The following is a 55573-nucleotide window of genomic DNA, read 5'->3' on the forward strand; positions in this document are numbered from 1 at the left end:
CGATTGAGGTCGAGGCCGGAGGTGACGGTGAGCATGGCCTCGACCAAGCCGTCCATGCGGTCACGGGCATCGATGATCTGCTCGATGCGATCCTTTACCTCGCCGAGCAGTTCGCGCAGCCGCAGTTGGGAAAGCGTGTCCCGCACGGAGTAGGGGTCGGCCGACGCGTAATCAGTCGTATGCGTCCCTGAAACGCCGTCAGCGCGGCTTCTCGCCATGGCTCAAGAATATTTCACCCGGTTCCGGAAATGAACGCCACCGCCGAGTGGATATGGACACGCCACCGGTCAGGAGTCGATGGTGGAGCCGGACGGCCGGGACCGGAGTTTGGAGGCGTAGACCGCGGCCTGGGTGCGCCGTTCCAGGCCGAGTTTGGCGAGCAGGCGGGATACGTAGTTCTTCACCGTCTTCTCGGCGAGGAACATGCGCTGAGCGATCTGGCGGTTGGTCAGTCCTTCACCGAGGAGGTCGAGCAGTTTGCGTTCCTGATCGGTGAGTCCGGCCAGGGGGCCGTCGTGGTGGGTGTTCGCGCGTAGTCGTTGCATCAAGGCGGCGGCGGCGCGATTGTCGAGCAGGGAGCGCCCCGCGCCGACTTCCTTGATGGCTTTGGCCAGCTCCATGCCCTTGATGTCCTTGACGACGTAGCCGCTGGCCCCGGCCAGGATCGCGTCCAGCATCGCCTGTTCGTCGGTGAACGAGGTCAGGATCAAGCAGCGCAGATCGTCGAGCTTGGACAGCAGGTCACGGCAGAGCTCGATCCCGTTGCCATCGGGCAGGCGCACGTCGAGAACGGCGACGTCCGGCCGGAGTGCGGGAATGCGGGCTAGGGCCTGGGCGACGTCGCCTGCTTCGCCGATCACGGTGAGTTCCGGGTCGTCGGAAAGCAGGTCGGCGAGGCCGCGGCGGACGATCTCATGGTCGTCGACCAGAAACACCGTGATCATCGAGTGTCCAATCCGGGAGCGGGGGTGGGGTCGACACTACGCATCGGGCAGGCCGCTCGGTACGGGCCAAAGTCCCTTCCTGCGTGGCGACGGGACTCCCGCGGTGCGACGCACCCCGCTGGGAAGTATTCGGTAGGGCCGGTCGCGGAGCTGCCCGGCAGCGATCAGGTCGGCGCCTCCGAGCGGGTGAGGCCTTCGGCGATCAGGATCCGGTGGGCTTGCTGCGCGGCGGAGACCTGCGCGCTGTCGGGCGGTTCGCCGCCGGAAAGACTTTCCAGGCTGCGGGCGAGCACCGCCACCGCGTCGGTGAGTGCGCGTAGCCGGCCGTCCAACTCGTCGAGACGAGACGATTCCGGTCGCGTGACCGGAGTGGCGTCCTGCTGCAAGGTGCCCGCGAGGTCGGCTCCGCGCAGGACGGCCCGCAGATCTTCGGGCAACAGCGCGAACACGTGATCGAGCTGGCCGGGCGAGAACAGATCGGCCAGCGCGTCGGTCACCGCACCCGCGAGAGCGTAGGCCTCGTCTCGGGAGACGCCTGCTTCCAATGCGAACTGATCGAGGAAGGAGGGCACGTCGTGCGGGAAAGGAACGTGTGCGGGCACCCAGCCCTCGTAGAAGATCCCGCGCAGCAGTTCGGGCAGCTGGGCGCTCAGGTGCGCGGCCGCGTTGACACCGATGCGGTCACGCACCGTGTGCAGCCAGGCGCGCAGTGCGCGGTGCGCGAATGCCCGGTCTTCGGTGGCGAGTTCGTCGGTCAGAGTGCGCAGCCACTCGTGCGCGGTGTGCACCGCGGGTGCGAGGGGGTCGCGGTGGTAGCTCATGACGTGTGCCTTTCACGGATGAAATCGTGGTCGTCGAGGTGCGATATCCACGAGACTGCTCGTCCGAGCCGGGACCGGTGAGAGGACTCCTACCCGCACTGACGGGACCATGGTCACCCCGGATGCCGGATCGCCGTGGACGCGACGTGATCACGTCCGCGCGGGCGACGAATCGCGGAGGATCGCCAATGCGGCGGCGAGCCGCCGCCGCAGCTCGCCCGCGACGGACCGCAGCCCCGGCTGCGCGGTGACGCAGACCAGCAGTTCCGGATCGGCGACCTCGACCTGTGTGCCGGTGTCGGTCGAGCGCACCACGAGACCGCACGAGAACATCGCCCCGGCGTGGCGGTCGGCCGACAGCGCCCGGTAGGTCAGCTGGGGGTCGCAGACGCCCAGCAGCAGATAGTTCTCGATCTGTTCGCCGATCGTCTCGCGCAGCGTGGCCTGTAGGTCGACTTCGGCGATCACCGCCAGTTCCGCACCGCGCAAGGCATCCCTGGTTCTGCGCACCGCCTCCTCGAAGGGGGCGTCGAGGTGCACCGCCACGGTGGCGGCGGGAGCAACCGGCAACCGGATCTCGGTGAGCAGACGCCGGGCGTCGGTGACCTCGTCCGGGCCGATGAGGTAGGCCTCGGTGGGGGGACCGATCGGCCGGTAGCCGCTGTCGCGCAGCCATTCCTGGAGCGCCTGATACGCGGCGGCGAGGTCGCGGTAGCTGCCGCGGTGGCAGGTGCGAGCGACGAGAGTTCCCGGCAGGACGACCACTTGCGCGCCGGAGCTGGGCCCGAGGTTGGGTGCGGGCTCCACCGCGACGCCGAATTCCACCGCGGCCGCTTCGCCTTCGAGTGTGCCGTCGCGGAAGGTGATCGTCGGCGCGCCGCTGGCGACCAAACCGGCCTGCTGCACGACGCGGGTCACTTCCCGCATTCCCTCCGCGATGTCCTCGCCGAGCAAACCTGGGTCGGGACGAAGCCTGCGTGCCATCCGCAGCACCGTTTCCGGTGCGGACTCGACCAGGGCGATCCGGTATTCCACCGCGTCCTCCTCGATTCGTCGTGCTGTGGGCGCGGGCCGCCCTTCGGGTGTCGGTGGGCTCAGCGGGAGCCGGTGACGGTGAAGACGTCGGTGACCGGGCGCCGGGGAGTCTGCGGGACCATGTCGGCGTCGTCGGGCGCGGTGCCGACACGGAGCAGCACCTGAGGCGTCGCCGGACGGGGAACCAGGCCGGCGAGCAGTCCCCGGGTCGTCGGCAGTTCGGTGACATGGGTGAGCGCGCAGGTCGCCAGACCCGCGGCGGTGCATTCCAGCAGCACGGCCGACAGCGCCTCGCCGGTGCGCAACCAGCGTGTCACCGAATCCCCGTCGGTGCCGAGCAGAACCAGCCGCGCGCGATCGTCGAGCCGGGCCCGTCGCATCGAACGCGGCGCCGGGGGGAACGCGCGCCCGACACCGACCCGGGCGAATTCCGCGTCGGACACCAGCGCGGAGGCCGGCACGCCTTCGAGCGTCTCCGAATGCCCGGCCCACCATTCCAATTCGGTCTGATACAGCAAGTCCTGGCGGCGCAGCGCACCGATCTGTTCCGAAGCGGCGGCGAGCCGAGGCCGGGCGCTGTCGTCCAAGACGTCGAGTTCCACCTCGTGCGGGGAGGTGAGCATCCGCAGCCGGGGCAGCAGGCCTGCGAAGCGCTGCGGTTCGAGCATCGGCAGCCGGTCGGTGCGGCGCCGGTCGATGACGCGTGCTCGGGTGTGGATCCCCTCGGGCGGGTCGGTCCACGGCCGGAATTCGATCACGGCGAGATGGTCGGGTCGCTGCCGATCCGGCACGCGCACCGTGTCGGTGTGCCAGCCTTGGTCGGCGAAGGCGGTTCGCGCGTGATGCAGGACGGCTCCGCAGCTGATCACCAGCTGGCGGCCGTGCGGGTCGGTCGAGGGCAGCAGCCGGTCGGCGTCGGTGTAGAGGTGCAGGCGGGTTCCGTCGAACACCCACCGCCACGGCTGGGTGTTGTGCACCGACGGCGCCCGGGTGGCCAGCCGCAACGCAGCCAGCATCACCCGATGCTCGGGTACCGATATGGCGGGTGCTTCGTCGTTCGCGGTCATGGTTCGAGTCTTCGCGGGATCGTCCGGGGCGGATACGGGCGTTCCGCCCGCGACGCAGGGTCCTTGGTCACCGTCGCCCGCCGATCCGGCGCGAGGCCGCCGTGACCTTCCGCGCGGCGTTCTACTCCTCGGTGTCCGCCACCCCGGCACGCAGGATCGTCACGCCCCACCACAACAGCCGCAGCGCGAGACCGGCATAGATCAGCACCGCCAGATACACCAGGTCCGCGCCGTAGTCGCGCGCCCAATCGGGCAGCAACAGGACGAGCGCAACGAGCATCCCGATCAGCATGATCGAAGCGAGCACCACCGCGGGAACCGCCAGCGGCACCGAGTCCGGGTCCGGAGTTCCGTCGGATGGACGTGGAGATATACGACGGAGTGACATAGCACACAGCCTGCTCGGGGGGCGGGTGCGAGGGGAGGGTACTGCTGCCCGTAGAGCGGGGGCGAAGGTCCCGATATCGATGTGGCCTCAGTCCACCTCGCCCTGTGGACCGGACATCTCGAGGATCTCCGAGAGTGGACGGCGCGGCGTCAGTGGAGCGTCCTGCGCGGATTCGGGTGCCGAGCCGACCCGGACCAGCACCTGCGGCAAGCCGAAACCACCGGTCAGCGTGCGGACCAGCGCGCGGCTCTGCGGGACTTCGGTCAGGTGGGTCAGCGGACAGGTCGCGTACCCCGCGAGGGTGCACTCCAGCAGCACCGTGGACAGCACCTCACCGCAGTGCACCACGTCGTCGGGGGTGTCGCTGTCGGTGGAGAGGACCAGGATCACCGAATGGTCGTCGGCGACCTCACCGCGCCGGTCACCGGAGACGGTGGGGAACTTGCGGCCCACGCTCACCCGCTGCCGTTCCTGCTCGGAGATCAGTGACTCCTTGGGGACACCGGCGTCGGCGACGACGTGCCCCGTCCACCATTGCAATTCGGCGTGGTAATCCGGGTCGTAGCGGCGCAGCGACGCGGTCATCTCCGAGGCGCGGGCCAACGTGGGGCGGCTGTCGTCGTGCAGGACGTTCAGCGTGGCGTCGGCGGGATCGAACGTGCTGCGCAGCACGGTTTCGAAATCGGGCCATCCGGGCGGTGCCGCGAACGGCAGCCGGTCGGTGTGCCTGCGCAGGATGGCGTCGGCGCGGGCGCGGTCGGCGTCGGTCACGAAATGCGCCCGGTGGAACGTCATGGTGGCGAGATGATTGCGACGATTCGGGTTGGGGAAATGGGCGACGAGGGTGCGCCAACCGGCAGCGGACATGGCCGCGCGGAGATGGCCCAGCGCGACACCGCAGCTGATCAGCATCTGACGACCGGTGGTGTCGGTCGCCGGGAGGCGGCGTTCGGGTACCGCGAACAGCCGCAGCGCTTGGCCGTCGAACGTCCAGTGCCAGGGCTGGCTGTTGTGCAGCGACGGCGCCCGGCCGGCGAGGAGGACGGCCTTCTCGATGGTTTCTCCGGTGGGTAGCTCGTTCATATGGCCGACGGTAGGTCCCCCATGCCGATGGGAAAACAGTCGTTGGTCCCGGATCTCGTCGCTGGTGGCCCCCACGTCAGTCCGTTGTTGCGGACTTTCGTCCCTGGACGGGACACCGGCGGCTCGGTCAGGCTTGAAGTCGTGGGCAACGGTGTGCGGGCGACGCCGCGGATCGATTCGCGCCGCCACGACGCGGTGATCTTCGACATGGACGGGGTGGTGACCGACAGCGCGTCGATGCACGCCGCGGCGTGGACGGAATTGTTCGACGACTTCCTCACCCGGCGTCCCGCCGGTGCCGGACAGGACCGGTCGCCGTTCACCGAAACCGACTACCTCCGCTTCGTCGACGGCAAGCCACGCTATCGCGGCGTGGCGGACTTCCTCGCGGCGCGAGGTATCGCGTTGCCCTGGGGTACCGCCGCCGATCCGGAGACGGCCGAAACCGTATGTGGGCTCGGAAACCGCAAGGATCGCCTGTTCCGCGAGCGCGTCGCACGTGACGGTGTCCGGGTGTTCCCGTCGACCGTCGACCTCGTTCGTCGTCTGACGGCCGCGGGCATCGGCACGGGCATCTTCTCCGCCAGCCGGCATTGCGCGCAGGTGCTCACGGCCGCCGGTGTCGCGGACCTGTTCACGGTGCGGGTGGACGGGAACGATGCCGAGGAATTGGGCCTGGCGGGGAAGCCCGATCCGGCGATGTTGCTCGAGGCCGCGCGCCGACTCGGGGCCGGACCGGACCGGACGGTTGTGGTCGAGGATGCCGAGGCGGGCGTCGCCGCCGGTCGCAGTGGGGGCTTCGCGCTGGTCATCGGTGTCGATCGGCGGGCGAACGCGGATGGGCTGCTGGCGCGGGGAGCCGACGTCGTCGTCGATGACCTCGCTCGGGTGCGGTTGCGTGGGGGCTTCCGGCGGATGTCGGAGCTGCCGGACGTCGAGGAGGGCTGGCCTCGGATAGCCGACCGTCTGAGCACCGAGAAAGTCGCGGTGCTGCTCGACTTCGACGGCACCGTCGCGGATATCGTCGCCGATCCGAATGCCGCCGAACCGGTCGCGGGCGTGGCGGCCGCATTGCGGAAGCTGGCAGCGGAATGCCCCGTCGCGGTCGTCAGCGGACGCGATCTCGCCGATTTACGTGCCCGCGTCGGCGTCGGCGGAATCTGGTACGCGGGCAGTCACGGCTTCGATCTGGTGGCCCCGGACGGCACCGGGCACGTGCACGACGCCGCACCCGGCGCCGAGGAGGCGCTCGCCGCGGCGGCCGGTGAACTTCGGCGTCGCCTGCGGGATGTCCCCGGAATCCTGGTGGAGCACAAGCGGTTCGCGGTCGCCGTTCACTACCGCAACGTCACGGCGGAACACGTCGGGGGAGTGGTCGCCGCGGTGCACGAGGCAGGGCACACGGCGGGTTTGCGCGTCACCCACGGCAGGCGTGTCGCCGAGCTGCGTCCGGATGTGGACTGGGACAAGGGCGCCGCGGTGCGGTGGATTCTCGACCATCTCACCGTCCCGGTGCTGCCGGTCTATCTCGGCGACGATCTGACCGACGAGGACGCGTTCGATGCCGTCGAAGCGGATGGGCTCGCCATCGTGGTGCGCCACGGGGAGACCGGCGACAGGCACACCGCCGCCAGGTACGCGATCGACGGGCCGCATCGGGTCCGCGACTTCCTCGATCGGCTGGCCCGCAGCCTGCGACCCGATACCGTCGCGGCCGCGCCGGAGTCGTGGACACTCGACTTCGATGGATACGACCCGGCCCGAGAGAAGCTTCGGGAGTCACTGTGCACGGTCGGCAACGGTTATTTCGCCACCCGCGGTGCGGCGCCGGAATGCGGGGCGGGAGCGGTCCACTACCCGGGTACTTATGTGGGCGGGGTGTACAACCGGCTCTCCGACACGATCACCGGCCACGTGGTCGACAACGAAAGTCTGGTCAATCTGCCGAATTGGCTCCCGCTGACCTTCCGGATCGAACGCGGCCCCTGGTTCGACATCGATACCGCGGATTTGCTGGATTACCGGCAGCAGCTGGATCTGCGCCGCGCCGAACTCGTGCGGCGGTTCCGTTTTCGCGATCCGTCGGGTCGGATCACCGCGGTGACGCAACGCCGGTTCGCCGCCATGCATCGTCCGCACTCGGGCGCGATGACGACGACGATCACCGCCGAGAACTGGTCGGGCGAACTGACCATCCGCTCGGCGATCGATGGATCCGTGCGCAATCAGTTGGTGCAGCGGTATTGGGACCTGTCCGACACCCACCTGGTGACCGAACACGCCGTCCACCTGTCCGCGAGATCGGTGCTGCTCTCCGCGCGGACCTGCGCCTCGAGAACGCCGGTGGCCGTCGCGACGCGCAGCGGTCTGCGACGCGGCGGGGAGCCCATCGACCCGGCATGCGAAGCGATCCACGAGGACGGCCTGATCGGGCACGATTTCTCGGTTCCGGTCACCAGCGGGGACGCGGTGACCGTGGAGAAGATCGTCGCCGTGTTCACCGGACGTGACCCGGCCACGGCGGGACCCGACGAGGAAGCCGCGCGCTGGATCGACGCGGTCGACAGCTACGCGGATCTGTTCGAGGGACACGCGGTGGCGTGGGAGCATCTGTGGGCGCGGCTGCGGATCGACCTGGACGGTGCCCAGGACGCGACGCGCATCGTGCGCCTGCACCTGTTGCACCTGATGCAGACCTTGTCACCGAACACCACGAACATGGATGTGGGCGTGCCCGCGCGCGGCCTGCACGGTGAGGCCTATCGCGGTCATGTGTTCTGGGACGAGCTGTTCGTCTTTCCCGTGCTGAATCCGCGGTTTCCCGAGCTGACCCGTTCTCTGCTGCGGTACCGCTATCGCCGGCTGCCCGAGGCCAGGCGAGCGGCCGCGGAAGCGGGACTCGCCGGGGCGATGTTCCCGTGGCAGTCCGGCAGTGACGGCCGTGAAGAAAGCCAGCGGATGCACCTGAATCCGCTGTCGAGACGCTGGAATCCGGATCCCAGCCGCCGTGCGCACCACATCGGGATCGCGATCGCCTACAACGTCTGGCAGTACTACCAGGCCACCGGCGACCTGGAGTTCCTCGTCGGATGCGGCGCGGAATTGCTGGTGGAGATCGCTCGTTTCTGGTCGAGCCTGGCGCGCTACGACGCCGAGCGCGACCGCTACACCATCCGTGGCGTGATCGGCCCGGACGAGTTCCATTCCGGCTATCCGGACGCGCCGGAGGCCGGTATCGACAACAACGCCTACACCAATGTGATGGCGGCCTGGGTGATCCTGCGGGCGATCGACGCGCTCGCTCTGCTGGCACCGCGCGAACGATCGGAGCTGCTGGAGAAGCTGTCGGTGCGACCGTCGGAATCGGAGCACTGGTCCGTTGTCGCTCGGCGAATGTACGTCCCGTTCCACGACGGAGTCATCAGCCAGTTCGAGGGATACGAGCGACTGGCCGAACTCGATTGGGATCACTACCGTCGTCGATACGGCAACATCCAGCGGCTGGACCGGCTACTCGAGGCCGAGGGCGACGACGTCAACCGCTATCGGGCCGCCAAACAAGCCGATGTCCTGATGCTGTTCTATCTACTGTCGGCCGACGAACTCCGGGAACTGCTGGGACATCTCGGATACGAACTGCCCGGCGAGATGATTCCGCGGACCATCGACTACTACCTGTCGCGCACGTCGCACGGCTCGACGCTCAGCGCGCTGGTGCATTCGTGGGTGCTGGCGCGGGCCAACCGGGAGCGCGTCGTGGAGTTCTTCGATCTGGTGCTCGGCTCCGACGTCGCCGATATCCAGGGCGGAACCACCGCGGAGGGGATTCACCTCGCCGCGATGGCGGGCAGCGTCGATCTGCTGCAACGGTGTTTCACCGGTATGGAACTGCGCCGCGACCGCCTGGTGTTCTGCCCGTATTGGCCGGAGTCCTTGGGCGCCTTGTCGTTTCCGATGATCTATCGCGGCCATCGGCTGACCGTGCGCGTCAGCGGCGATGGCGTCGAGATCGGCTCGGATCCCGGCGCGTCACCGCCGATCGAGGTCACCTGCCGGGACCAGACCGCGCGGCTCGAGGCGGGAGCGACGGTCCGGCTGCCGATGAACTCGGTGAGCGAGTGATGATCACCGGCTCTTCCGCCGGTGCGGCGGCACCGCTCGCCCGCGGTCGTCAGCCGGAGCTGCCCATTGGTCGAGTCGTTGATCTCGTGCGTCGTTCCGGTGCCGGCAATCCGGGTGCGAGATCCGGTCCAGTTCGGTATGGGCGATGCGCGCGGCCCAGGCACGGGCGCGTTCCAGCTCTCCTGGCCCGAGCGGGCCGGTCGAGTCTTCGAGGAGGAAATCCATCGGGTCGTCGGCGAGGGAATAGCCCAAACGTCGTAGTCGTTTTCCGATGCCGCGTGCGGTCGATCCGGACAGCCACGACTGACCGGCCGGTTTGGTGGCGAACGCGATGGCAGTGTGACCCCGCGGAACGGGCAGTGCCGCTTCGAGCCACTCCCGGACACCGATGTCGGCGATCGGCGCATCAATTCGCTTGGCGGCGTCGCGGCGGGTACGCCGACGGCTGAGCCGGAAGGTGCGGGTCGGTCCGCCGACCACGAGCAGATGCACCTTCGGAGCGGGCACTTCGGCGGCCGCGGCCACCGGCACGACTTCGACGTCGGCGTGCTCGCGCAGCCCTTCCGCGATGGCTTCCGCGACCGCCGCGGTGTTGCCGAACATCGATTCGTAGACGACTCGTGCGCGCATGGCTGGCTCCTCCGCACCGCGCCTCGCCGAACGCGGGTACCACGGACGCTATGCGGCGTGAAAGACCGCGCACAGAGTCGAACCGACACTTGCCGAGGGACCTTGGCCCCGTCCTCGGCGTGTGATCGGGCGGGTTCGGAGACCGCGGATCAGAAACCGACGTGAGCTGGCTGCTCGATTGGGCGAAGGAATACTGGTGGAGTTTCCTGGTCCGGGCTATGAGCCTCGATCATGGCTCGCTGCCGACCGCCTCGAAGCTGCCCGCCCTCGTCGATCGCGTCAGGAGATGAGCGAGGTACACCGCCTGGTGACCGGCGCGGCGCCGATCGAGCCCGCCGGGGCGGCGGACGGCCGCGCGGTTATCGATGCGCCCATCTTTTCGCCGCGGTGTGGTCGTGGGTGGGAACGACCTCGACGTCCGCGGGCAGGCGGTGCAGGCGGTGGATCGCCGCGAACGCGGCGGATCGGTCGTGGTCGACGAGAAGCCCTGGCAGCGGGGGTTTCTCGCGCAGGAGCCGGATCTGCTCCCGCCGCCAGACGGCGTCGCCCGCCAACAGGACGGTGCCCCCGTCCGCTACCGCGAGAACGAGCCCGATGCTGCCGGGGGTGTGCCCGGAGAGGTCCACCGCCAGCACCGAGCCGTCGCCGAAGAGGTCGTGGCTGCGGGAAAAGGTGAGTACGGGGGGCCCGTCGAGGTCGAAGGACGGCGTCGGTCGTGAGCCGAGCGACTCCGCGACGCCCATGGGGGCCGTCTCGGGGTTCGTCGCCCATCCCAATTCGGCCGTGGTCACCCGCAACGCGAGGGATGCCGGCAGGTCGAGCAGTCCGGCCACGTGGTCCCAGTGGATGTGCGTCGCGATAGCGAAGTCGACTGCGTCCACGGGGACAGCTGACATCGCGAGCGAATCAGCTAGGCCGACAAGCGATTTACGTGGAGCGACGAGATCGCGATACGGGCGGCGCAGCTGCGGCAGGACTCGGGCGTGTACGTCGGCGCACATCGCCGGATCGACCACGAAACGAGCCTGTGGGTGTTCGACCAGAAAACTGGTCATAGCGATCGCTACCGAGGGCGGCCGCAACGCTCCTTCGATCACCCCGTAGGCCGGAGCGGGCCGCACACCATGGATGAGCGCGGTCAGCCGGACCCTGGCTCGCGCCCGGGGCAATCCCGCGTCGGTGAGCGTGTCGAGCAACTCCGTGTCGCGACGTCGCGGCTGTAGCGTGCGCCACGGCATCGACATCCCGGCGGCGCAACACGACCACCACGTCGCGGCGGTACCGGTCCGCGCCGTCAACGGCCCCGCTGATGGCAGATCCACACCGGCCCCTTCCAGCCCGACCGGCAAGGGCGCGGCCGACGAACAGGTTTCTCAGGCAAACCACGATGTTAACTCAGGTTCCGGCAGTCGACCGGTGCGCGATCGCGGACCCGCAGCGCGCCGGCGGGATGCGCGCGATGATGGAGGGGTGCGCACCCGCTTCCACGATCACCTCGAGCAGCTCGCCGACCACTTGCGAGCGATGTGCGTGCGCAATCGGGAGGCCATCGCGATGGCCACCGACGCCCTTCTCGGCGCGGATCTGGAGCTGGCCGAACGCACCATCGACTACTGCGCCGAAACCGCCGCGATGCGCGAGGACGCCGAGCACGCCGCGGTCACCCTTCTCGCCCTCGAAGCTCCCGTCGCGGGAGAACTGCGGCAGGTGGTGACGGCGCTGCAATTGGTCGATGACCTCACCCGGATGAGCGCGCTGACCGAGCACATCGCCGACGCCGCCAGACGCAGGCATCCCGCCGACGTGGTCCCCGAACCGGTGCGAGATCTGATGACCCACATGGGTGCGGCGGCCGTCGACCTCGCCGACGCCGCGGTCGGTGTGCTGACCACCGCCGACCCCGGCGACGCCGCGGACCTCGACGCTCGCGACGACACCATGGACGATCTACACCGCGCGCTGCTGGCGGCGATCCTGGCCGAAGGATGGGACAACGGCACCGCGGCCGCGGTCGACGTCACTCTGCTCGGCCGCTATTACGAACGCTTCGGCGACCACGCCGTCGAGGTGGGCCGCCGCACCCTGTACATGACCACCGGGCGCCGCCCGGACGACGAGGTCGCACAATCGCTATAGGACCGCGAATCATGGGTGCGCGGAACGGAATTCGTTGCGCTCGACGGTCCATCGGACGGCGGGTGACGAGACGATCCAGGCCGGCCACGAAGGACCGGCCTGAATCGTCGAATATCGATCAGGCGAGATCGAACCGGTCGTTTTCGACCACCTTGACCCACGCCGCGACGAAGTCGTCGACGAACTTCGCCTTCGCGTCGTCCTGCGCGTACACCTCGGCCACCGCCCGCAGCACGGAGTGCGATCCGAAGATGAGGTCGTTGGCCGTCGCCGTCCACTTCGCCGCACCGGAGGCGCGGTCGAAGCCTTCGTAGACGTTCTCCGCCGACTCCGACGCCTTCCACTCGGTGTTCTGGTCGAGCAGGTTGACGAAGAAGTCGTTCGTCAGCACGCCCGGCCGGTCGGTGAACACACCGTGGTCGGTGCCGCCGTAGTTGGCGCCCAGAGCGCGCAGACCACCGATGAGCACCGTCAGCTCCGGAGCCGTCACGTCCAGCATGTACGCCCGGTCGAGCAGCAGGCGCTCCAGCGGAGCCTTCTCGCCGGTCCGCGTGTAGTTGCGGAACCCGTCGGCCCGCGGTTCGAGCACCGCGAACGACTCGACGTCGGTGTTCTCCTGGGTGGCGTCCGTGCGTCCGGGTGCGAACGGCACCGTGACATCGTGGCCCGCGTCCTTGGCGGCCTTCTCGATCGCCGCGGACCCGGCCAGGATGATCAGGTCGGCGAGCGAGACCTTCTTGCCGCCGGAGGCCGAACCGTTGAAGTTCTGCTGGATCTGCTCCAGCACCGGCAGCACCTTCGCCAGCTCGTCCGGCTCGTTGACTTCCCAGTTCTTCTGCGGCTCGAGCCGGATCCGGGCACCGTTGGCGCCACCGCGCTTGTCGGTGCTGCGGTAGCTGGCTGCCGAGGCCCAGGCGGTCTTGACCAGCTGCGCGACCGACAGGCCGGACTCGAGCACCTTGCTCTTCAGCTCCGCGATGTCCTGCTCATCGATCAACTCGTGATCGACGGCGGGAACGGGATCCTGCCACAGCTGCGGCTCGGGAACCCAGGGGCCGAGGTAGCGGCTGATCGGGCCCATGTCGCGGTGCAGGAGCTTGTACCACGCCTTGGCGAACGCCTCGGCCAGCTCCTCGGGGTGATCGAGCCAGCGCCGGGTGATCTCCCGGTAGATCGGGTCTTCGCGCAGCGACAGGTCCGTGGTCAGCATGGTCGGCGTACGCGCGGGTCCGTCGAACGGATCCGGGATCGCGCCCTCGCCCGCACCGTCCTTCGGCTTCCACTGCCAGGCCCCGGCGGGGCTCTTGGTCAGCTCCCATTCGTAGCCGTACAGGTTCTGCAGGAAGCCGTTGCCCCACTTGGTCGGGGTGGCGGTCCAGACGACCTCCAGGCCGCTGGTGATGGCGTCCTTGCCCTTGCCGGTGCCGTAGGCGCTCTTCCAGCCCAGGCCCTGCTGTTCGATGGGAGCGCCTTCCGGTTCGGCGCCGACCAGGCTTGCATCGCCCGCACCGTGGGTCTTGCCGAAGCTGTGGCCGCCGACGATCAGCGCGGCGGTCTCCTCGTCGTTCATCGCCATGCGGCCGAACGTCTCGCGGATGTCGCGCGCGGCGGCCACGGGATCCGGCTGACCGTTGGGCCCTTCGGGATTCACATAGATCAGGCCCATCTGGACGGCGCCGAGCGGGTTGGCCAGCTCGCGGTCACCGCTGTAGCGCTCGTCGCCGAGCCAGGTGTCCTCCGGACCCCAGAAGACCTCCTCCGCCTCCCAGATGTCCGGACGGCCGAAGCCGAAGCCGAAGGTCTTGAACCCCATCGACTCGAGGGCCACGTTGCCCGCGAACACCAGCAGGTCGGCCCACGAGATCTTGCTGCCGTACTTCTGCTTGACCGGCCACAGCAGCCGGCGCGCCTTGTCCAGGTTGGCGTTGTCCGGCCAGCTGTTCAGCGGCGCGAAACGCTGCGCGCCCTGACCGCCGCCGCCGCGGCCGTCGGAGATGCGGTAGGTGCCCGCGGCGTGCCAGCTCATCCGGATGAACAGGCCGCCGTAGTGGCCGTAGTCGGCGGGCCACCAGTCCTGCGAATTGGTCAGGACCGCCGCGACGTCGGCCTTGAGGGCGTCGACGTCGAGCTTCTTGAATTCTTCTGGGTAGTTGAAGTCCTCTCCGAGCGGGTTGGACTTGGACGTATGGGCGTGCAGCACCGAGACATCGATCTGCTCCGGCCACCAGTCCTTGTTGCTGCGGGGGCGGTGGTCCGTCTTCGCGGTGGGCGACGGGATCGCCGGGTTCTCGCTCTCGCTCGCGCTCTGCGTCTTGGTGTCAGGATTGGGCGGGCGGCTATCGGATGACACAGCATTCCTTCCTGAATGAGTGATGTGGGCTGCGATCACGAATGTGATCGGGAAGCCTGTGATTCCACACAATCGGGGCACAGGCCCCAGTAGATGACCTCGGCTTCATCGATCGAGAAGCCGCTGTCATCGGACGCGGTCAGACACGGGGCCTCGCCGATGGCGCAGTCGACATCGGCGATCACCCCGCATCCTCGGCATACGACGTGATGGTGGTTGTCGCCGACCCGCGATTCGTAGCGGGCGACGGACCCGGACGGCTGGATACGCCGGACCAGGCCGGTGGCGGTGAGTGCGTTCAAGGAGTCGTAGACCGTTTGGTGGGACACCTCGGGCAGCGCGGATCGAACAGCGCGGATGATCGACTCCGTGTCGGCGTGCGGGTGGTCGTGGACCGCGCTGAGCACCGCGACCCGCGGGCGGGTCACACGGAGCGAAACTCCTCGCAGCATCTGCTGGAACTCCGAGGCCGTTGGCATGCTCGGAAGTCTCGTCCGTTTTCTGGAACGAGTCAAGAGTTTGTTCGGAAGTTGCGCGGTACGGGTCGCGCGGAGGCCGCCCCGGAGGGGTCATCGGGCAGCGTACCCACTGCCGCGCAGAGCACGTGGGCGTTTGCGGCGATTCGATCGAGCCGACGAGGCGCGGATGATCCGGCTACCGGATCGGATGAGCAACCAGTGAGCTATCTCGGCGCTGCGGCCCCATGGGCCCGCTCAGGGCCGGAAAACGGAGCGGATGCAGCCTTCCTTTTTGTGCTTGAAGATGTCGTAGCCGTATACCGCGTCATCGAGCGGCATGTCGTGGGTGATCAGGTAGGAGGGGTCGAGATCGCCCTGTTGGATGTAATCGAACATGCGGGGTACGAACCGCTGTCCGTATTGCTGTGCCGTGCGGATGGTGAGGCCCTTATTCGTCACGACGCCCATGGGGAATTTGTCGGTGAGACCGTATACGCCGAGCACCGAGACGATGCCGCCTTTCCGGCACGCGAGAATCGCTTCGCGCAGCGGTGTCGCGCGATCCGATTCCAGCCGGAGCAACTGTTTGGCCCGATCGTAGAGTTGCTGGAGTCCGGTGCCGTGTCCTTCCATCCCGACGGCCTCGATGCAGGCGTCGGGCCCGCGGCCACCGGTACTTTCGCGCAGGATCTCGTGGACGCTGTCGACGGCGGTGTAGTCGATGGTTTCCGCGCCGAACTGCTCTTCCGCCACGCGCAACCGCTCGGGAAGGCGGTCGATGACAAAGATCCGCTCGGCGTCGAGCAGGCGTGCCGTGTGCCCGGCCATCAACCCGACGCCGCCGCTGCCCCACACCGCGACGGTGTCGCCGGGGTGGATGTCGCAGAATTCGGCGCCCATCAGTCCCGTCGGCACGGCATCGGACAGGAACAATGCTTGTTCGTCGGTGATGCCGTCCGGTATCCGGAAACAGTTGGTGTCGCCGAAGGGAACACGGACATATTGCGCATGGGAACCCTGATAACCCCCGAAGGGATGGGTGTAACCGTAGATTCCGCCGGTCGGGTAGCCGAAAAGCGGTTGTTGCAGAGCGCTGTTCGGATTGGTGGTATCGCAAAGGGAATACAGTTCGTGGTCGCAATACCAGCACGATGCGCATCCGATGAAGGACGGGACCACGACACGGTCACCCACGGCGATCGAGGTGACTTCGGCTCCGGTTTCTACGACCTCGCCCATGAATTCGTGTCCGAAGACGTCGCCTTCCCGCATTCCCGGCAGATATCCGTCGATGAAGTGCAGATCGGACCCGCAGGTGGTGGTCAGGCGGACCTGGACGATGACATCGTGCGGATTGACCAGAACCGGATCGGGGACGGTTTCCACGGCGAGTTCGTTGACGCCGTTCCAGCAGAGCGCGTGCATGTCTCCTCCTGTTCACCGAGCGGAAGAGCGGGCGCTCGGATTGTGGGCCAGGGTGGGCATTTCGCCGGTCTGCAGCCGGGCTCGGGCTCGGTAGAGCGCGGTGAACATGCCCGCGCCGGTCAGCAGGTCGGGCAGCGGGGTCCGGGCTCGCATCGTCACTTCGGTCCCGAGATTCCGCGGTGCTTCCCGGAAGGTGAGTTCGATTTCGAGACCCTGGCCTGCGTCCTGGTCGGCGGAGCCGACGAACCGGAAGTGTCCGTCCTCCTCGCGCAGTGTGGTCTTCCAGGTCGTGTGTCCGTCGGCGCCCGCGTACAGCCTCCACTCGTAGGTCGACGGAGCCGGAGATCCGACCTCGGCGACGTCGCCCAGTACCTCGGACAGGCTCGTCGGGTCGCGCCAGAACTGCTCGACCTCGGCTCGTGGCCGGGCGATGGTCACGGTCTGGCTGCCCGAGTAGCTGGTCGCCGACTCGATCACCCGCCCCACGAGATCGCTGAGCAGGTGTTTGGTGTCATCGATGTAGTGCATAGGGCCCTCCTCTCGCTCTCCGTGGTCGCAGGGCACCCGGCACACACGAAGGGCCCCTGCGATCCGGATACGAACCATCGGCCGCAGAGTCGTGCGCTTCCTATGCGGTCTCGGAGCGGCTACCCGCCGCCGGAAACGCCAAACCGTTTCCGTCCCGCTTCGACGACCTCCGCCCACACCGCGCCGCCGCCGTTCATCTCGATCGGCCGATCTCGGCCTGCTTCGCCGCCAGGCGCGCGGCGAATTCCGGGGAGTCGAGGGAGGCGACCTGCGGCACGATCTCGGCGTCGACGGCATCGGCGTGGGCGTCGAGATTCGCGGTGTGGCGCATGGTGCGCTTGGTGGTGATGAGCAGATCGCGCGGCGCTTCGGCCGCGCCGGCGGCGAAGTCGATCGCTCCGGCGAGCAGCGCGTCGTGATCGCCGTCGATCACCCGGTGCGCCAATCCTGCGCTCAGCGCCGCCTGGGCGTCGAGGATCTCCCCGAACAGCGTCATCGCGGCGGCCCGTTGCGGTCCGACGGCGCGTTGCAGCATCCAGGTCATCCCGCCGCCGGGATGAAGGCCCAGCCGCAGGAATCGCGCGTCGAACCGCGCGCGGGGACCGGCGATCCTGACATCCGCGGCCAGCGCCAGATTGAGTCCCGCGCCGACGGCGGCGCCGCCGACCACCGCGATGGTGGGCAGTGCGCAGCGCGCGACCGCGAGGAATCCGTCGTAGATCACCCGCAGCCCCTCCTCGCGTGCCGCACCGAGCGCGCTCAGATCGGCCCCGGCGCAGAATGCGGGCGGGGTTCCGGTGACGAGCACCGCGTGCACGCCGGTATCGCGCTCGGCCTCGGCCACCGCGGCGGCCAGTTGTTCGGACAGCGCCGGTGTCAACGCGTTCCGCCGATCCGGGTCGTGCACGGTGATGACCGCGACCTTGTCCCGCCGCTCACTCCTGATCTCCGCCATGACCGGATCGTAGGCGCCGGGGACGGTCAGAAGACGCTCGGGACCGCGCACCGACTCGTGGAGCGCTCTGACCGCCGAACGGAGATCCATCGCCGAGCTCACCGGGTCCGCGGATGCGTGGCGAACAATTCGGGTTCATTCCGCGTCGAGTACCTTGCGGGCACGGTCGTAGTTCTCCTTGCGCTCCGAAGCGCCGTTGGAACCTCCGTTGATCGATCTGGTGATCGCGCCGACATCCGATTCGTCGGCCCGGTCGTTCAAATTCTTGGCGTCCCAGAACCACCCGGCGGTTGCGAAGGCGTACTTCGGATCGGCGGCCAGCTTGTGATCGCCGACGAGATCGACACCGAGGGCCTCGCCCGCCTCCCGGTAGTTGTTGCGACCGGTCAACTGCAACGCGCCACGGCCGTGGAAGCGGGCGCCGTCGCCGGGCTTGTTGTTGCCCAAGCTTCGGCCGACGCCGGAGCCGGGCCCGTAGAGGCGGTTGAAGTATTCGTCGTCACCGTATTCCTCGAGCGTTTTCAGGTCGTCGGTTTCCACCCCTCGGGGTGTCCGTTGCCGAGTTGGTCGACCATGAGATCCAAGGCGTTTCGAGTGAACTCGATGACTTCCCGCAGCGTGGCGGAGGCTTGTGGTGGGGCGATCAGACTCTCGATCTGTTTCCGGGTATCGGCGACCGCCGAAGACGCCTGCGGGGTCGGATCCGACCCGAGTACCTTGGCCGGTAGTGCGAGCAGACCGTATCGTGCCCGCCCCCAGGGATCCGCCTGCAACGGGTCGTAGGGGGAGCCCATGTCCACGATTCTCGCATGACCAGCGCAAACGTCCGCCATTCTCTCCCCAGCTGTGACAAGGCGGGTCTCACCCAGCGGGAAATATCCAGCGGGCGCTTCGAGTGTCTGTCGACTCCGGCGGTGACGACTCCGCGCAAGCGGCGTGCAAGCCGGTGCAAGTGCCGGGCAATGCTTGCGCCGCACCGTGTTTCGTATGAACGAGACACGTGAAGTGGTGGTGGTCGGCGCCGGGCCCGTCGGGCTCATGCTGGCTTGTGAGCTGCGGCTCGCGGGGGTGGATGTGCTCGTGGTGGAGCGTCTCGCCGAGCCGGACCGCACGATCAAAGCGGGGGCGATCAATGTGCCCACCGCTCAGGCCATGTACCGGCGCGGGCTGCTGCCGCAGCTGCGCGCCGAGCAGGACGCCGCATTCGACCGGTTCGCGCAGTTCCGTCGCGATGGCGGCATGCCGCCGATCGACCGGGGGCGGCGGCCGGCGGTGGGTCACTTCGCGGGCATCATGCTGAATTCGGACGCCGTCGACTTCGACGATCCGGAATTCGCCGAGGTCGGTCCGGCCGCCGAGGTCTTCCTGGTGGCCCAGCAGTCCGTCGAGGCGATACTGGGTGGCCGCGCTGCCGAACTCGGCGTGGAGGTCCGGCGCGGGGTGGAGGTCATCGGGCTGTCCGACGACGGCGCGGGTGTCACCGTCGATTGCGGTGACCGCAGGGTGCGCGCCGGCTGGCTGGTCGGCTGTGACGGCGGGCGCAGCACGGTCCGCAAGCTCGCCGGGTTCGAGTTCCCCGGCCTCGACCCGGAGATCACCGGCCATCAGGCGATCGTGGACATGACCGGAGCCGAGAACCTTCGAATGAGCTGGAATGCCACCGAAACCGGTATCTACGCCTATGGACCGATGCCCGGCCGCGTGCTCACCGTCGAACTGGACGGCCCGCCCGCCGACCGGGAGACCCCGGTGACGGCGGCCGAATTGCAGCAGAGCATCCGTGCCGTGAGCGGAGTCCCTGTGGTCGTCACCGCCGTGCATTCGGCCACCCGTTTCACCGACAACACCCGCCAGGTCCCCGATTACCGCAAGGGTCGGGTGCTGCTCGCCGGTGACGCCGCGCATGTGCACTCACCTTTCGGAGGTCAGGGCCTGAACCTCGGTATCGGCGACGCGGTGAATCTCGGCTGGAAGCTGGCCGCCGAAGTGCGCGGCTGGGCGCCCGGCGGTCTGCTCGACACCTACACCGCCGAACGTCATCCCATCGGCGCGTGGGTGCTGGATTGGACGCGCGCGCAGGTCGCTTTGATGCGCACCGATATCCGCAGCCGTGCCCTGCGCGCCGTCGCCGCCGAACTGCTCGCCTCGCGCGACGGCGCGACCGGCGTGTTCAAGAACATCTCCGGTGTTCGGCAGCGCTACGACATCGGCGGGGGGCACTCGCTCGTCGGATCGGTCGCTCCCGACATCGAATTGGCCGACGGCACCCGCCTCGGTGAGCATTTCACCGGCGCGGAGGGCATCCTACTCGACCTCGTCGATTCCGGCGACTTGCGATCCCGCGCCGCGGCATGGTCCGGGCGGGTGCGAGTCGTCACCGCGAAAGCCGCTCAGCCGCGCGAGCTTTCGGCGATTCTGGTTCGTCCCGACGGCTGTGTGGCGTGGGCTGCCGACGGTGGCGACCTGGACGGCCTCGAGGAATCGCTGGCCCGTTGGTTCGGTGCTCGCGCGCACACCTGAGTTCGCGCGGACCGCGCCGCACCCGGTGACGGTGACATCGCCGGGTCGGGTTCGGCGGGCGCTGCGGTCAGCTCAGCAGTCGCTGTTCCAGTTGCGCGAGGACGGCTCGGTTGCGTTGCGCGTCCAGGGCAAGGGCTGCCGCCCAGACGTGCGCCGAGATGACTCCGGTCTGGACTCGGTCGATCCAGTCGTGAATGGTGCTGCGCCGATCGAGGGTGTCGCTGTCGAAGGTGATCGGTTCGAGCTCCGGCAGATGCACGTAGCGCAGCTGGGTGATCTCCCTTCCGCGGGCGTCGAAGATGCTGGCGGCCCACACTTCCTCGGTGGTGGAGGATTCTTCCGGCCCGTCCGGCGATGAGGTGATCGGGTCGGGCTGGTTGTCGATCCCGTGCACGACGGCGTCCGCGGCGGCCTGGTGGGCCAGCCCGAATCCCCACAGGCGGCCGTTCATACCCGCCATCATCCGCCCGGCGATGTCCAGGATGGGAGAGCCCGCAACGGTGGGGGTGTCGTTGGGCGAGAATTCCGCGAAGCCCGCCGCGCTCGCGCTGTCGTCCTCGCCGGTGCCGGTGAAACCCCAGATGTGGACGAGGCCGATGTCGGTGGTCGGCGCACCGCTGCGGCGCGTGATCATGGCGGGCAGCAGGATGTCGATGACGGATCGAGCCGGATACCGAATCGCCGGTACGGTGTCCGGACGACGTGAGTTGTTGTTGCGCTTGGGGTTCCGGCGGCCGCACATAGAACTTCTCCGTCGAAGTGTGGTTTCGGACAAGGCGTCGATCCGGTGGTGCTCAGCGTTGTCAGTGTAGATAGATCGACCGGTGACGTTGTCGACAACAGCGCATACTCGTCCGCGTCGCATGTTCGAACCCACGGCCTCTGCTACCGCGCTCGGTTCACCGTCTCGCCGACTGCCGCGGGTTGTTCGTCCAGGTCGGCGCTGCGGCGGGCCGGCTCCCCGCCGTGTGTGCTCGGACCCGCGCGGGCGGCGTCGGCATCAGGACGTGTTGACAAGCGTGAACCCAGCGGCGGCAGCCTTTCCCGGGCGGCGTCAGCCGCAAAGCCGTTCGTCGGGCCTCGAGCGGGTGATCGAGAGGTCCCGTCGGGCTATCCCAGGGGCGTGGTCGTGGATCGGGCGAATCGCGTCGACTTCGAGGAACCGCACTTCTCGTACTTCGTCGAGCAATCCGGCCAGCCGCCGCAGCACCTGTTCCACCAACAGCCCGGGATGCGGTCCGGTGCCGAACCGCAAGGCCGCCAGCACGTTCCGCAGCTGCGGGCCGAAGGCATCGCCGGTGACCTTCATGTCGGCGACCGGTTGTCCGGCAGCGCCGGCGGGGTCGCGCTGCCGGATCGGCGGTCAGGCGGTGCGATCCAGCCGCGGCGCGGAATGCCCTATCGTGGCGCTGGTTTCGCCGATGAGGCGCCGCAGGAAGGCTTCCTGCTGCTCGCGTCCGTGGATGGCGGCGCGGTCGAGGCCGCCGGGAGTCAGGTGGGTGTAGGCGGTGCGCACGAGGTTGACGGGGATGCGCAGCGCGGGGTACCAGGGCGGGACATAGGCGGGCAAGCCGAGGATACGCATCGCCTTGGGTCCGAGGAAGGCGCTGCTGACGGACAGGTGCTGGGCGCGGGCGAGCCGGCCGCGCAGCGTGGGCAGGTTGGGATAGGACCAGTTCAGTGGATCATCGGCCATAGGTAGGGCGAGCTGGCGGCTGGTCTCGTCGGGATTGGTGATGGCGGTCAGGCAGTGGTCGAGGATGGCGATGCCGTCGCGGAAGCTGGTGGGCAGCCATTGCTCTTCGACGCCGATCAGCCAGCCGACGTAGCGGGTGAGGTGGGCGGCGGCGGCCAGCTCACGGGGGGAGAGGATGACGCCGAGCGCCATGCCGCCGACGACGGGTGCGAGCAGGGCGCCGACCAGGGTGGCGGCCATGTCGGTCTGGTTGATCGGCAGGCCCCATTCCTCGGTGCGCCAGTCGGGCATGGCGGCGACGTGCCTGCGGACCAGCGAGTGGATGAGGCGCACGTGCAGGGTGGAGCGGTAGCCGACACCGTAACGGTCCATGCCGTTCTCGATGGACACGTCCATCGCCCATTGCAGGGTCTCGGCGAACCGGCGGGCGGGGCCTTTCTCCAGGGCGCCGGTGCGCAGCAGGGTCTTGTTGAAGCCGGAGGCCAGATAGCCGCCGATGAAGGAGACGTCACGGGCGAAATACAGCCCGTCGTTGCCGCCGGAACGGAACACACGCTCGCCGTCGCGCAACAACTTCGGGTCGACCCAGGCGGGGGTGTCCTCGACGGCGGTGAAGAACTCGCGCAGCGGCGCGGGCGCGCCGGGGATGCTGTCGATGCCCGACCGGAGTGCCTGCTCGAACAACGGCCGCGTGACGGCCATGCCTTCGGTGTACATCCACTCGACGAGGCTGTCCATCGGCTCGTCGCCGACGAGCAACGAGGCGCCGAGCAGCTGCCAGCGCTGTGGGGAGGGTTTCCCGATGCGCAGCAGCGCGGCGAACGGGCCCAGGCCGGGCGCCTTACGAGGCCGATCGGGATGCCGGGCCGGGATTGTCGCGGACGTCGTCATGGGTGGGCTCCTCGTCAGGGCGGGTGATGCCGTGTTTCATCAAAGGCACGATGGTGGTGCGGACAAAGGCGCGGGCGCGGTCGTCGTCGGTGAAGTCGACGCTGCCGCCGCCGGGGGTGAGCATCAGCGAGTGGGCCAGGCGGGCGACGAGTTCGGCCACCGGGCGCGGGTCGTACTCGTCGACGAGGCCCGCGGACTGGGCATGAGTGAGCATGCCGACGATGTACTCGATGCCGATGGACACCAGGCGTTCGCCCTGCACGGTGGAGAAGCGCAACGCTTCGTCCGGGGCGACCCGCAGCAGCTGGGTGACCAGGCGGTGGATGCGGGTCTGCAAGAGGACGTACAGCATGGTGTCCTCGATCTGGGCGTCCACGCCGGTGGCGGTGGCGGCGATCGCGGTCACCTCCGCGAGCATGCGCCGGGTCTCGCGGGCCAGTACCGCTTGGATCAGGTTGTCCTTGCCCGCGAACCGGCGGTGGATGGTGATCCGGCTGAGCTCGGCCATGCGGGCGATGTCCTCCAGGCTGGCCCGGCGGATCCCGACCTGCAGGATGCGTTCGAGCGCGGCGTCCATGATCCGTTCGTCGACGCCGTCGGAACCCTCGCTCATGATACAAACATACAAAGACTGTGTCATTGAGTCAATGATTCGAAGAATGCGGCCGCGACACCGGTCGCGTTCGTCGCCGCGCCATGTTTGTCGCTCCCGTATCACCCGCCACGAATAGAATTGCGCGGGAGGCGGACTCGCGATCCGTGCGGCCGCGGGAAGCGTGGGAGACGATGACCGGACCGCGATGGCCGACCGTAGCGCTGCGCTGGTCCGCCGTGCTCGCGGTCGCGGCTTGGACGGGCGGATGCGCGACCTTGCTCGGTGAGCCCGCCCCGCCGCCTTCGGCCGAGGAGATTGCCGCCGCGGCAGCGGAATTGGCCGGACTGCCGGCTTCGGAGGTGGCCGAGCAGCGGATGGCGTCGGTCGTCGAGGAGATCGCGAACGCCGCCTCGGCGATCGAACCGGCGCTGCGGTGGATCCGAAGCGAGGACCGCGCCGTGGGACCTTGCTATGGGCCCTATGCGCACACCGGCGGCAGGCGTGTCGTCTTGCCGCGCTATCGCGCCGACGGTTCCCTGCCCGCAGGAGCCTGGCCCGGGTTCCAGGAAACGGCCCGAGCGCTGGCCGCGTCCGTGGGTGCGACGGACATGCTGCCGAGCGCGGCATCGTCGCCGGACCGGTACGTCACGTTCGAAGGCCCGGATGGGGCCGAGTGGGACAGCAACACCGAGCTGTCGGTGTTCGCCGATGCCCGGTCGATGACGATCACCGCGACCGTGGGTTGCCGACTACCCGCGGATGAGCGGTCGCCTCGGTGACCTTCCCTGTCACATCCGTATTCCCGAGCCACGGAACGCTCGCCGGTAGGCGCCCGGTGTCGTGCCCACCTGGGCGCGGAAGCGGCGGCGCAGGTTGACCGCGGAGGTCAGGCCGACCCGTGCCGCGATCGCCTCCACCGGCAGGTTCGTCTCCTCCAGGAGGGTGCGCGCCTCGGCCACCCGGCGCGACAGCAGCCATGCCCCCGGGCTCGTGCCGAGCTGATCGGCGAAACGCCGGGCCAGCGTGCGCGGCGAGACGCTGAGGTGTGCGGCCAGATCGCCTACCGACAGCGCTGTCCCGAGCCGCGCGCCTGCCCACTCGAGCAGGCCGTCCAGCGCGTCCGTGGGTGGTGCGGGCGGGGCGTACTGTGCTTGGCCGCCCTCGCGGTGCGGCGGCATCACCATGTGCCGCGCGACGAGGGTGGCATGCGCGGCCCCGTGGTCCTTCCGGACGAGGTGCAGGCACAGGTCGATGCCCGCGCCCGCTCCGGCGCTCGTGGCGACATCGCCGTGGTCCACATAGAGCACGTCCGGTTCCACCCGAACCTCCGGGAATTCCCGCGCCAGCTGTGCGGCGCGCGCCCAGTGCGTCGTCGCCGAGCGTCCGTCCAGCAAGCCCGTGCGGGCCAGCGCGAACACTCCGGAGCAGATCGTCACGAGCCGCGCCCCACGGGCGTGCGCCCGCAGCAGCGCGCGACGCACGGGGGCCGAGAGCGGCGCCTCCACCGGCGCCCAGCCCGGGATGAGCACGGTGTCCGCCGAAGCGAGCGCCGAAAGGCCCTGCGACACTTCGAGCGTGTACCCGGCCGATGTCGGCACCGGCCCTGGCGTCTCCGTGCACACCTCGAACTCGTAGTAGTGCGGCACCCCGGCCCGCTGTGTGCCGAATACCTCCGCGGCGCAGCCCAGCTCGAATGTCGACTGCACCGGCCGCACCAGGGCCACCACGCGATGCATGGCAAGAATGTACCCGGTGGTGTCCGACTGGACACTTTCTCGGCCTGCTTCCACGCGGCACCGTGAAAGCCGTGCATTCCGAAATCCTCGCCCAGGAGGGCTACACCTCTGTGTCCGTCGCGGAATCCCCGATCCGGGAGCTGTTTCCCGGAATCCGGGTACGGCACCTGTGGACCGGGCCGGCCGGTGCGAGCGCCAACGTGCTGGAGATGGACCCGGGTACGTCGTGGCCGCGCCGCGACGTCCACGAGCCCGGCCCCGAGGAGGTCTACGTGGTCGCGGGCACCTTCAACGACGGCGCGCGCGACTACCCGGCCGGGACGTTCCTGCACGCCCCGGCCGGATCGTGGCACGTGCCAGGGACTGCGACCGGCTGCACGCTGTTCGTCTTCTACCCGGAAGGCTGATCGCGCCGACGGTCTCCGGCGCTGACGGGCGTCGAGGTTTCGGCGAGACCGGTCAGCGCCTGCGGCAGTGGCCCCTGGTGCAGCACGCCGAGACGTTGGGTGGCGCGAGTGAGGGCGACGTAGAGTTCGGCCGCGCCGCGCGGGCCGTCGGCCAGAATTCGTTCCGGCTCCACGACCAGGACGGCGTCGTATTCCAAACCCTTGGTCTCCGCCGCCGCCACCGCGCCCGGCACGTCCGGTGGCCCGATCACGACGCTGGTGCCTTCGCGTGAGGCTTCGTCGCGGACGAATTCGTCTATGGCGGAACCCATTTCGTCGGCGGCGACCTGCCTGGACCACGGCCGCACGCCGCATGCGCGAACCGACTCCGGTGGCTGGACGCCGGGTGCGAACGTGGCGAGCAACTCGGCGGCGACGGTCATGATCTCCGCCGGGGTGCGGTAGTTCACCGTCAGCGATCGGTAGACCCACCGGCCCGGTACGTACCGATCCAGCATCGCGCCCCACGAGGTCGCTCCGGCGGCCGACCGGCGTTGGGCGAGATCGCCGACGATCGTGAAAGACCGTCCGGGGCAGCGCCGCATCAGCACCCGCCAATCCATTTCGGACAGTTCCTGGGCTTCGTCCACCACGACGTGCCGGTAGGTCCAGTCCCGGTCCGCCGCCGCGCGTTCGGCGAGTTCCCGGCTGTCGCGCTCGAGGAAGCGATCCGCCAAATCCTCCGCGTAGAGCAGGTCCTGGGCGAACAAGTGGTCCTCGTCGTCCATCATGTCCTCGCGGCCGACCAGAATGTCCAGTACACCCGCCGCGTACTCGGCCTGGGCCTGCTGTTCCCGCTCGGCGTCGTCGTCCCGCTTCACACGGCCGAGCAGATCGACCAATTCATCGAGCAGCGGCACGTCCGACACCGTCCAGGCATCGCCTCTGCGGCGCAAGAGGGCCGGGTCGGCGCCCGCCGCTGCCAGCCGTTCCGGGGATTCGTACAGCTCCGCCAACAGCGTCTCCGGTGTCAGGATCGGCCAGAGTTCGTCGAGCGCGGCGGTGAACCGGTCGTTGTCCGCGAGTTCCGCGCGCAGGTCCGACCGCAGGTTCTCCCATGCTTCGCGGTCGTCGCGGGTCAGCCAGCCCCGGCCGATGCGGGCGATCGCCCGCTCGGTGAGCACCCAGGTGACGATCTCGGTGAACACGGCGCGAGCTTCGTTGTGCGGTAGCCCGCTCGCCCGCGCCTCCTCCCGGCCCCACTCCGCGGTTTCGGCGTCGATTCGCACGGTGACGTCGGACAACTCGATCGACAGCGGATGCTCCGGCACCCGCTGCCGATCGGCTACGGCCGCCGCGAGCACGTCCAGGATCCGCAGCGACCCTTTGTGCCGGGCGGCGTCCGGGTCGTCCTCCGCGGTGACGTGCAGGCCGGGCACCAGGTCGCCGGTGGTCGTGAACACGACGTTCGTCTCGCCCAGCGACGGCAGAACGCGGCCGATGTGGTTCAGGAACGCCGGATTGGGGCCGACCACGAGCACGCCGTGGCGTTCCATCCGCTCCCGCTGGGTGTAGAGCAGATACGCGACGCGGTGCAACGCCACTACGGTCTTGCCGGTGCCGGGGCCACCCTCGATCACCAGCACGCCCGGGTGGTCGAGCCGGATGATCTCGTCCTGTTCGGCCTGGATCGTCGCCACGATGTCGCGCATCCCCTCGCCGCGCGGCGCGTCGACCGCCGCGAGCAGCGCCGCGTCGCCGCGCTCGGCGCCGCCGGGGCGGCCGAGGACCTCGTCGGTGAAATCGACCACTCGGCGCCCGCGGGTGTGGAACTGCCTGCGCCTGCGCATGTTCTCCGGGCTGGCGGCGGTGGCGACGTAGAACGCGCGCGCCGCGGGCGCCCGCCAGTCGAGCAACAGCGGTTCGTACTCGTTCTGCGCGTCGAACAGGCCGATCCGGCCGATGTAGGAACGTTCGCCCGACAAGGCGTCCAATCGCCCGAAACACAGCCCGTTGTCCGCTACGTCCAGCCGCTTCACCTCCCTGGCCAGCGTGCGCACCTCGACATCCCGTTCCATCGGCGTTCCGCCGTTTCCGCGCAGAGCCGCGGTGTATCCGCTTCTCGCTCGCGCGCGCTCGGCGTCGAGCCGCGCGTAGAGCCCGGCCACGTAGCTCCGCTCGGACCGCAATTCGTCCTCGTACCCCTGAGTTGACACAGGCCCCTCCGATTCGTGGCTCGACGATCCCGCGCGGACGCCGCTGCTCGCCTGAGCACATCGAGCAGTAACGCCGCAGCCAGCGATTCTGCGGCACGACCCGGGTCTTGCCGCAAGCCCCCGGGTGCGCTATAGGTTGTAGGTGGAGGGGGTCAGACGCGGGTGAGTTCGAACAACGGAATGACGCGTTCGGTCTTCGCCTGGTAGTCCGCGAGAACGGGCGCCAGCTCGACGACTCGCTCGAAATACCGGTCGCGTTCGTCGCGCGGCAACTCACGAGCGATCACGGCATAGACATCGGTGCCGACCTCGACCCGGGCACGCGCGTCGGCACGCAGGTTGTGCACCCACGCCGGATCCTTGGGCGAGCCGAGGTAGGAGCCGACGACCAGCATCCGCCCGTCGACGGTCACATACGCCAGCGGTGACAGCCGTGCCGCGCCCGACTTCGCGCCTGTCGTGTGGAGCAGCAGTAGCCTGCCGCCCGGAAAGCCGCCGACCTCGCCGCCGTTGGCGCGGAACTCTTCCACGATGCCGCGGTTGAAGCCGTCCAGCGCGTCGGTGTCGGAAGCCAGTCTGTCCTTGTCGAACTCGGTCATGTGCATGGCAACTGTCCGAAGGGCGAGGTCCATTCCGGGCATGTCGCGGCGGCCGAAATCGTCCCGGCCCTACTCGACCAGCCTCGCGCTCTCGAGCCAGTCGTAGGCGACGTCGGCGGGGTCTTCGCCGTCGATGTCGACCCGGCCGTTGAGGTCCTGCATCAGCTCGTCGGTGAGGTGCTCGGAGATGGTTGCGAGCAGCGCGCGCAATTGCGGGTACCGATCGATGATCGCGCCGCGCACGACGGCGGTGCCGCTGTAGGGCAGGAAGAACTTCCGGTCGTCATCGAGGACCACCAGGTTCAGGTTCTTGACCCGGCCGTCGGTGGTGTAGATCATGCCGAAATTGCACGGGGCGCTCTTGGCCGTGGCCGTGTAGACGACACCGGCGTCCATCCGCGTGACGTTGCCGGAGGGGACACCGTTCGGATCGTTGTAGGGGATGCCGTATTTCTGCAGCATCGGAATGAAACCGTCGGAGCGGCTGAAGAATTCGTCGTCGACGCAGAAGGTACGGTCGGGCACGGGGAGCGCGGCCACGTCGGACAGCGACTTCACGCGCAGGCGTTCGGCGGTCGGGGTCGACGCGCCGAAGGCGTACGTGTCGTTGAAGTTCGCCGGCGGCAGCCACTCCAGATCGTGGTCGCGCTTCTCGATGTCGTGCACGCGCTGCCAGAGTTCGGTCGGGTCGGAGATCGTCTCGGTCTGGTTGTGGTAGTTGACCCAGCCGGTGCCGGTGTACTCCCAGAGCACATCGGCGTCGCCGCCCAGCTGAGCCTGCCGGGACGAGGCCGAGCCCGGCGCCCCGGTCAGGTCGGTGACCTTCGCGCCCGCCGCCGCCAGGTAGGTCGCGGTGATCTTGCCCAGCAGCACGCCCTCGGTGAAGCTCTTGGAGGTGACGACCAGCTCGGCGCCGTCCAGCGGCCGGTCACCGCCGGGCAGGCGCGCGTCGTGGAAGGTTCCCGAGGAGCTCACCAGACCGCACCCGGCGAGCGCCGCCGCCGATACGACGAGTGCGCAGAGCAGGGCGACCAGCCGGGCTCGTGGCGACCTCATGAGATACCTCGTGGGGTCGCGGCCAGTTCCACCAGTCGGCCGAGCCAGTCGATGATCAACGCCAGGAGTCCGACCAGAATCGCGCCGGAGACCAGCAGTTTGGGCAGGAAGAGGGTGACGCCGGTGGTGATCAGCGTGCCGAGGCTGGTCGCGCCGATGAACGTGCTCAACGTCGCGGTGCCCACGAGGATCACCAACGCCGTGCGCACCCCGTTCAGAATCACCGGGACCGCGAGCGGCAGTTCGACCTGCAACAGCGTGCGCGCGGCGGAATAGCCGATGCCGCGGGACGCCTCGATGGTGCGCTGATCGACTTGCCGGAGCCCGACGATCGTGTTCTGCAGGATGGGCAGCACCGCGTACACGACGAGACCGACGATCGCCGTGCGGAATCCCGTGCCCAGCCAGAAGGTGAACAGCACGAGCAGCCCGACCGCGGGCGCGGCCTGACCGATATTGGCGATATTGACCGCGATGGGCTCGAGCCGCCGCAACGCCGGGCGGGTCAGCGCGATGCCGAGCGGAATCGCGACGACCACCACGATCACCGTGGCCACCACGGTCAGCTCGATGTGCTGGACGATCGTGGTCTGCAGGTTGTCCCAGCCGAGGGACGCCTGCTCGGTCGCGGTGAATGTCGTCGACCGGTACCAGAGGACATATCCGACAGCGATGACGAGGATGACGATCGGTTCGAACCACACGTCGATCGGCAGGCGGCGCAGGCGGCTCATGACGGCTCGTCCGATCCGGGTTCCTCGTCGGCGGCGACCACCGGCGTGGGCGCCGGATCGGTTCCGTCGACGTAGGTGACGTAGGAGAGGTCCTCCGCGTCGGCGCGGCCTTCGGCGAGTTTGGTCCGGATCACGTCGGTGACCGTGTCGATGCTGAGCGAGCCGAGGACCGCGCCGCGGCCGTCGGTGACCAGGGCGGCGCCTTGGCTGGTGGCGAGCATGGCGTCGAGCGCGTCGTTGAGCGTCGAGGAGCGTGCGACCACGGGCAACCGCCGATCCAGGTAGTCGGAGACCTCCGGTTTGGTCGCCAGCTCCGTGAGCGAAGGCCACGACCGGGGCCGCCCGGCCTCGTCGACGACGACGACCCAGGTCTGTCCGGCGGCCTCGGCGCGGTCGATCACGCCCTGCGCCGACTCGCCGATCCGCGCGGTGATCACGTCGTCGTACGCGACGTCGCGCACCCGCGACACGGTCAGATAGGCCAGCTTCGCGCCGGACCCGACGAACTCCTCCACGAACGGTGTGGCCGGATCGGTGAGGATCTCCTCCGGGCTCGCGTACTGCTCGACCTGACCGCCTTCGGACAGGATGAGCACCTTGTCGCCGAGCTTGGTGGCCTCTTCGAAGTCGTGGGTGACGATCACGATGGTCTTGCCGAGTTCCTGCTGGATCGCGATCAAGCTGTCCTGCAGGCGAACCCGGGTGATCGGGTCGACCGCGCCGAACGGCTCGTCCATGAGCAGCACCGGCGGGTCGGCGGCGAGCGCACGCGCTACGCCGACCCGCTGCTGCTGTCCGCCGGACATGTCCTTCGGCAGCCGGTCGGCGAAGGTGGCGGGATCCAGACCGACCAGATCCAGCAGGTACTCGGTGCGTTCGGCGATCCGCTTCCTGTCCCACCCGAGCACCCGGGGGATGGCGCCGACGTTCCTGGCGACGCTCCAGTGCGGGAACAGGCCGCCGGACTGGATGACGTATCCGATCGATTGCCGGAGCTTGTCGGGGTCCTCCCTGGTGACATCGCGGCCGCCGATGAAGATGCGGCCCTCGGTCGGCTCGATCAAGCGGTTGATCATCTTCAAAGTGGTCGTCTTGCCGCACCCGGACGGGCCGACGAACGCGACGATGTCTCCCGCCTCGATCTCGAGGTCGAGGCGCCGCACCGCAGGCTTGTCCTGGCCTTTGTAGCGCTTGACGACCGAGTCCAGTGTGATGGACGCGCCGGTCACCGAGCGTTGCGTCGGCGCGGGAGCGGGCCCGGTGGTCACATCGTCGGTCATGACAGTCCCTTTGCGATCGTGAGGCGTCCGAGCAGGACGAGGAGTGCGTCGAACACCAGCGCGATGATGACGATGAGGATGGTTCCGGTGAGCGCCATCTCCAGGGAGTTCGCGCCGCCGAGGCGGGAGAGTCCGTTGAAGATCAGCGATCCGAGGCCCGGCCCGAGGACGTAGGCCACGATGGCGGCGACCCCGACGATCATCTGGGTGGACACCCTGATACCGGTGAGAATCACCGGCCAGGCGATCGGCAATTCGACGGTCAGCAGAATGCGCCGGCGCGAGAAGCCGATCCCACGGGCGGATTCGACGACCGAGGCCGGCACCGACCGCAACCCCACGATCGCGTTGCCGACCACCGGCAACGCCGCGAAGAACGCCAGCATCACGAACGACGGGACCACCCCCAGCCCGAACGGGACCAGCAGGATCGCCAGCAGTGCCAGCGAAGGAATTGTCAGCGCGACCCGGCTGGTGGTCAGCGAGAGCGCGGACAGCAGCGGCAGCCGATAGACCGCCACCGCGATGAGGACGGCGACCACGGTTCCGACCAGCACGGTTTGGAATGCCAGGGAGGCGTGTTGATAGGTCAGGAACGCCAGGACTTCGCCCCGCCCCTGGATATAGCTCCATAAATTCACGGGATTCCCATCGTCAGCGGAAGACCGGTCGGTACCTGTCCGTGTACAGCCGCGCGAGCCGGCGAAAAGTCGTGGACGATGCGGGTTCGATTTCCGGCGGCGCGCGGAAAGCGAATCGCCGCACGGCCGAATTCGCGCTCCTTTTCGACCGTAACCGATTCTTTGCCAGACAGGAGTTCTGTGGGCACGAGTCCTCTGGTCACGAGAACGGGTTATGCCGCCTGTGTGACGGGGTCGACCGTCGAGTAGAGCCCGGCATTGCCCGCCATCACGGTGCTCGGCGCGCCGACGTGACCGCCTGACCCGACCACCTGCGGAGCGGATGCGATGCCGGCTGTGTGATCGGCGGACATACCAGGGCCTTTCGCTCGAACCGGATGATCGGGTCAGAGGAAACCACGCCCACCCCGGTGCGGCCAGCATTACAGTCAGCCGGATCGAAATGGGCGACGCGATCGTTCCCGTCGGGAGTGATCGGGCGTCGAATGCGCGGAATCGGCCCTCCGCCTGCCCCAATAGGTCTGTCGGCACCCGCCGGCGCGAAGGGCCCGCTCGGATCGAATCGCGCCCGGCCGCATCGGCGAGGGCTCGGCGAGCGCCCGGACATGGGACGGGTTGGCGGCCAGATGATGTCGACGACGCGCGGCGGAGTCGGGCCCACCGGCTCGTTCAGCGGAAATCCACACCGAGCACGCGGTGCAGCGCTCGCGGCCACCGTGACCACGCCGCGCGGGGTGCGATTTTCGGCGCTGCCGCCGGTGCACCGGATTCCGGGCATTTCGCCGACCGGATCCGCCCGCTCGCGGTCGTCGCCGCGGTGCTGTGGGTCGGCGCGTTGATCGTGACGCTCACCAGTATCGAGAGCTCGTTGCCGCTGGCGCGGCCGTCGCGATGCTCGGCGAGACGGTGCTGAGGTACCGCACACACCGTCGCGGCCCGGGATCTGCGCACGGTGCGAGGTCGGTGAAATGCCGGGAACTCAAGTGCTGGAACGTAATCCGTCGACGAACAGGTCGAGCAGCCGCCCGGCCTGTTCCCGGCGTTCCGGGCTCTCGGTGGCGAGCGATATGCCGCTGAGGCCGACGAGTATGTCTTCGGGTTCGACGTCCGCCCGGAGCGTTCCGGCCGACGCTCCGGCTCGCAGCAGGGTGGCGACTGCGGCGGTCAGACGGTCGCGGCTTTCGGAGAACGGATTGCCGCCGGAGGCGATGACGGCGCGCAGGGCGTCGCCCATCCCACGCTTGGTGGTCGTGTAGTCGACGAAGCGGTCCATCCAGGTGCGCAACGCCCGGTCCGGTGGAAGTGCGGCCGACAGGTCGTCGGCCGAGTCGCACAGCCGGGCGAGTTCGCTGCGGTAGGCGGCGTCGACGAGGGCCTCGCGGGTGGGGAAGTGACGGTAGAGCGTGCCGATGCCGACGCCCGCTTCCTTGGCGATGGCTTCGAGCGTGACGTCCGGTCCGTCGTGGGAGAACGCGCGCGTGGCGACCTCGAGCAGCCGGTCTCGGTTGCGTTGCGCGTCGGCGCGCAGCGGGCGTGCGTTCGTCATCAATCCTCCCAGGAACAAAGTGGAGGGTCCTCCGGTTATTGTGAGTACCGGAGCCTCCTCCGGTTCGAGTCTACCGAGATGGGACACGTCATGACCGATCGCATCACCACCCCGTTCACCGCCGAATCGACCGCGGCGGAGGTGCTAGCAGGCATCGACCTCGCCGGGCGGCGCGCCATCGTCACCGGCGGCGCCTCCGGGATCGGTGTCGAGACCGCACGGGCACTGGCCGGCGCCGGGGCCGAGGTGACCCTCGCCGTCCGCGATCTCGCGGCCGGCGAGCGCACGGCGGCCGACATCCTCGGCACCACCGGTAACGACCGGGTGCGCGTCGCCGCGCTCGATCTCGCCGATCAAGCGTCCGTCGCGGCGTTCGTGGCCGGTTGGGAAGGGCCGCTGCACATGCTGATCAACAACGCGGGCGTGATGGCCTCGCCGCTGACGCGCACGCCGCAGGGCTGGGAAATGCAGTTCGCGACCAACCACCTCGGTCACTTCGCGCTGGCCACCGGCCTGCGTCCAGCGCTGGCCGCGGCGGGCGCCGCGCGCGTCGTTTCGGTGAGTTCGAGCGCGCATCACCGTTCACCGGTCGTGTTCGACGACATCCACTTCGAACGCAGGCCCTACGATCCGTGGTCGGCCTACGGCCAGTCCAAGACGGCCAACGTGCTGTTCGCCGTGGAAGCGACCCGGCAGTGGGCCGCGGACGGCATCACGGTCAACGCGCTGATGCCCGGCGGGATCCGCACCAACCTGCAACGCCACGTGTCCGACGAGGAACTCGAACGGCTCCGCGCGGCCGCGGGTGGGGCGCGGATGATGTGGAAGACGCCGCAGCAGGGTGCGGCCACCTCGGTTCTGGTCGCGGCGTCGCCCTTGCTCGCCGGTGTCGGGGGGCGTTACTTCGAGGACTGCAACGAAGCCGAGATCGGCGTTCTCAGCGCACGCAACGGAGTCGCCGAGTACGCGCTCGACCCCGATGCCGCGGCCCGGCTGTGGCAGGTGTCGAGCGAGATGCTGGTCGCTTGACGGGCACGTCTTCAGCTCTCCGAGCCCTGCCCCGCGCGCGTGGCGACAGGGTAGCGAGAGCTGAAGCCGTTCACCGGAAGAATGTTCCCCACACTCGGTAGCGGTGTTTCGAGATGGCGGTGAGCGGCTCCGCCGTCAGCGCACCCGGCGTGATCTCCGCGAAGCTCGACACGTCCCGGCAGAGGTGGGACTGGTCGGTGTAGCCGCAGGTCGCCGCGACGTCGGCGGCAGGAAGGCCCGTCAGCAGGCCTTCGACCGCGTGCCGGAACCGGACCAGCATCGCGGCCCGTTTCGGGGTCAGTCCGATCTGGGCTTCGAACCTGGACCACAGCCGTTTGCGGCTCCATCCGCAGGATCCGGCGAGTTCGCCGACCGAGACCTGCCCTCGGCTCGCGACGATGCGTCGCCAACTGGCGACGACTTCGGGGTCCGGGGTCCGGGTCGGGTCGGCACACTGCCGCAGAAACGAATTCGTCAGCGCGAAACGCTCCTCCCATGTCGCGGCACCGGCGAGCCGCTCACGCAGCAACAGCGCCCCGCGACCCCACAGATCGTCCAAGCCGACGACCGTGCGGCCCAGATCGACCGGATCGATAGTCGACAACGAATAGAACTGCGGCGGCGACAAGCGCGCCTCGATGCATTCGGCCCGCTCGGTGCGCACCCGCATCGTCCCGTGCGGAAACCCGGAGACGAAGCCGCTGAGTGCCTGTCGGCCCGCCGTGCTGTCGACGATCAGTTCGTTCTCCCCGAACTCGATCAGCACCGTGACCGCCGGTAGCGCGGTGACCCGGAGGTCCAACCCGCCGGCCCCACGAGCGCGATACCCGATCATCGCCGTGCCGCCCACCGGCGCGTCACCGGACGAACGGCGAAAATCCCACCCTGTGTCATGCTCGAGCCCGATCGGTCCCACCCGCTCAGGCTAACCGCCTCGACCCGCGATGGGAGCGGGCCGCTCAGGACGGGTTTGCTCTGTCATCCCCATATGCCGATCGCGTCGAGTCCTGGTTCTCCACGCCCGGCCGCACGTCGTCTCCGATGTCGGCCGAGCGGTGCCGCCGGCCCGCGACCGTGGGTTCGTCGCGGAACACGGCTGCGATGTAGCCGTCGGGACGAATGAGTACCGCGGTGCCACCGGTGATCTCGTAGTTGCGGTGGACACTGCCGTCCCCATCGATCAGAGTGTCGGCCCCGGTAGCGGCTGTGTCGGTGGTGATCCGGATCCTTCGCGTCGCTGCGGTGCCGCGGGCTTCGGTCTGGTCGGGAGCGTTGCCCTGGTCGAAGGTGAGCAGGGTCCAATGGGGACCGCGCAGCAGATCGAACACCCGGACTTCGCGACCGGACGAGGACTCGATACCGACGGCGTCGGGAGCGCGGTCACCGGCGCGAACGCGGCCGGTCCTCGGGCCGGGGCCGGTGAGCGGACTGTCGGGGTAGGCGACGGTGAGCCCGGTGGTGAAATCGTCGGTGAGCCTGCGGACGGCCGACGCTCCGTCGCCGTTGCCCGCGGAGCGCATGAGTGCGTGCATACGGTCGGTGCTGTCGTCGAGGACGGCCCGCGCGACCGCGCGGCGTTCGAGTTCATAAGTGTCCAACAGGCTTTCATCGGCCCCGTCGAGAACGGCGGCGAGTTTCCAGCCGAGGTTGTAGGCGTCCTGGATGCCGGTGTTCATGCCCTGCCCACCGGCGGGGGAGTGGATATGCGCGGCATCCCCGGCGAGGAAGACCCGCCCGACCCGGTAACGGTCGACCAGGCAGACGTTGATCCGGTAGAGCGACAACCAACCGGCGTCCTCGATGCGGACCTCTCCCAGTCCGGAATGCTCGGCGAACAGGCGCCGGAACAGGTCGAGTGTCGGCGCGGCAGGATCGGGGTCATCGGCGGGAATGGACGCCTGGATTTGCCAGACATCGGTGCTGGGCAGCGGGAACAGCGAGAGGATCCCGTGCTCGGGGCTCATCCACACGTGCTGGCAGCGATTGTCCAAGCCCTCGATCCGCACATCGCCGAGCCACCAGCGGTGGTCGCCATAGGACACCCCGGCGAGGGTGGCGCCGATCCGCTCCCGGACCACGCTGCGCCCACCGTCGCAACCGACGACGTAGAGGGCGCGCATTCGCCGATCACCGGTGGTCGTGGACACGGTCACCTCCACGGCGTCATCTGTCTGTGCGACGGCCGTCACCTCGGCTCCCCACTCGACCCGGCCGCCGAGTTCGGCGAGCCGATCGCGCAAGATCTGCTCGAACAGCGGCTGTGACAACCACACCGGCGGGTACGGCACCCCTGGATCGCGTACGCCCAGCGCGGCCTCCACGGCCTCGGAGATCACGCGGTCACGGTCGTAGTGCCGGGTCGGCACATGCACCCGCCCCAGCTCGAACACTCGATCGATCACGCCGAGGTCGTCGGCGACCTCCAGGGCTCGGGGCTGGATCGTCTTGGCGCGCGACGCCGTGCTGGGTCCGGCGGCGCGGTCGACGATGCGGTAACCGACGCCTCGGCGGGCCAGGTCGATCGCGAGGGCAAGACCGGTCGGGCCCGCGCCGACGATCAGGACGTCCGTTGATGTCTGCATTTTCATCTACCTACCTTAGGTATCTATTTTTCGACCGCACGCCCTCGCTGTCGAGGGGGTGGGATGCCGAGTACTATATACCTAACTTAGGTATCTGAACAAGGTGGGAAATGAGCGGCGACAACGACGCGCTGAAGGGGCTGCTGCCGCGCATGGCGCAGCTGAGCAACACGCTGGGTCGTGGGCAGTTGTTCGAAACGGCCACGGCGGCAGCCGGAATCACCCTGGAGCGGCCCGCGGTCACAATCCTCGTGATCCTGGAATCCGCCGGGCGACCGTTGCGGGTGGGGGAGATAGCGGCCCGGATGCAGGTGGCCGGGCCGCACGTCACGCGCCTGCTCAACGGTCTCGAACGGCGCCGCTTGGTGCGGCGTGTCCCGGACCCGGACGACCAACGCGCCCGATTGATTACCCTCACTCCGGCTGGGGAGAAGCTGATCGGCCGTTATCTGCGAGTCATCGACGGCTGGTTCGGCCAGGCCCTGTCCGGATGGTCGGAGTCCGATCAGCGCGACCTCGTTCGCCTGCTCGGTCGCTTGGTCGACGACCTGTCGACGCACCTGGACACCGTCGTCGAGGACCCTCTCATCGAATAGTGTTACGGCGCGGCATTGCTCACCAGCGGCGGCCGGGATCGGTGAACCATCGTGGACAGCGCGCCCGACTGCGGGCCGCGCGACCGGGAGCGCGGAATGGGACGACCGGCTCGCGCTCGGGATTCGAATCGCCGTTCTCCGCGGGGACTGGTCTTCGGCGGAGCTTCTCGGCGTGGAGCTGCGTCAGTGCCGCGTCACCCCTGGTTCCATGCCAGGCGCAGCACGCCGTTGACGAGGTAGCAGGCGAACAGGATCGCGGCCGGGGTGAGTGACGCGGCGCCGTACAGCGCCAATGCGCCGGTGCCGAACCAGGCCACTTCGAACAGCATTCGAGCGAAACCGTGTAAAGGGTACGTGGCATTGGTTCCGCCGCCTGCGGCGAACAGTCCCCACAGCACCGCGAGCAGCAGGGGTGCGCCGATGCCCGCCACGATCTTGAGCGGCCACTGCGCATTCACGGTGAAACCCCAGTATCCGGCGCTCCCCAGCACGCTCAACTCCAACAAGAACATCAGGCCGAGATTGGCCGCTTTGACCGCGCCGAGCACAACTACCTCCAGTGATAACCGCTCTTTCTTGAGAGCAATGCTCTCATTCAGGTTGTGGTGCGTCAAGCGGCGACGGTCACTGCCTGGTGTGTGGGTGATCCGGTCCGATCGGTAGGGTGGCGGCATGCAGGTCGGGGAACCGAGTAGAACCGCCATGGCCGTAGCGCGAGCGAGGGCCCACCATCAGGTCGCCGACGAGCCGCGGGTGTTCACGGATCCGCTGGCTGTGCGGATCGTCGGCGAAGCAGCCATAGGCGCCAGCGAATTCGAGCGAGGGATCGACCAGGATCTGGCTCGTCGACGGCGCTTGTTCATCGCGGCGCGCAGCCGCTTCGCCGATGACGTGGTGGCGGCCGCGGTGGCCCGGGGGACGAACCAAGTAGTCGTCCTCGGTGCGGGGCTGGACACCAGCGCCTACCGCAATGCCCACGAGAACGTGCGATTCTTCGAGGTCGATCATCCCGACACCCAGCAATGGAAGCGGCGCAGGCTTGCCGAGGCCGAAATCGCCGTCCCGCCATCGCTGACGTTCGCCCCGATCGACTTCGAAGAGTCCACGCTCGCCGCCGGATTGGCCGCGGCCGGTCTGGACCGCAGCAGCGACGCGTTGTTCGTCTGGCTGGGTGTTGTCATGTACCTGACCAGGGCATCGATCGATGACACACTGCGCTACATCGCCGGTCACGGCGCCGCCGCGGAGGTGGTCTTCGACTATCTGTACCCGCCCTCCTCGGCGCCGCATGACGTCGCGGCCGACGACAGGCAGGCACGCGCGGATCGCGTCGCCGCGGTCGGTGAGCCGTGGCTCAGCTTCTTCACCGCGGAGGAGATCCGCGATGCGTTGCTGTCCTTCGGCTTCACACGGATCGAAGACCGTACTGCGACAGAGTTGTTGAGCGCGTATGGCGTCGGAGCCGCGGCTCGGCCGGCGAATTCGGTGCCGCACCTGGTGCACGCCGGCACGGTGTGAACCCGGGCGTCCTCGCCTCCTCGGCATAGGTGACTCCGAGCCGAGACCGACCGATGCGCCAGGCGCTGGACCTGGTCCAACCGGTGTCGCCCTTCAGGTGACACATGTCACGCGTCCGTACCTGTCACGCGGGCGCCGTCACCGGCGTCTTGTGGTCGCTCGGTTGGTCGTGACGGTCGAGATCGTCGCCGTGGCCGTGACCGAAGCCTTTCGGGCACGGGCGATAGGCGTCACTCGGCTGTGCACGGCCCTCCGAACCGATTGTCAGTGCGTGTCGTGCTCGGGAAGGAACAGTTTGCCATGCGTATCACAGTGTTCGGAGCCAATGGTCCCACCGGCCGTCTGCTCACCGGCCAGGCGCTCGATGCCGGGCACGAGGTCAGCGTCATCACCACCGTGGACAATCCGACCCTGCTGAAGTGGATTCGTGGCGAAGCGTTCGCCGCGAACTGAACGATGTCTCCAGCGGAGGCGCAGTTGTCGTCGTCACCGGTAGCGATTGTCCAGCGAATCCCGGTGCGGCGGTTCGGCGAAAGCGCGTCCCGCCGAGCCGTTCTGAATCTGCGCCGGACAGCAGGTGTCGCCATGGGCCGACTGGGGTCAGAGATCGGCGACCAAGGCGGCGGCCGCTTCGATCGCGGCCGCCTCGTGGTCGAGGAGGACGTCGCCGCCTTGCGTTGTGACGATCGGTGTGTACGGGTCGTCCACGAACGGTTCGCCCAGCAGTTCGCGGAGCACCGCCAGCCCGCAGAACGGAACATAGTGCGGGCTGTAGCCGCCTTCTTGCACGAAGGCGATCCGGCCCGCGGAGGTCGCGGCGGCGATGTCCAGCATCCGGCGGGTCAGGTGCCGGAAGCCGCCGCTGGTGACCATCTGCCGAGCCAGCGGATCGAGGATGCTCGCGTCGAAACCGGACGCGACGATGATCAGCTCGGGCGCGAAGGCGTGCAGCGCGGGTTCGACGACTCGGTCGATCGCATGGAGATACGCGGCGTCTCCACTACCCGGCGGGAGCGGCACGTTGATCGCGTAGCCGTGTCCGTCGCCCGTGCCGCGCTCCTCCCGGTAGCCGGAATCCGGTGGGAAACACAGATGCTGGTGGATCGAGATGGTCAGGACCGACGGATCCTCATACCAGATGTCCTGCGTGCCGTTGCCGTGGTGGACGTCCCAGTCGACGACGGCGACGCGTCGCACGCCGAGTACGTCTTTCGCGTAGGCGGCGGCGATGGAGATGTTGTTGAAGACGCAGAAGCCCATGCCGGTAGCGCGGGTAGCGTGGTGCCCAGGCGGATTGACCAGCGCGTAACCATGGTCGACCGTCCCGGCCAGCACATGTTTCACGAGTGCGATCGCACCGCCCGCCGAAAGCGCGGCGATCTCGTATCCGCCCTTGCCGAAGGACGAGACGCCGTCGCCGGCATCCCCGCCCTTCGGCTGCAGACTCTCGGTCTTGATGCGCTCCAGATGTTGCGTGGTGTGCACCCGCAAGATGTCGGCCTCGTCGGCCGGTTCCGCCTTGATCGAGTGCAACTCGTCCAGCAGTCCGGACACCGAGACCAATTCGTGGAAGCGTCGTTTGGTGTCGGGATGCGCGAGGTGGTGGCCGATCGGCTGGAGACCGACCGTGACGTCGGACGGGAACAAACTGCCGCTGCCGGTGTCGGCCCACCCGTAGAGGGTGTTCCACACGTATCCGGTTGTCATCGTGCACTCCTCGCGGTCGGCGGACCGCCACGCCGTCCACCTGGGTATCACCCCGCCTCAGCGGGTGCTCGCGCTCATTACAGGCCCAGCAGCGACCTCGCCGCAACCGGACGACTTGCCACCTGTGACGGTGTGCGGCGCGAACCCTCGCCGCTCGAGTCGGGGCTCTCGCGGTCCGGGCGGGAGCCGCGACGCATCGGATAGGCGGTCGCCGACGATCCCGGCGCAGTTGAGGATGTCGGGCCCGATCCGCCGTCCGGGTGCGGTCCGCTGGGCGTCTTGGCGCAGTGCCCGTGATGGGAGAGCCGGTGCGCGATTTCCTCTGGCGCGGTGGAGATCCGAAGCGGTTAGAGTGGCCTCGTGACATACGAGATCACGGCCGAGCAGATCGAAATCCCCCAGGACGACGCGACACCCATGGCGGCTTATCTCGCCCGGCCGGAGGGGGCGGGCGACTACCCGCTCGTCCTGGTCGGAGCCGAGTTGTGGGGGTTGACCGATGAGGTCCGGGCCGTCGTGCGCGATGTCGCCGCCCTGGGATATGTGGCGATCGCGCCGAATCTGTACCACCGCAGCGGTCCCGAGACCTCTGCCGGGTTCGAGGAGAGCGATGCCAACCGGGCCCGCGCGTTCGAACTGCTGGGCCGATTGACCCGCGACGGTGTCGAGGCGGACCTGCGCGCCGCCGCCGACCATGCCCGCGAGCATGCCGGGGCCGGTGACCGGGTCGGCATGCTGGGCTTCAGCCTCGGTGGCCACGTCACCTATTTCGCGGCGACCCGGCTGCCGCTGCGCGCCGCCGCCATCTACTACCCGGGATGGGTGCCCGACTCGGGTATGGCGTTGAGCGTTCCGGATCCGCTGTCGGCGGCGACGCCTGGTATCACCGCTCGGCTGGCGCTGTTCTTCGGCGGGCAGGATCACATCATCGATGCCGATCAGCGGGAGCGGATCGGTGCGGCGTTGTCGGCGGCGGGTGTCCGGCACGACGTGGTGGTGTATCCCGAGGCTCGGCACGCCTTCTTCTTCCCCGGCCGTGAGGTGTATGACAAGCAAGCCGCCGAGGATTCCTGGCAGCGGGTGCGCGAGCTCTTCGCTGCCGAGCTGACCGCGTCCTGATCCGGTTACGCGGTAACGATCCCGGAGCCCGCCGGGCCGAGCCGGCGGGGTGGGGAGAGATCACTCCTCGTGCATCCAGGCAAGTGTGGTCCGCGACTCCCTGAGTCGCCAGCCCGCCTGCGTCCGTACGACGGTGCAGGCCATGCGCAGGCCGCTCGTTCGATGGGGTGCTCGGCCTTCACGGAAGAAGTACACGAGCGAGTTCGCCGAGGCGGCCGCCTGGTCGCCGTGGACGTCCACCAGCAGGTCGGTGGTCACGTGCTGGGTGTGCTCCTCCGCAACCTCGGCTTGTCGCATGAGGCCGACCAGGTTGTCGATGCCCTGGAGGTCGCCGTTGCGGGGCGAGTGGATCGCCACATCGTCGGCGAAGACGGTGGCCGCGTCCTCCCATCGCTTCTCGTCGAGCAGGCGCGCCAGGCGCGCGAACAGATCGGCGATCTCGATCCGATCGGCGATCAGGGTATTCGTGGACATGAGAGCCTCTTTCGTTGGCGCCACTAACATTGGCGGTGCCAACTATACCTACCTTTGATTGGCATCACCAATGAAGTCGTGTTCGCGGCGTGCATCAGACGGCGAACGCGACAATGCCGCGAAATCCGGTGCGCCCCGGGCGGTGGGACGGGATGTGCGCTCCAGCGCGACCGATTTCCTGCGCCCCGGATCGGGGGCCGACCCCGGGGGGCCGCTCGGCTCGGTCGGATAGATTGGGAAAGAATCCGTGGTGGTCGAAGTGGTGGAGGAGGCGCGGTGGGCGCGAATGCGGAGTCGGCGACGGGTCCGGCGACATTCGACGATCTGGTCACCGAGATCCGCGCCAGATGGGATTCGCTGTCGGCCTCGCACAAGAAGCTGGCCGAGCGCGTGCTGTCCGACCCGGAGGCGGTGGCGTTCATGACCGTGTCCGATCTGGCGAGCGCGGTCGGCGTCAACGAGGCGACGGTGGTGCGGTTCGCGAATGGCCTCGGGCTGAAGGGATATCCCGGCTTGGCCCGCCTGTGTCAGGAGCGGCTGCAGCAGCGGGCGCAGTTGCTGCGCCGTTTCGAGAACCTCGAACACTTGGTGGCGCAGGGTGCGGGCCTGCGGGAGAGCCAGGTGGTGCTGGACCAGGCGAACATCGCCCGTTCCTTCGCGGGCATCGCGGACACCACTTGGGACGCGGTGGCCGCCCAGTTGGCGCGCGCGCCCCGCGTCCACGTGATGGGCCTGCGCAAGTGCCACGCGCCTGCATATCTGCTGGGCTACCTGCTCGGTCTGTTGCGTGAGGACGTGGCGACCGTGACGGGGACCAGGGGGTCGCTGACCGACGAACTGCGCCGTGTTCGCGCGGGGGATTGCTTCGTGGCGATATCGATCCATCGCTACAGCTCCGACACGGTCCGTGCGGCGCGGTGGGCCCGCCAGCGTGGCGCCCACGTCGTGGCCCTGACCGACACCCCGGCCTCGCCGCTGGCGGCGGCGGCGCACGAGACCTTCTACGTCGAGGCGTCGAGCGCGAGCGTGCTGCGCTCGATCACCGCCTTCACGTCGATCGTCCAGGCGTTGTCCGGCGCGGTGGCGCACCTCCTCGGCCGTGAGGTCCGCGAGACCTTGTTGGAGGAGGAAAGACTGCTGGGCGAATTCGGCGTATACGCCGCCGACGGCGTCTGATCCTGTTCTGCCGGTGGCTATTTCACCGGCGTCATCGCCGCGACCCGGTCGGCGCGACGTTGGTGCAGCAGGCCCGCGGCGACGGCCAGGGTCGTGACCACCAGGGTGAGCGCCAGCGGCGTTCGGGTATCGGAACCGAACACCATCCCCACCACGATGCCCAGCAGAGTGACCAAGACCAGGTACGGCAGATAGGGAGCCCCCCACATCCGTACGGCCGGCGCGGCGGATTCCACGGCGGCGCGGTTGCGTCGGCCGGCGATGTACGTGGCGCAGATGCACAGGTAGACCACCACCGCGACGGCGCCGGACGAGCTGAGCAGGAAGCTGAAAACCGCTCCGGTGGGTAGGAAGTAGTTCGCGGCCACGGCCAGGAATCCGGCGCTCGCGGCGGCGAGAACCCCGGCCGTCGGCACACCGGAGCGGGTGACGCGGCCCAGCGGTCGCGGCCCCTCTCCGCGTTGGGCCAGCGCGAACAGCATGCGTGACGCGGAGTAGAGCCCCGAATTCAGGCACGACAGCACCGCGGTGAGCACGATCAGGTTCATGATGGTCCTGGCGCCGGGAATCCCCAGCAGATTCAGCACCGCGGTGTACGGACTTTCGGTGATCTCGGCGCTGTCCCACGGCAGCAAGGTCACGACGACCAGGATCGAGCCCACGTAGAAGACGAGGATGCGCCCGGCGACGCTGCGCATGCTCGCCCGCACGGCGTTGACCGGATCGTCGGCCTCACCGGCGGCGATGGTGACCAATTCGGTGCCGAAGTAGGAGAAGAAGACCGTCAGCGACGCGGCCAGCAGGGGAGTGAATCCGTTGGGCAGCAACCCGCCTCGTCCCAGCAGGTTCGTCGTGCCCGGTGCCGTGTAGTGGGCGAACGCGCCGCAGATCGCCGCGATGCCGACGCCGATGAAGACGACGATCGCGGCGACCTTGATCAAGGCGAACCAGAACTCGAAACGCGCGAACGAGCTCACCGCGGCCAAGTTCACTCCGGTCAGGGCGCTCAGGAAGAGCAGGGCGAACGCCCAGGCGGGCACCGCGGGCGCCAGCTGGTTGGCGATCGCGCCACCGGCGACGGCCTCGAAAGCGACCGTCACCGACCAGTGGTAGCTGTACACCCAGCCGACCGACAGTCCGGCCCATGGCCCGAGTTCGCGTGAGGCGTAACTCGAGAACGAACCGGTCTCCGGGCGCGCCGTGGCCAGTTCGGCCAGCATGCGCATCACCAGGATCACGACCAGGCCGGTGAGCAGATAGGCCAGGACGATGCCGGGTCCGGCGGCCGCGATCGCGGTGCCGCTGCCGACGAACAACCCGGCGCCGATGACGCCGCCGATCCCGATCATCGTGAGCTGACGAGTGGTGATGGTGTGCTGGAGATTTCGCGTAGGGGGAATTGAGGTGGGCACGATGCCTCCCAAGGACCGTGGGCTGTGACCCGGGTAACTGATGGTCGGTCATGCAACACCGGCGTCCCCGTGTGTGCAAATCGATTTGCATTCAGAGATGGGAATGCAATTGTTATGGCATAGTGTGACGTCGACCCGAGCAGGAGGAGATGAGCGAATGTCCATGGTGCTGGTGAGCAGGTCCGGTCCGATAGCGACGCTGACGTTGAACCGTCCGGAACGGCTCAACGCGGTCAGCGAAGAGCTCTACGAAGCGTTGATCGGCCACCTGGTGGTCGCCGATTCCGATCCGGCGGTGCGCTGCGTGGTGCTGCACGGTGCGGGCCGCGCGTTCTGCGCCGGCGCCGACCTGAAGGCGCATCACGTCGGCTCCCGCACGCCCACCGAGCAAGCGCACTACCTCGATCTCGCCCAGCGGGCGTGCGAGCAGATCCAGCGAATGGACACGCCGGTCGTCGCCGCCGTCGGCGGATACGCGCTGGGCGCAGGCGCCGAAATGGCGGTGAGCGCGGACTTCCTCGTGATGGCCGATGACGCGCAGCTCGGTTTCCCCGAGGTGAGCATCGGGACGTTCGTCGGCGGCGGAGTCACCCATCGGCTACCGCGTTTGGTCGGTCTGCGCCGCGCCACCGATCTGCTCGTCCTCGGCGAGCGCTGCACCGGCACACAAGCATTCGAGTGGGGTTTGGCCTACGCGTCGGTGCCCGGTGACGTCCTTCTCGATACGGCGCGCGGACTCGCCGACGCATTGGCGGGGAAAGCGCCGTTGTCGCTGGCGCGGATGAAGGCCGCGCTGCGCCGTGACGATCCCCTGGAAGTCGCGCTCGCCGGTGAGCCGCGCCAGATCCTGGAGTTGATGGCGACCAGGGACTGGGCCGAGGGCGTCGCGGCGTTCGCCGAACGCCGCACCCCTGTGTTCGAAGGGAAGTGACGTGCCCACACTCGACGCCTCGGTCCGCACCGCGCTCGAACGTCTGTTGGATCCACGCTCCGTCGTGGTGGTCGGTGCGTCTTCCGACCCGGCGAAGCGTGGTCACCAGGCCATTCGCGCTCTGCGGGAGGCCGGTTACGAAAACCCCGTCTACCCGGTCAATCCCAATGCCGGCCAAATACTCGGCCTGGATGTCTGCGCATCGCTCGATCAGGTGCCTCCCGGCGCCGATGTCGCGCTGATCGCCCTGCCCGCCGCCGCCGTGCCCGGCGTGTTGCGTGAATGCGCGGCCGCGGGCATCGCCGGAGCAGTGGTGCTCGCCAACGGTTTCGGTGAGATCGGCGTGGACGGCGCCGATCTCGCCGCCGAGCTGGCAGCCGCGATCGACGAGACCGGCATTCGCGTCATCGGTCCCAACACCTCCGGCCTGCTCAACCTCACTTCGGGTGCGAATCTGGTAGGGCTGCAGGGTGTTCCGCGCGGACCGATCAGCGTCATCACGCAGAGCGGGAACATGCTGTTGTCGCTGGTGAACGACAACAACGTCCTCAGAGGTCCCGGCTTTCACGCGTACGTGGGGTTGGGCAACCAAGCCGACGTCCGTTACGACGAATGCCTGGTCGAACTCGCCCGTCATCCGGAAACCGGTGTCGTGGCGGTCCATTCCGAGGGATTCGCCGACGGGCGGTCGTTCCTGGTGGCGGCCGCTCGGACCGCGCCGGACACGCCCGTCGTCCTGCTGCGCGGCGGCCGCTCGGAGGAGGGCCGGCGCGCGGCGGCCTCGCATACCGGCTCGATAGCGGGCTCGGACGCGGTGGCGACCGCCGTCCTGCGCCAAGCCGGGGTGGAACTGGTCGATCGCTCCGACGAACTCGCGGTCGTCGCGGGAGCCCTCGCCGTGTGTGCTCCGATCACCCCGGGGCGCACGGTCGCGATTCTCAGCGACGGCGGTGGACACGCCGCGCTGGCGGCGGATGGCCTGGCCGCGCACGGGATCGAATCCGCACGGCTCGCCGAGCACACCCGGCAACAATTGCGGAAAGTGCTCGGCGCGGCGGCCGCGGTCTCGGGCCCCGTCGATGTGGCCGGCGCCACCGATACCGACCCGATGGTCTTCGCCGAAGCCGCCGAGATCCTCATGCGCGATCCCGCGGTGGGCCTCGTGCTGATCATCGGGCTGTTCGGTGGCTACCACCTGCGTTTCGACGCGGGATTGCGCGACAGCGAAGACGCGACGGCGGGCGTCCTGCTCGCGCTTTCGGCCGAATACAAGGTGCCCTTGGTGATCCAGAGCTGCTACGCCGGTCTCGATATCGCCAATCACGACCGGCTGCGCGCCGGCGGCGTACCGGTGCTCGGCTCGATCGAGCACGCCGTGCGAGCGGCGGCGGCTCTGCACCGGCGCGGCCGCCTGATCGCCGAGCGCGCCCGGCGCTCCTCGCTGACACTGCCGCCGCCCGCCCCGCCCATCCCGGGTTCGGGGATCCTCGACGAGCCGACCGCGCGGCGGGTGCTGGCCGACGCGGGAGTGGAGGTCGGCATGTGGACCTTCGCGCGCGACGTGGATGCGGTGGCTCCGGCAGTCGCCGCGTACCGGCGACCGTGTGCACTGAAAGTCGTCTCAGCCCAGGTGATCCACAAGTCGGACGTCGGTGGCGTCCGGCTGGGAGTGGTGGCCTCCACCGCGACCGAGAACGCCGACTCCATTGTCGACGCGGTGACCGCGAAGGTGCCCGACGCCAGGATCGACGGAGTGATCGTGACCCCCATGGCCGACGCTGGTGTGGAGTTGCTCGTCGGCGCGACCCGGGATCCGATCTTCGGGCCGGTGCTGGCTTTCGGCACCGGTGGGGTGCTGGTCGAGGCGGTCCGGGATGTCGCGTTCCGAGCCGTCCCCCTCACCGAGTCGGAAGCTCACCAGATGATCGAGGAGACCATCGCCTCCCGCATGCTCGACGGCTACCGGCACCTGCCCGAGGTCGATCGTGACGGGCTCGCGCGATTCCTCGTGCGCATCGGGGATTTCGTCGCCGCGCACCCGGAGATAGCCGAACTCGATCTCAATCCGGTTATCGCGTCCGGGCACGACCTCACGCCGGTGGATGTGCGAATCGTCCTGTCCGAGTCGGCGTCCGGAGGCCGCGATGAGTGACCCGATCCTGATCGACCGGACCGGCGATGTGGTCGTCTGGACCCTGAACAACCCGCGAGCCCGCAATCCGATCTCCGAAGCGGACACCATCAGCGCCCTCGAGGACGCGGTGGCGGCGGCCAACCAGGACCACAGCCTCCGGGCGGCCATCCTCACCGGTGCCGGCTCGGCGTTCTCCTCCGGCGGCAACGTCAAGCACATGCGCGACCGGGCCGGAATGTTCGGCGGCACACCGGCGCGGCTACGTCAGGAATACCGTCACGGAATTCAGCGGATCCCGAGAGCGCTGTATCACTGCGAGATACCCACCATCGCCGCCGTCAACGGCCCGGCCATCGGCGCGGGTTGCGACCTGGCCTTGCTGTGCGACCTGCGGATCGCCGTCGCCACCGCCGTGTTCGCCGAGAGCTTCGTCAAGCTAGGCCTGGTCCCCGGCGACGGCGGAGCCTGGCTGCTGCCCAGGGCGATCGGCATGGCCAGGGCCTGCGAAATGGCGTTCACCGGTGAGCCGATCGACGCGCGCACCGCACTCGACTGGGGGTTGGTCTCGGAGGTGGTGGAGCCCGGCGCACTCTTGGACGCGGCCCACCGGCTCGCTGCCCGCGTGTGCGCCAATCCGCCGCATGTGCTGCGAATGACCAAGCGGCTGCTGCGCGAAGGAACACACCAGAGCTTGGAAAGCCTGCTCGAGCTGTCTGCGGCCATGCAGGCCGCCGCGCATCACACCGACGACCATCGCGAGGCCGTCTCGGCCGTGCTGGAGCGCAGACCACCCGAGTTCACTGGTGGGTGAGCAACTCCCCGGTGGCGCACAAGCCACTCCGCCGACGGCGCGGTTCAACCAACGAGGCCCCTCCGATACAGGGTGCGGCGAAGGCTGGACCGCGGTCGCCGGGCAAGCTAATCGGTGATGACGATCTTGCCTCTGGCGTGGTGCCCGAGCATGTGGGCGACCGCGTGCGCGGCTTCGCCGAGGGGATAGGCCCGCTCGATGATCACCTTGACGTCGCCGGACACCAAGAGCGCGGCGAGATCGTTCAAATCGTCCTGGCCGGGGAGGCAGGTGACGGTGCGGACGTCGGTCGAACCCCAACCCATCATCTTCGCTCGGGCGATCCTCGGCAGGCTCCCGAAAAGTCCTCTGGCGCTGCCGATGCTGTTGGGGATGAATATTCCGGTGGGTGTCAGCAGATCGGCTGTCGCGGAGGGCGGATGGTTCAACACGTTGTCGAGGATCACGTCGTAGCGTTGTGTGCCACGGGTGTAGTCCTCCCGGGTGTAGTCGATGATGTGGTCGGCGCCCAACGACTGCACGAGTTCGATGTTGCGGGTGCTGCACACGCCGGTGACCTGAGCGCCGAGCGTCTTGGCGATCTGCACCGCGAGCGTTCCGACACCGCCCGACGCGCCGTTGATCAGGACCCGTTTCCCCGGCCCGGCCCGGCCCACGTCGCGCATTGCCAGCAGCGCCGTGATGCCCGACATGACCGATGCCGCGGCCTCCGCGAACGACAGTTCGGCGGGTTTGCCGATCAGCTGGGACGCCGGTACCACCGTGAATTCGGCGAACGTGCCTGCCAGCGATTTCGCGCTGTTGCCCCACAGCGAACCGAATACCTCGTCGCCGGGGCGGAAGCCGGTCACGTTCTTTCCGACGGCCTCCACGGTTCCCGCGATGTCACTTCCGCGTACCGGTGTAGCAGGCCGGCGGAGTCCGAACCCCAGTCGCAGGAGGTACGGCACACCGGTCACCGCGAGCCAGTCCGGGGTGTTCACGCTGGTGGCGCGCATGCGGACCAGGACCTCGTCGTCGGAGGGATCGGGGCGGGCGATGTCGTCCGGTGCGAGTACCTGTTCCGGTGCACCGTAACCGCGTTGGACGATCGCCTTCATCGTGGCGTCGCGTTCGGGCGTGGTCGCGTTCGTCGATGCCGACATGGTTTTCTCCCTCGAATGGTCACGCCGGGCCGCGAGCGGCGTCGGTTGTGCAACCATCCTGGCGAACCGGCCGACGGACCACATCGGACGAGCGGTTCGATCCGAGTCGGCCGATAGGACGGGGCCCGGGGATACTTTCGGCCGAGGTGCTCCGGTCAGCGCCCGACGCGGTCGGTCTCGTACGCCCAGATGACGAGTTCCACCCGGTTGCGCGCCCCGAGTTTGGCCATGAGGCTCGCGATGTGGGTCTTGACCGTGCTGAGGCTGATGTGCAGCTCCGCGGCTATCTCGTTGTTGGTTCGCCCTCGGGCGACGGTGGCCAGTACGTGCTCCTCGCGCTCGGTGAGTTCCATGGCGGGCCGGGCAGGCGCTGCGGCGCGTCCGGTGCTTGCGAAGGCGGTGAGCAGACGCGCGGTGATACTCGGGGCGATGAGCGCGTCGCCGCGAGCGGCGGCATGGACGGCCTGCGCGAGCATCGCGGGTCCGGCCTCTTTCAAAAGGAATCCGCGTGCGCCGGCACGCAGCGCCGCGTAAACGTACTCGTCGAGGTCGAAGGTGGTGATGACGACCACGGCGAGGGGGTCGTCGACGGCAGGCCCGGCGAGCAGGCGAGTGGCCTCGATGCCGTCGACGCCCGGCATGCGGATATCGAACAAGCACACATCTGGGCGCAGATCGCGAGCGAGCCGGACGGCCTGGGCCCCGTCCCCGGCCGCGCCGACGACTTCGATACCCGGTTGGGCGTCGAGGATCATCACCAGCCCGGTGCGGACGATCTCCTGGTCGTCGGCGACGACCACCCGCAGATTCGACGTCGTCGGCTCGCCTGCGGTCATGTCGCCGCACCCTGCCGGGGCAGCACCGCCGTCACGGTCCACCCGCGGTCGGAGTTCGGGCCCGCCGCGCAGGTGCCGCCGAGCAGGTCGGCGCGCTCGGCCATGCCGGCCAGCCCGTAACCCGGAGATCCGGCCGGGCGTGCGGGACCGCCGTCGCCGTCGTCACGGACGAGCAGTCGGACCGCGGTGTCGTCGCTGGTGACACGCACTTCGATGCGGGTGGCGTGCCGGGCGTGACGCACCGCGTTGGTGATCGACTCCTGGGCCAAGCGGTAGATCGCGGTGCCGACCGTCGCGGGCAGATCGGTGACATCACCACTGATCTCCACCTCCACGGTAGGACCGTTGCCGGTGGAACCGGCGAGCTGTTCCAGATCGGTGATGCCGGGATTGGGCGAGCGGTCCCCATCATCGATCGGCTGGTCTCGCCGGAGCACACGCACGATGGCGCGCATCTCGGCGAGCGTGCGCGCGGCTTCGGCCTCGATCAGGCGCAGCGCGTCGACGGCGGCGCCGGGCGTGGACTCCGCGATCGCCAGACCGGCTTGGGCGCGAATCGCCATGGCCGACACATGATGCGCGACGGTGTCGTGCAGATCGCGGGCCAGTCGTTCGCGTTCGACGAGCTTGACCTGATCGAGTTCCCGAGCCTTCGCCCGTGCCCGGTACCGGAACGCCAAGCCCAGCGCGACGGCCGCGAACAGCACGATGAACGCTCCGGCCGCATCGGCGGCGGGGAGGCCGCCGGTCAGCATCGCGATGCCCGCACTGGGGAAGACGATCGCCGATCCGATCACGATGTCGCGCCCGGACCCCCACCGGTACAACGCGTACGGCAGCAGCAGCGTCGCCCCCATGGCGGCGATGTCCGACTGATCGCCACCCAGCAGCACCGTCGCCGAGGTCGAGCCGACGAAGGCGATGCCGACCATCGACAGCGGTCGGCTCCGGCGCCACAACAGCGTGGGCATGATCGCGACCGCGACCGCGATCCACACGAACCGGTGCGAGATGTCTTGTCGAAGCGAACCTTCGAGAACCGCGAGCGCGATGAACGTTCCCACGAGCGCCCGATCCCGCCATGACCGAGGTGGAGCGTCTGGGGCGTGCGGCTCGTGCCACACCGAGCGGATCAGGTCGTGCACGCCTCAATGATCGCGCTCGGACCCCTGGAAGGGGAACGGCGGGTGCTTCCACTCGGCGTATGGCGCTCGTGCCGTCAGACCTTGCGGTTCTCCGACTTGATCATCCACGCCAGTTTCTCCAGCGACGCGGTGATCTGATGCAGCAGATCGCTGGTGCTGGGGTCCTCGGCGTCCACCGCGTCGTGCACGTCGCGGATGGTGTCGATCGCCGCGTAGGTGCGAGTCGTGATCAAGTCGACGACGTCGGCGGAGTTCACCTCTTGGGCGGGGAACGGCGGGAGGCTCGTCGTCGCGGCGACGATGTCGGAGCGTCCGTCGGGGACCACGTCGAGGGCTCGCATCCGCTCGGCGATGGTGTCGCTGCCCTCCCGTGCCGCATCGACGAGCTCATCGAGTTGCAGGTGGAGATCGCGGAAATTGGCGCCGACGACGTTCCAGTGGGCCTGCTTGCCTTGCAAGTGCAGTTCGACGAGATCGACGAGAACGCGCTGCAGATCGGCGGCCAGGCGGGGTGAACCGGTGAAATTGCGGACCTCGTCGGCGAGACGGCGATTGGTTCGGTGCTGAGTCTTGTGTGCCGTAGTCATGGTTGCACTCCTCTCGTGATCTTCACGAAGAACAACTCCGACTTTATTGGAATCATTCCAGATTGCACTGTCGCGTGGATCACCCCTCCTCGGCGTGCGCACGGCTCGAGGTCACGTCAGGAACGTGTGCGCCCGGTCGACGGCGCCATCGTCTGCGCGCACTCGATGCAGGCGCTCGCCGCCGCCGAACGTCCGCCGCACCTCGAGGCCATCTTCGTCAGCGGCGGCCACTACGAGCCGCGCCTATTTCGCTCGCGGCGCGGCGCCGCCGCCGGGGATGACGGCACGATGGACGGTCGTGTATTCGGCTTGCACTTTGTAGTACCGCGAGTGCGGACCGTAGGCGGCGTAGAGGGTGAAGCCGCGTGGCCCTTCGAAGGCACGCGGCGCCCCGTCGACGAAACGGGTCAGCACGGGATCGAGGTCGCGCGGAAAATTCGATTCCTGATAACGCTGCGGGAAGCAGATGCGTCGCATGCGCGGCGAGGTCCAACAGAAGGTGCGGTAGACGTTGAATGTGCCGTCGAACAGCGTCAGTTCTTCGTCGGTGGCCGCGACGAAATCCAGGTCGGTCAGGATTGCGGCGATGTCGTCGGAAGTGATCGCACCGGGCGGCAGCACCTGGGAGTACAAGTTCATGGTGCGACTGGCGAAATCGAGCGCCAGAATGCCGACCTTGCCGCCGTAGCGGGTCAAGTGCTCGGTGTGCGAGCGCGCCGCGTCCGGAATCCCCGGGAACGCGAGCATCCGCTCGACCTCGAGGACATCGGCGAAGAACAGCCAGACCTTCTGCACACCACCGGTGAGGGACAGGTCGACGGCCGATCCCGCCGGGACCTCGGCACAGACCTCCGCCAGCAATTTCTCCATGGGATGTCCGGTGAAGGTGATCAGTCCGGCACCGCGCAGCGTCTCGACCAGTTCTGCCGGCGGGCCCGAGTGCTGCACCCTGGCGTTGACCTCGCGCTCGGGCACCGGATGGGTCGTGGTGCGCACACCGACCACCGAGCCGGTCCACAGATCGGCGAGAGCGTCCAGCGCCGGATCCACCACCGCGGGGTCGTAACGCGCTTCGGCCAAGCGCGCGAATTCGCGCAGATCCCGGCGCAGCCGGTCGAGCGTGACAGTGACCGATGTGCTGCTCATACGTCAACCTCGAATACTCCCACCGGGGGGTGAAAAGCCAAGTCCACCAACAGATCGACTCGTCACGATAGTCGCGCGGCCGGCCGTGTCGCTACACGGACACCGGCGTTTCTCCGCCGGCTGGTTGGCGTCGTAGCCGGTCCGGCAGTTCGCTTCGGTAGGGTCGCGGCGGCGGGTCCGCCCGCGGCGACAGCGGCCGCGATTGTGGTGACAGTCTTGCTGGTCCGCCACCGTGTGCGACCGCGTCGGATTTCGACCATGTGGTTGGTCCTTCGAGCAGGTGTGATGCAAGTCGTGTGGTCCACTGTGGGGTCGTGCGGCATCCCCGCCACATCCGTCAGGTGACGCTGTACGCGACGTAGTTCGGTGACCGAGCTCTTCGAATGCGCTGCACCGGTGCGGGCGAGTTCGTCCCATCGGGCAGCGAAATCGCGAAGTGCACTCGCGCCCGAACCATGGCAAGTTTGCTGCGTGAACGTGTCAGAGTTGATCTACAACGTCGTAGTCGTCGCTCACCTGCTCGGCATGGCGGCGGTAGTGGGTGGTTATGTGGCGGGGCGGCCTCGGGTCTCGGAGGTGATGGTCTGGGGTGCGCGGTTGCAGGTGGTCACCGGATTGATCTTGGTCGGCATGGCCGAGTCGATCGATTCGCTCGGCAAGGACCCGAACATGGTGAAGATCGGCGTGAAGCTGGTCGTCGCGGTGGCGGTGGCGGCGTTCGCGGAGATGGGGCACGCGGACGAGAAGCGAGGCAAGCCGGTGCCGTGGTTGACCGATGCCGCGGGCGTGCTGGCGATCGTGAACGTCTTGGTGGCCGTGTTGTGGACCTGAGGTGTCCGGCGCCGCATGGGCGCCGAACACTTCTCACGCCTCGAACAGCGGTTGCCCGAGATAGCCGCCCGGTGACGCGACCCCGGGCGGGATTGCGAACACCGCGGAACCGATGGGTGTGGTCCACACATTGAGAGCGTCGAATTCCGCGAGCCGACGCTGGACCGGAAGGAACTGGGTGTCCACGTCCCGCTGATAGGCGGCGAACAGCAGACCCGAGTTGGAGGTCGCGCCCGGCGTGGGGGCGTCGTCGTAGTTGTAGCCGCGCCGCAGGAAACGCTCGCCGTCGTGGGTGTGATGGGCGCGAGCGATGTGCGATGACGGTGGGATGACCGGTATCCCGTTCGCGTCGACGGCCGCGAAGTCCGGCTCGTCGAACTCGCCGGTTCCGGTCAGCGGCGCGCCGTCGGCGATGGTGCGGCCGACGGTGAGTTCCCTTTCCTCTCGGTCGATCCGGTCCCAGGTGTCCAGCGTCATCGCGATCCGCCGCAGTACGCACGAGGTTCCGCCGCGCAGCCAGGGCTGCGTGGCCCCGTCATCCCACACCAGACGGGCG

The 55573-nt window shown here is 68.4% G+C and carries 55 protein-coding genes and 1 pseudogene (1 of these 56 cut by a window edge); 16 read left to right on the forward strand and 40 right to left on the reverse strand.

What is annotated here, in order from left to right; translation table 11 throughout:
* From ACIA5H_RS33390 to ACIA5H_RS33420, 7 genes and pseudogenes are all read right to left on the reverse strand, one after another.
* Positions 1 to 218 (reverse strand): annotated as a pseudogene (locus ACIA5H_RS33390) (histidine kinase); the annotation flags it as partial.
* A gap of 69 nt (positions 219 to 287) precedes the next feature.
* Positions 288 to 944: a response regulator transcription factor gene (locus ACIA5H_RS33395; RefSeq protein ID WP_355079413.1), complete on the reverse strand. Its 657-nt coding sequence runs from the start codon at positions 942 to 944 to the stop codon at positions 288 to 290.
* Between the two features lie 164 nt (positions 945 to 1108).
* Positions 1109 to 1765: a DUF2267 domain-containing protein gene (locus ACIA5H_RS33400; protein ID WP_364435374.1), complete on the reverse strand. Its 657-nt coding sequence runs from the start codon at positions 1763 to 1765 to the stop codon at positions 1109 to 1111.
* A gap of 150 nt (positions 1766 to 1915) precedes the next feature.
* Positions 1916 to 2800 carry a DUF302 domain-containing protein gene (locus ACIA5H_RS33405; protein WP_397079897.1) on the reverse strand — a complete coding sequence of 295 codons (885 nt, stop codon included), beginning with the start codon at positions 2798 to 2800 and terminating at the stop codon, positions 1916 to 1918.
* 59 nt (positions 2801 to 2859) lie between these two features.
* Positions 2860 to 3867, reverse strand: a complete 1008-nt coding sequence (locus ACIA5H_RS33410; RefSeq protein ID WP_397079899.1) for an Acg family FMN-binding oxidoreductase — start codon at positions 3865 to 3867, stop codon at positions 2860 to 2862.
* A gap of 121 nt (positions 3868 to 3988) precedes the next feature.
* Positions 3989 to 4255 carry a hypothetical protein gene (locus ACIA5H_RS33415; protein WP_379255935.1) on the reverse strand — a complete coding sequence of 89 codons (267 nt, stop codon included), beginning with the start codon at positions 4253 to 4255 and terminating at the stop codon, positions 3989 to 3991.
* Positions 4256 to 4342: 87 nt separating this feature from the next.
* Positions 4343 to 5338, reverse strand: coding sequence for an Acg family FMN-binding oxidoreductase (locus tag ACIA5H_RS33420; protein WP_355079404.1), 996 nt, complete (start codon positions 5336 to 5338; stop codon positions 4343 to 4345).
* Between the two features lie 141 nt (positions 5339 to 5479).
* Here ACIA5H_RS33420 and otsB point away from each other — a divergent pair, with 141 nt between their 5' ends.
* Complete coding sequence (gene otsB / locus ACIA5H_RS33425; RefSeq protein ID WP_397079903.1) at positions 5480 to 9460, forward strand: trehalose-phosphatase; 3981 nt, start codon at positions 5480 to 5482, stop codon at positions 9458 to 9460.
* Between the two features lie 3 nt (positions 9461 to 9463).
* Here the strand turns inward: otsB and ACIA5H_RS33430 are convergent, their stop codons facing one another.
* Positions 9464 to 10090 (reverse strand): hypothetical protein, encoded by a 627-nt coding sequence (locus ACIA5H_RS33430; protein ID WP_397079905.1) that lies wholly within the window; start codon positions 10088 to 10090, stop codon positions 9464 to 9466.
* 161 nt (positions 10091 to 10251) lie between these two features.
* Between ACIA5H_RS33430 and ACIA5H_RS33435 the strand changes: the two genes are divergently transcribed.
* On the forward strand, positions 10252 to 10380 hold the full coding sequence (locus ACIA5H_RS33435; protein ID WP_379255931.1) for a hypothetical protein: 129 nt from the start codon (positions 10252 to 10254) through the stop codon (positions 10378 to 10380).
* Between the two features lie 69 nt (positions 10381 to 10449).
* On the opposite strand, the gene ACIA5H_RS33440 is transcribed toward ACIA5H_RS33435, so the two are convergent.
* Positions 10450 to 11412, reverse strand: coding sequence for an MBL fold metallo-hydrolase (locus ACIA5H_RS33440; RefSeq protein ID WP_397079908.1), 963 nt, complete (start codon positions 11410 to 11412; stop codon positions 10450 to 10452).
* A gap of 148 nt (positions 11413 to 11560) precedes the next feature.
* Between ACIA5H_RS33440 and phoU the strand changes: the two genes are divergently transcribed.
* The gene (gene phoU, locus ACIA5H_RS33445) at positions 11561 to 12226 is read left to right on the forward strand and encodes a phosphate signaling complex protein PhoU (RefSeq protein WP_379255928.1); all 666 of its coding nucleotides are present in this window, start codon (positions 11561 to 11563) and stop codon (positions 12224 to 12226) included.
* Between the two features lie 118 nt (positions 12227 to 12344).
* Here phoU and katG read toward each other — a convergent pair whose 3' ends face one another.
* The 7 genes from katG to ACIA5H_RS33480 form a co-directional block, all read right to left on the reverse strand.
* Positions 12345 to 14576 (reverse strand): catalase/peroxidase HPI, encoded by a 2232-nt coding sequence (katG, locus tag ACIA5H_RS33450; protein ID WP_379255926.1) that lies wholly within the window; start codon positions 14574 to 14576, stop codon positions 12345 to 12347.
* A gap of 35 nt (positions 14577 to 14611) precedes the next feature.
* Positions 14612 to 15055 carry a Fur family transcriptional regulator gene (locus tag ACIA5H_RS33455; protein WP_355079392.1) on the reverse strand — a complete coding sequence of 148 codons (444 nt, stop codon included), beginning with the start codon at positions 15053 to 15055 and terminating at the stop codon, positions 14612 to 14614.
* Positions 15056 to 15289: 234 nt separating this feature from the next.
* Positions 15290 to 16459 carry a zinc-dependent alcohol dehydrogenase gene (locus ACIA5H_RS33460; protein WP_355079390.1) on the reverse strand — a complete coding sequence of 390 codons (1170 nt, stop codon included), beginning with the start codon at positions 16457 to 16459 and terminating at the stop codon, positions 15290 to 15292.
* A gap of 12 nt (positions 16460 to 16471) precedes the next feature.
* Positions 16472 to 16987 carry a hypothetical protein gene (locus ACIA5H_RS33465; RefSeq protein WP_379255924.1) on the reverse strand — a complete coding sequence of 172 codons (516 nt, stop codon included), beginning with the start codon at positions 16985 to 16987 and terminating at the stop codon, positions 16472 to 16474.
* A gap of 193 nt (positions 16988 to 17180) precedes the next feature.
* Positions 17181 to 17942: an enoyl-CoA hydratase gene (locus ACIA5H_RS33470; RefSeq protein WP_379255923.1), complete on the reverse strand. Its 762-nt coding sequence runs from the start codon at positions 17940 to 17942 to the stop codon at positions 17181 to 17183.
* A 135-nt stretch (positions 17943 to 18077) separates the two neighbouring features.
* Positions 18078 to 18482, reverse strand: a complete 405-nt coding sequence (locus tag ACIA5H_RS33475; RefSeq protein ID WP_379255922.1) for a glycoside hydrolase family 19 protein — start codon at positions 18480 to 18482, stop codon at positions 18078 to 18080.
* Entirely contained in the window at positions 18464 to 18736 is a 273-nt protein-coding gene (locus tag ACIA5H_RS33480) for a hypothetical protein (protein WP_379255920.1), read from the reverse strand. Before ACIA5H_RS33480 ends, ACIA5H_RS33475 begins: the two co-directional genes overlap by 19 nt.
* Before the next feature lie 193 nt (positions 18737 to 18929).
* Between ACIA5H_RS33480 and ACIA5H_RS33485 the strand changes: the two genes are divergently transcribed.
* Positions 18930 to 20462 carry an FAD-dependent oxidoreductase gene (locus ACIA5H_RS33485; protein WP_397079914.1) on the forward strand — a complete coding sequence of 511 codons (1533 nt, stop codon included), beginning with the start codon at positions 18930 to 18932 and terminating at the stop codon, positions 20460 to 20462.
* 67 nt (positions 20463 to 20529) lie between these two features.
* Here ACIA5H_RS33485 and ACIA5H_RS33490 read toward each other — a convergent pair whose 3' ends face one another.
* The 4 genes from ACIA5H_RS33490 to ACIA5H_RS33505 form a co-directional block, all read right to left on the reverse strand.
* Complete coding sequence (locus ACIA5H_RS33490) at positions 20530 to 21204, reverse strand: hypothetical protein (RefSeq protein ID WP_397079916.1); 675 nt, start codon at positions 21202 to 21204, stop codon at positions 20530 to 20532.
* Positions 21205 to 21516: 312 nt separating this feature from the next.
* Positions 21517 to 21771, reverse strand: coding sequence for a hypothetical protein (locus tag ACIA5H_RS33495; RefSeq protein ID WP_379255914.1), 255 nt, complete (start codon positions 21769 to 21771; stop codon positions 21517 to 21519).
* A 54-nt stretch (positions 21772 to 21825) separates the two neighbouring features.
* A complete protein-coding gene (locus ACIA5H_RS33500; protein ID WP_397079918.1) occupies positions 21826 to 23049 on the reverse strand; it encodes an oxygenase MpaB family protein in 1224 nt (407 codons plus the stop codon).
* Positions 23000 to 23662, reverse strand: a complete 663-nt coding sequence (locus tag ACIA5H_RS33505; RefSeq protein ID WP_356968474.1) for a TetR/AcrR family transcriptional regulator — start codon at positions 23660 to 23662, stop codon at positions 23000 to 23002. The genes ACIA5H_RS33500 and ACIA5H_RS33505 overlap by 50 nt, the downstream gene beginning before the upstream one ends.
* A 173-nt stretch (positions 23663 to 23835) precedes the next feature.
* Between ACIA5H_RS33505 and ACIA5H_RS33510 the strand changes: the two genes are divergently transcribed.
* Positions 23836 to 24423 (forward strand): LppA family lipoprotein, encoded by a 588-nt coding sequence (locus ACIA5H_RS33510; protein ID WP_397079921.1) that lies wholly within the window; start codon positions 23836 to 23838, stop codon positions 24421 to 24423.
* Positions 24424 to 24432: 9 nt separating this feature from the next.
* On the opposite strand, the gene ACIA5H_RS33515 is transcribed toward ACIA5H_RS33510, so the two are convergent.
* Positions 24433 to 25380: a GlxA family transcriptional regulator gene (locus tag ACIA5H_RS33515; protein WP_379255909.1), complete on the reverse strand. Its 948-nt coding sequence runs from the start codon at positions 25378 to 25380 to the stop codon at positions 24433 to 24435.
* Positions 25381 to 25451: 71 nt separating this feature from the next.
* On the opposite strand from ACIA5H_RS33515, the gene ACIA5H_RS33520 reads away from it, so the two are divergent.
* Entirely contained in the window at positions 25452 to 25787 is a 336-nt protein-coding gene (locus tag ACIA5H_RS33520; RefSeq protein ID WP_397079923.1) for a cupin domain-containing protein, read from the forward strand.
* Here ACIA5H_RS33520 and helR read toward each other — a convergent pair.
* The 7 genes from helR to ACIA5H_RS33555 form a co-directional block, all read right to left on the reverse strand.
* Positions 25772 to 27982 carry an RNA polymerase recycling motor ATPase HelR gene (gene helR, locus ACIA5H_RS33525; protein ID WP_397079925.1) on the reverse strand — a complete coding sequence of 737 codons (2211 nt, stop codon included), beginning with the start codon at positions 27980 to 27982 and terminating at the stop codon, positions 25772 to 25774. The genes ACIA5H_RS33520 and helR overlap by 16 nt on opposite strands.
* Positions 27983 to 28134: 152 nt before the next feature.
* Positions 28135 to 28581: a nitroreductase family deazaflavin-dependent oxidoreductase gene (locus ACIA5H_RS33530; protein WP_397079927.1), complete on the reverse strand. Its 447-nt coding sequence runs from the start codon at positions 28579 to 28581 to the stop codon at positions 28135 to 28137.
* Positions 28582 to 28650: 69 nt separating this feature from the next.
* Entirely contained in the window at positions 28651 to 29637 is a 987-nt protein-coding gene (locus ACIA5H_RS33535; RefSeq protein WP_397079929.1) for a glycine betaine ABC transporter substrate-binding protein, read from the reverse strand.
* On the reverse strand, positions 29634 to 30371 hold the full coding sequence (locus tag ACIA5H_RS33540; protein WP_355079361.1) for an ABC transporter permease: 738 nt from the start codon (positions 30369 to 30371) through the stop codon (positions 29634 to 29636). Before ACIA5H_RS33540 ends, ACIA5H_RS33535 begins: the two co-directional genes overlap by 4 nt.
* Entirely contained in the window at positions 30368 to 31651 is a 1284-nt protein-coding gene (locus ACIA5H_RS33545; RefSeq protein ID WP_397079932.1) for an ATP-binding cassette domain-containing protein, read from the reverse strand. The genes ACIA5H_RS33540 and ACIA5H_RS33545 overlap by 4 nt, the downstream gene beginning before the upstream one ends.
* Complete coding sequence (locus ACIA5H_RS33550) at positions 31648 to 32292, reverse strand: ABC transporter permease (RefSeq protein ID WP_379255898.1); 645 nt, start codon at positions 32290 to 32292, stop codon at positions 31648 to 31650. Before ACIA5H_RS33550 ends, ACIA5H_RS33545 begins: the two co-directional genes overlap by 4 nt.
* Positions 32293 to 33271: 979 nt before the next feature.
* Positions 33272 to 33838 (reverse strand): helix-turn-helix domain-containing protein, encoded by a 567-nt coding sequence (locus ACIA5H_RS33555; protein ID WP_364435437.1) that lies wholly within the window; start codon positions 33836 to 33838, stop codon positions 33272 to 33274.
* Positions 33839 to 33928: 90 nt separating this feature from the next.
* Here ACIA5H_RS33555 and ACIA5H_RS33560 point away from each other — a divergent pair, with 90 nt between their 5' ends.
* The gene (locus ACIA5H_RS33560) at positions 33929 to 34867 is read left to right on the forward strand and encodes an SDR family NAD(P)-dependent oxidoreductase (protein WP_364435439.1); all 939 of its coding nucleotides are present in this window, start codon (positions 33929 to 33931) and stop codon (positions 34865 to 34867) included.
* A gap of 70 nt (positions 34868 to 34937) precedes the next feature.
* Here ACIA5H_RS33560 and ACIA5H_RS33565 read toward each other — a convergent pair whose 3' ends face one another.
* The gene (locus ACIA5H_RS33565; protein WP_379255897.1) at positions 34938 to 35783 is read right to left on the reverse strand and encodes a helix-turn-helix domain-containing protein; all 846 of its coding nucleotides are present in this window, start codon (positions 35781 to 35783) and stop codon (positions 34938 to 34940) included.
* A gap of 43 nt (positions 35784 to 35826) precedes the next feature.
* Positions 35827 to 37455 carry an FAD-dependent monooxygenase gene (locus tag ACIA5H_RS33570; RefSeq protein ID WP_397079936.1) on the reverse strand — a complete coding sequence of 543 codons (1629 nt, stop codon included), beginning with the start codon at positions 37453 to 37455 and terminating at the stop codon, positions 35827 to 35829.
* 104 nt (positions 37456 to 37559) lie between these two features.
* Here ACIA5H_RS33570 and ACIA5H_RS33575 point away from each other — a divergent pair, with 104 nt between their 5' ends.
* Positions 37560 to 38045 carry a MarR family winged helix-turn-helix transcriptional regulator gene (locus ACIA5H_RS33575; protein ID WP_379255894.1) on the forward strand — a complete coding sequence of 162 codons (486 nt, stop codon included), beginning with the start codon at positions 37560 to 37562 and terminating at the stop codon, positions 38043 to 38045.
* A gap of 194 nt (positions 38046 to 38239) precedes the next feature.
* On the opposite strand, the gene ACIA5H_RS33580 is transcribed toward ACIA5H_RS33575, so the two are convergent.
* Positions 38240 to 38659, reverse strand: a complete 420-nt coding sequence (locus ACIA5H_RS33580) for a YrdB family protein (protein ID WP_397079938.1) — start codon at positions 38657 to 38659, stop codon at positions 38240 to 38242.
* Between the two features lie 88 nt (positions 38660 to 38747).
* Here ACIA5H_RS33580 and ACIA5H_RS33585 point away from each other — a divergent pair, with 88 nt between their 5' ends.
* Together ACIA5H_RS33585 and ACIA5H_RS33590 are read left to right on the forward strand one after the other, a co-directional pair.
* Positions 38748 to 39563, forward strand: a complete 816-nt coding sequence (locus ACIA5H_RS33585; RefSeq protein ID WP_397079940.1) for a class I SAM-dependent methyltransferase — start codon at positions 38748 to 38750, stop codon at positions 39561 to 39563.
* A gap of 300 nt (positions 39564 to 39863) precedes the next feature.
* Positions 39864 to 40016 (forward strand): hypothetical protein, encoded by a 153-nt coding sequence (locus ACIA5H_RS33590; RefSeq protein ID WP_355079345.1) that lies wholly within the window; start codon positions 39864 to 39866, stop codon positions 40014 to 40016.
* A 147-nt stretch (positions 40017 to 40163) separates the two neighbouring features.
* Here ACIA5H_RS33590 and ACIA5H_RS33595 read toward each other — a convergent pair whose 3' ends face one another.
* Entirely contained in the window at positions 40164 to 41270 is a 1107-nt protein-coding gene (locus tag ACIA5H_RS33595; protein ID WP_397079943.1) for a class II histone deacetylase, read from the reverse strand.
* 360 nt (positions 41271 to 41630) lie between these two features.
* On the opposite strand from ACIA5H_RS33595, the gene ACIA5H_RS33600 reads away from it, so the two are divergent.
* Positions 41631 to 42389 carry a dienelactone hydrolase family protein gene (locus ACIA5H_RS33600; protein ID WP_364435462.1) on the forward strand — a complete coding sequence of 253 codons (759 nt, stop codon included), beginning with the start codon at positions 41631 to 41633 and terminating at the stop codon, positions 42387 to 42389.
* A gap of 60 nt (positions 42390 to 42449) precedes the next feature.
* Here the strand turns inward: ACIA5H_RS33600 and ACIA5H_RS33605 are convergent, their stop codons facing one another.
* Positions 42450 to 42863 (reverse strand): nuclear transport factor 2 family protein, encoded by a 414-nt coding sequence (locus ACIA5H_RS33605; protein WP_355079339.1) that lies wholly within the window; start codon positions 42861 to 42863, stop codon positions 42450 to 42452.
* A gap of 276 nt (positions 42864 to 43139) precedes the next feature.
* Here ACIA5H_RS33605 and ACIA5H_RS33610 point away from each other — a divergent pair, with 276 nt between their 5' ends.
* Complete coding sequence (locus ACIA5H_RS33610; RefSeq protein ID WP_397079946.1) at positions 43140 to 44039, forward strand: MurR/RpiR family transcriptional regulator; 900 nt, start codon at positions 43140 to 43142, stop codon at positions 44037 to 44039.
* 17 nt (positions 44040 to 44056) lie between these two features.
* On the opposite strand, the gene ACIA5H_RS33615 is transcribed toward ACIA5H_RS33610, so the two are convergent.
* Positions 44057 to 45451, reverse strand: a complete 1395-nt coding sequence (locus ACIA5H_RS33615) for an amino acid permease (RefSeq protein ID WP_379255888.1) — start codon at positions 45449 to 45451, stop codon at positions 44057 to 44059.
* A 157-nt stretch (positions 45452 to 45608) separates the two neighbouring features.
* Between ACIA5H_RS33615 and ACIA5H_RS33620 the strand changes: the two genes are divergently transcribed.
* The 3 genes from ACIA5H_RS33620 to ACIA5H_RS33630 are packed head-to-tail and all read left to right on the forward strand — an operon-like array spanning position 45609 to position 49327.
* Entirely contained in the window at positions 45609 to 46382 is a 774-nt protein-coding gene (locus ACIA5H_RS33620; protein WP_397079949.1) for an enoyl-CoA hydratase/isomerase family protein, read from the forward strand.
* A 1-nt stretch (position 46383) separates the two neighbouring features.
* Positions 46384 to 48534 carry an acetate--CoA ligase family protein gene (locus ACIA5H_RS33625; protein WP_397079951.1) on the forward strand — a complete coding sequence of 717 codons (2151 nt, stop codon included), beginning with the start codon at positions 46384 to 46386 and terminating at the stop codon, positions 48532 to 48534.
* On the forward strand, positions 48527 to 49327 hold the full coding sequence (locus ACIA5H_RS33630) for a crotonase/enoyl-CoA hydratase family protein (RefSeq protein ID WP_397079953.1): 801 nt from the start codon (positions 48527 to 48529) through the stop codon (positions 49325 to 49327). Before ACIA5H_RS33625 ends, ACIA5H_RS33630 begins: the two co-directional genes overlap by 8 nt.
* 107 nt (positions 49328 to 49434) lie before the next feature.
* On the opposite strand, the gene ACIA5H_RS33635 is transcribed toward ACIA5H_RS33630, so the two are convergent.
* The 5 genes from ACIA5H_RS33635 to ACIA5H_RS33655 all read right to left on the reverse strand — a co-directional run bounded on the left by ACIA5H_RS33635 (position 49435) and on the right by ACIA5H_RS33655 (position 54186).
* Entirely contained in the window at positions 49435 to 50472 is a 1038-nt protein-coding gene (locus tag ACIA5H_RS33635) for an NAD(P)-dependent alcohol dehydrogenase (protein ID WP_397079955.1), read from the reverse strand.
* Between the two features lie 155 nt (positions 50473 to 50627).
* The gene (locus tag ACIA5H_RS33640; protein ID WP_379255879.1) at positions 50628 to 51308 is read right to left on the reverse strand and encodes a response regulator; all 681 of its coding nucleotides are present in this window, start codon (positions 51306 to 51308) and stop codon (positions 50628 to 50630) included.
* Positions 51305 to 52372: a sensor histidine kinase gene (locus tag ACIA5H_RS33645; protein WP_397079958.1), complete on the reverse strand. Its 1068-nt coding sequence runs from the start codon at positions 52370 to 52372 to the stop codon at positions 51305 to 51307. The genes ACIA5H_RS33640 and ACIA5H_RS33645 overlap by 4 nt, the downstream gene beginning before the upstream one ends.
* A gap of 155 nt (positions 52373 to 52527) precedes the next feature.
* Complete coding sequence (locus tag ACIA5H_RS33650; protein WP_364435482.1) at positions 52528 to 53040, reverse strand: DNA starvation/stationary phase protection protein; 513 nt, start codon at positions 53038 to 53040, stop codon at positions 52528 to 52530.
* 243 nt (positions 53041 to 53283) lie between these two features.
* A complete protein-coding gene (locus ACIA5H_RS33655) occupies positions 53284 to 54186 on the reverse strand; it encodes an aromatic prenyltransferase (protein WP_397079960.1) in 903 nt (300 codons plus the stop codon).
* 525 nt (positions 54187 to 54711) lie between these two features.
* Between ACIA5H_RS33655 and ACIA5H_RS33660 the strand changes: the two genes are divergently transcribed.
* The gene (locus ACIA5H_RS33660) at positions 54712 to 55017 is read left to right on the forward strand and encodes a hypothetical protein (protein WP_397080003.1); all 306 of its coding nucleotides are present in this window, start codon (positions 54712 to 54714) and stop codon (positions 55015 to 55017) included.
* 33 nt (positions 55018 to 55050) lie between these two features.
* Here ACIA5H_RS33660 and ACIA5H_RS33665 read toward each other — a convergent pair whose 3' ends face one another.
* A protein-coding gene (locus ACIA5H_RS33665) for a Dyp-type peroxidase (protein WP_397079962.1) crosses the window boundary here: on the reverse strand, positions 55051 to 55573 show its end. The gene runs 689 nt beyond the window's last position; 523 of the gene's 1212 nt are visible here — the last part of the coding sequence; the start codon falls outside the window, past its right edge — the gene reads right to left on this strand; its stop codon occupies positions 55051 to 55053.

This window comes from Nocardia sp. NPDC051900 (genome assembly GCF_044452545.1).
GTDB classification, from domain to species: domain Bacteria; phylum Actinomycetota; class Actinomycetes; order Mycobacteriales; family Mycobacteriaceae; genus Nocardia; species Nocardia sichangensis.

What these genes read in the sequence shown, in the direction of transcription:
- ACIA5H_RS33395 (WP_355079413.1), bottom strand. Translation starts at nt 944, where the DNA reads ATGATCACGGTGTTTCTGGTCGACGACCATGAGATCGTCCGCCGCGGC.
- ACIA5H_RS33400 (WP_364435374.1), bottom strand. Translation starts at nt 1,765, where the DNA reads ATGAGCTACCACCGCGACCCCCTCGCACCCGCGGTGCACACCGCGCAC.
- ACIA5H_RS33410 (WP_397079899.1), bottom strand. Translation starts at nt 3,867, where the DNA reads ATGACCGCGAACGACGAAGCACCCGCCATATCGGTACCCGAGCATCGG.
- ACIA5H_RS33415 (WP_379255935.1), bottom strand. Translation starts at nt 4,255, where the DNA reads ATGTCACTCCGTCGTATATCTCCACGTCCATCCGACGGAACTCCGGAC.
- ACIA5H_RS33420 (WP_355079404.1), bottom strand. Translation starts at nt 5,338, where the DNA reads ATGAACGAGCTACCCACCGGAGAAACCATCGAGAAGGCCGTCCTCCTC.
- ACIA5H_RS33430 (WP_397079905.1), bottom strand. Translation starts at nt 10,090, where the DNA reads ATGCGCGCACGAGTCGTCTACGAATCGATGTTCGGCAACACCGCGGCG.
- ACIA5H_RS33455 (WP_355079392.1), bottom strand. Translation starts at nt 15,055, where the DNA reads ATGCCAACGGCCTCGGAGTTCCAGCAGATGCTGCGAGGAGTTTCGCTC.
- ACIA5H_RS33460 (WP_355079390.1), bottom strand. Translation starts at nt 16,459, where the DNA reads ATGCACGCGCTCTGCTGGAACGGCGTCAACGAACTCGCCGTGGAAACC.
- ACIA5H_RS33465 (WP_379255924.1), bottom strand. Translation starts at nt 16,987, where the DNA reads ATGCACTACATCGATGACACCAAACACCTGCTCAGCGATCTCGTGGGG.
- ACIA5H_RS33470 (WP_379255923.1), bottom strand. Translation starts at nt 17,942, where the DNA reads ATGGCGGAGATCAGGAGTGAGCGGCGGGACAAGGTCGCGGTCATCACC.
- ACIA5H_RS33480 (WP_379255920.1), bottom strand. Translation starts at nt 18,736, where the DNA reads ATGGGCTCCCCCTACGACCCGTTGCAGGCGGATCCCTGGGGGCGGGCA.
- ACIA5H_RS33485 (WP_397079914.1), top strand. Translation starts at nt 18,930, where the DNA reads ATGAACGAGACACGTGAAGTGGTGGTGGTCGGCGCCGGGCCCGTCGGG.
- ACIA5H_RS33490 (WP_397079916.1), bottom strand. Translation starts at nt 21,204, where the DNA reads ATGTGCGGCCGCCGGAACCCCAAGCGCAACAACAACTCACGTCGTCCG.
- ACIA5H_RS33495 (WP_379255914.1), bottom strand. Translation starts at nt 21,771, where the DNA reads ATGAAGGTCACCGGCGATGCCTTCGGCCCGCAGCTGCGGAACGTGCTG.
- ACIA5H_RS33500 (WP_397079918.1), bottom strand. Translation starts at nt 23,049, where the DNA reads ATGACGACGTCCGCGACAATCCCGGCCCGGCATCCCGATCGGCCTCGT.
- ACIA5H_RS33505 (WP_356968474.1), bottom strand. Translation starts at nt 23,662, where the DNA reads ATGAGCGAGGGTTCCGACGGCGTCGACGAACGGATCATGGACGCCGCG.
- ACIA5H_RS33510 (WP_397079921.1), top strand. Translation starts at nt 23,836, where the DNA reads ATGACCGGACCGCGATGGCCGACCGTAGCGCTGCGCTGGTCCGCCGTG.
- ACIA5H_RS33515 (WP_379255909.1), bottom strand. Translation starts at nt 25,380, where the DNA reads ATGCATCGCGTGGTGGCCCTGGTGCGGCCGGTGCAGTCGACATTCGAG.
- ACIA5H_RS33530 (WP_397079927.1), bottom strand. Translation starts at nt 28,581, where the DNA reads ATGACCGAGTTCGACAAGGACAGACTGGCTTCCGACACCGACGCGCTG.
- ACIA5H_RS33535 (WP_397079929.1), bottom strand. Translation starts at nt 29,637, where the DNA reads ATGAGGTCGCCACGAGCCCGGCTGGTCGCCCTGCTCTGCGCACTCGTC.
- ACIA5H_RS33540 (WP_355079361.1), bottom strand. Translation starts at nt 30,371, where the DNA reads ATGAGCCGCCTGCGCCGCCTGCCGATCGACGTGTGGTTCGAACCGATC.
- ACIA5H_RS33545 (WP_397079932.1), bottom strand. Translation starts at nt 31,651, where the DNA reads ATGACCGACGATGTGACCACCGGGCCCGCTCCCGCGCCGACGCAACGC.
- ACIA5H_RS33555 (WP_364435437.1), bottom strand. Translation starts at nt 33,838, where the DNA reads ATGACGAACGCACGCCCGCTGCGCGCCGACGCGCAACGCAACCGAGAC.
- ACIA5H_RS33560 (WP_364435439.1), top strand. Translation starts at nt 33,929, where the DNA reads ATGACCGATCGCATCACCACCCCGTTCACCGCCGAATCGACCGCGGCG.
- ACIA5H_RS33570 (WP_397079936.1), bottom strand. Translation starts at nt 37,455, where the DNA reads ATGAAAATGCAGACATCAACGGACGTCCTGATCGTCGGCGCGGGCCCG.
- ACIA5H_RS33575 (WP_379255894.1), top strand. Translation starts at nt 37,560, where the DNA reads ATGAGCGGCGACAACGACGCGCTGAAGGGGCTGCTGCCGCGCATGGCG.
- ACIA5H_RS33585 (WP_397079940.1), top strand. Translation starts at nt 38,748, where the DNA reads ATGGCCGTAGCGCGAGCGAGGGCCCACCATCAGGTCGCCGACGAGCCG.
- ACIA5H_RS33590 (WP_355079345.1), top strand. Translation starts at nt 39,864, where the DNA reads ATGCGTATCACAGTGTTCGGAGCCAATGGTCCCACCGGCCGTCTGCTC.
- ACIA5H_RS33595 (WP_397079943.1), bottom strand. Translation starts at nt 41,270, where the DNA reads ATGACAACCGGATACGTGTGGAACACCCTCTACGGGTGGGCCGACACC.
- ACIA5H_RS33605 (WP_355079339.1), bottom strand. Translation starts at nt 42,863, where the DNA reads ATGTCCACGAATACCCTGATCGCCGATCGGATCGAGATCGCCGATCTG.
- ACIA5H_RS33620 (WP_397079949.1), top strand. Translation starts at nt 45,609, where the DNA reads ATGTCCATGGTGCTGGTGAGCAGGTCCGGTCCGATAGCGACGCTGACG.
- ACIA5H_RS33630 (WP_397079953.1), top strand. Translation starts at nt 48,527, where the DNA reads ATGAGTGACCCGATCCTGATCGACCGGACCGGCGATGTGGTCGTCTGG.
- ACIA5H_RS33635 (WP_397079955.1), bottom strand. Translation starts at nt 50,472, where the DNA reads ATGTCGGCATCGACGAACGCGACCACGCCCGAACGCGACGCCACGATG.
- ACIA5H_RS33640 (WP_379255879.1), bottom strand. Translation starts at nt 51,308, where the DNA reads ATGACCGCAGGCGAGCCGACGACGTCGAATCTGCGGGTGGTCGTCGCC.
- ACIA5H_RS33650 (WP_364435482.1), bottom strand. Translation starts at nt 53,040, where the DNA reads ATGACTACGGCACACAAGACTCAGCACCGAACCAATCGCCGTCTCGCC.
- ACIA5H_RS33655 (WP_397079960.1), bottom strand. Translation starts at nt 54,186, where the DNA reads ATGAGCAGCACATCGGTCACTGTCACGCTCGACCGGCTGCGCCGGGAT.
- ACIA5H_RS33660 (WP_397080003.1), top strand. Translation starts at nt 54,712, where the DNA reads ATGGCGGCGGTAGTGGGTGGTTATGTGGCGGGGCGGCCTCGGGTCTCG.